The following is a 57,671-nucleotide window of genomic DNA, read 5'->3' on the forward strand; positions in this document are numbered from 1 at the left end:
TAAAAGAGGGGTAAAATGGATAAGATTGAACAATTACAGAAACTGATAGATCAAAGTCAAAGAATTGTCTTTTTCGGTGGTGCAGGGGTTTCAACAGAGTCTAATATTCCTGATTTTCGAAGTTCTGATGGTGTTTATAGTCTTAAGTTGGGGCGCCATTTTACTGCCGAGCAACTGGTTTCACGCACCATGTTTGAACGCTATCCAGAGGATTTTTTTGATTTCTACAAAAAGTATCTGGTCTATCCAGATGCTAAGCCAAATTTAGCACATGATTATCTAGCGTTGTTAGAAAAAACAGGTAAATTAAAGGCGATTGTGACGCAAAATATTGATAGCTTGCATGAAATGGCGGGTTCTGAAAATGTTTTGAAACTGCATGGTAGTGCAGATCGTAATTACTGTTTGGGCTGTCATCGCTTTTATGATTTGAATGCATTTTTGGCACTTGAAGGTCCAGTTCCCCACTGCTTAGATTGTGGCAAGGTAGTCAAACCTGATGTAACCCTTTATGAGGAATCACTAGATATGGACGTATTTAGTCGAGCAGCTCGAGCCATTCAGCAAGCAGATTTATTAATCATTGGTGGAACTTCCTTAGTCGTTTATCCTGCGGCTAGCCTCATCAATTATTTTTCAGGGTCAAATCTTGTCGTTATCAACAAGTCCAGCACCCCTCAAGATAGCCAAGCTGATTTAGTTATTGAAGGTAAGATTGGAGAAGTTTTTTCTAAATTGAGACAATAAAAAACTGAAAGAAGTAGGACTATACTTCCTTCAGTTTTTTGTATCAATTTAGAAACTATGAACACGATTCTCTTCATTTCTAAGGAATCTTATATTTGATTTATAAATTGATTGAGTTCTTTTTGATTGCTGATGATTGTGACTTTATCAGCATAGTCACGACAAAGCTGCTTGTACTGTTTTTTGTGAGAAGACGTTCGTCCATCCCAAAGAATCCAACGGATAAAGTCCCAGTTGAATTGCTCGGGACATCCCGCAGCCATACTTTCTCTGACTTTTCCTCTATATTTTAAATAACGCTTAAAGGCTCTTAGCAAACAAGTCCACGCTGAAAAGTTTAAAAAGATAATCTGGTCAGCTTGCTCCATTCTTTCCTCATAGCAACACCAAGAGTAGTTGCCATCAATGATCCAATCTTTGTGTTTGGTAAGGAAAGTCTCCATTTGCTTAAGCATCCAGTCACGGTCACTGTCTACCCAGCCTGGCTGAAATTGAAGTGTGTCCATATGAAGTTTGGGGATGGAGTAGTGCTTAGATAGTTTTTCAGCAAGAGTAGATTTGCCTGATCCAGAATATCCAATGATAGCTATTTTCATAATAACCTCCAGAAAATGTGCACAAAAAAAGCTCCGAAGAGCTCATTTTGTATGCAGTTAAAGATTAACCAAGTTTAGCTGCAAGACGTGCTTTATCACGGCTAGCTTTGTTTTTGTGGATTAAACCTTTAGTTTCTGCTTTATCGATAGCTGAGCTGGCAGCACGGTAAAGTTCTTCAGATGGGTTTGCTTCAAAAGCTTTGATAGCAGTACGCATAGCTGATTTTTGAGCTGAGTTCTTTTCGTTTTGTTTAACGTTCAATTCAGCGCGTTTGATAGCTGATTTAATGTTTGCCAATGTTCTTACCTCCATTTTTACTAACTATACCATTATATCTGAAAACTTACGTTTTGACAAGGGAAAATTATTTTTTTAAGTAAATTTCATCAATTTCGTGATTTTTAGATTTATGGAGAATGACCTCGGCTCGATTTCGTGTCGGTTCAATGTAATTTTGGAGATTGGTGAGGTTGATACTGGTCCAAACTTGGTGAGCAAAATCCTTCACTTCACTAAGAGGAAGTTGAGTGAAACGGTAGTAATAGTTGCCTGGATCATCTTGAGCAAAGCTAAGGAGTTTTAAGAATCGATCCAAATACCAACTTTCAATGTCTTCGACAGCAGCATCGACATAGATTGAAAAGTCAAAGAAATCAGTAATATAGAGACGGGCATTATGTGGATTTTGGAACACATTGATTCCCTCAACAATGACAAAATCAGCAGCTTGAACTCGTTGTTTTTGACCCGGCACGATATCATAGATTTCATGGGAATAAACAGGTATATCAACATCCTGACCATTTTTGAGTTGGTCTAGAAAATTGAGCAAAGCTTCCATATCGTAGCTCTCAGGAAAACCCTTGCGGTTGAGAATGTCTTGCTCAATTAAGACACTATTTGGGTATAAAAAACCATCTGTAGTCACTAGTTCAACACTTGCTCCAGGAACGATACGAGACAGCAAAATTTGCAAGAGTCGACTAGTGGTTGATTTACCGACAGCAACACTCCCAGAAACTCCGATAATAAAGGGCTGTTTTTTGCTCTCTCTTTGAAGGAAAATACCTTTTGAAAAGGCAAGGTCTTCTTTGGAACGCTTATAAATCTGAATCAAATGTGCCAGTGGCAGATAGATATCTGTAACATCTTGTAGGCTAATCTGATCATTGAAACTCTTAATAGAATCTAACTCTTCCTCGGTCAAGGGAGGAGTTGTTTTGCGATGCAAGGATTGCCAAGTTTCGCGGCTTATCCTTTCAAAATGTAAAAATTCGTTGGTCATACTATATCCTCGTTTGATATCTTAGTATACCATATTTTAGAAAGAATAACCATCTGACCAATTGAGAAAAAGCGCGTTCTTTGTTAAAATATAAGGGGGAAAACCTATAAAGGAGGTGCTAAGATGAAAGCTGGATTAAGAGAAAATACGCTGGGTTTGTTCAGCCTATTTGTTATTTTTTTATGGTTATCACCAAACTGGGTGAATTTCTCCTTTACGATAGGAACTCAGAGCTATAACTGGACCACTTTTGTTTTGTTTATCTTATTACCCCTCATAGGTCTTGGCTACCTTGTGCTAGCTTTCTTTAAACGAAAGTGTTGGCTCTTCTTTTTTGGTCTTGCTTGCATTTTTGCTTTTCCGATTACCATGGCAGTCGGGAGCTTTTTACTAGGTCCCTAATGTTAATCCGATTTATATTATTTTTGAGAAAATACAATGTGATTAAAGGGCTTGATACCTTTGTAAACGATTTACAATTTAAGTCAAATTATGGTAAAATAGTGTCATGAGTAAAATGTATTATGCAGAAAATCCAGATGCAGCCCATGATGTTCATGAGCTTAGAGTTGAGCTACTTGGGCAAAAGATGACCTTTTTGACAGATGCTGGTGTCTTTAGTAAAAAAATGATTGACTTTGGAAGTCAGTTGTTGTTAAGATGTCTAGATATTGAAAAAGGTGAAAAAATTCTTGATGTTGGTTGTGGCTATGGTCCGATAGGTTTGTCTTTGGTTAAGGCTTATGGTGCCCAAGCAACGATGGTGGACATCAATAATCGTGCCTTGGATTTAGCCCAGCAAAATGCAGTAAAAAACAAGGTTCAAGCGACTATCTTCCAGTCTAATATTTATGAGCAGGTAGAAGGACAATTCGACCATGTCATTTCCAACCCTCCTATACGTGCAGGCAAGCAAGTAGTCCACGAAATCATCGAGAAAAGTATAGACTTTTTAGTAGATGGTGGAGATTTGACGATCGTCATCCAGAAAAAACAAGGAGCTCCTAGTGCCAAAAGTAAGATGGAAGAAGTTTTTGGCAATTGTGAGGTTGTAAAGAAAGATAAGGGATATTATATCCTTAGAAGTGTGAAAGAATGAGAGCAGTAGATCTAATCCAGAAAAAAAGAGACGGCCAAGAACTAAGCTCCAGTGAGATTCAATGGTTGATTGAAGGTTATGTATCTGGAATCGTCCCTGATTACCAGATGGCAGCTTTTGCTATGGCAGTATATTTTCAGGGAATGACTATCGATGAGATTTCTGACTTGACTATGAACATGGTTAAGACAGGTCAGGAATTTGATTTATCGCCAATTGAAGGCATTAAGGTAGACAAGCACTCTACTGGTGGAGTTGGTGATAAGGTAACTTTAATCCTAGCACCTTTGGTAGCTAGTTTTGGTGTTCCGGTTGCTAAGATGAGTGGTAGAGGTCTGGGTCATACCGGCGGTACTATCGATAAATTAGAATCCATCAAAGGTTTTCAGATTGAACGAAATCAGGATGAATTTATCAAACAAGTTCAGGATATTGGTGTCTCAGTCATTGGCCAGTCCGATCAATTGGTTAAGGCTGACAAACTTCTATACGCCCTCCGTGATGTGACGGCAACGGTTGATACTATTCCCTTGATTGCTAGTTCGGTCATGAGTAAAAAGATTGCTGCTGGAGCTGATGCTATCTTACTTGATGTAACTGTGGGTGAAGGTGCCTTCATGAAAACAGTGGACGAGGCCCGTGAATTGGCTCAAACCATGGTAAACCTTGGTAAGGCGGTAGGTCGTAAGACAGTAGCAGTCATTACGGACATGAGTCAACCCTTGGGACGTGCTATTGGAAACCGCTTGGAAATCCTAGAAGCACTAGAAATTCTTCAAGGTAAGGGACGTGAAGATATTAGTCATTTTATCTGCGAGTTAGCCCAGATTATGCTATCTTTAGCTAATGTTGAAAAAACTGTTGAGGAAGTAAGGCAACATCTTGAAAATGGTAAGGCGCTCCAGAAATTCGAAGAGATGGTTGTAGCTCAGGGTGGAGATTTAGAAGACCTCTATCGTCCAGTAAAGGTTGAGCATGTAGTTGATATTCCTGCTCAGGAGGATGGTATTATCGCAGAACTTCCAGCCATGGAGTTTGGTCTTTTTGCCATGAGATTGGGTGCTGGTCGTGCAGTGAAAACAGACGCCCTTGACTATGAGACGGGGATTGTTTTTGAGAAGAAAGTTGGAGACTTTGTCAGAAAGGGTGAAATTGTTGCAAAAGTATATACAAATGGCAAAATTTCTCCGGAACTAGTTACAGATTTCCAAAATTATGTTAAAATTAAGATAAGTGATGAAGCGATAAAAACGCGTGAAATCATTGAAATTATCTCCTAATTTAAGGAAAAAACGAAATGAAACTAAATAAATACATTGATCATACGCTTTTAAAGCAAGATGCGACAGAGGAACAAATTGATCGTTTGCTATCTGAAGCCAAAGACTATGATTTTGCCAGTGTTTGTGTCAATCCTTGCTGGGTTTCACATGCCAAAACTGCACTCGTAGATACTGATGTCAAGGTTTGTACAGTAGTAGGCTTCCCTCTTGGAGCTACAACTTCAGCTGTCAAGGCTTATGAAACCAAAGAAGCTATCCAAAATGGTGCTGACGAAATTGATATGGTTATCAATGTTGGCACACTCAAATCAGGAAATACTGCATTAGTTGAGTCAGATATTCGAGCAGTTGTTGAAGCAAGCGGAGACAAACTGGTTAAGGTTATTATCGAGGCTTGTTTGTTAACTGATGAGGAAAAAGTTTTGGCTTGCCAACTAGCCCAGAAAGCAGGAGCAGACTTTGTCAAGACGTCAACAGGCTTCTCAACAGGTGGTGCAACCCTACCGGATGTTAAGTTAATGCGTCAGACTGTTGGTCCAGACATGGGAGTCAAAGCAGCAGGAGGAGCTCGTTCTTATGCAGATGCTGTAGCTTTTGTTGAAGCTGGAGCTACTCGTATCGGAACATCTGCAGGTGTAGCAATCTTAAAAGGAGAGTTAGCAGATGGCGACTACTGAGTTGATTGACTTAGCGATTGAGACTAGTAAAAACGCCTATGTACCCTATTCACACTTTCCAATTGGTGCCGTTCTGGTTGCCAAGGACGGAAGTGTATATACAGGATGCAATATTGAAAATGCTAGCTACCCCTTGACCAACTGTGGTGAGAGAACAGCCATTTTTAAAGCTGTCTCTGAAGGACAACGTGAGTTTTCAGAATTGATTGTCTATGGTCAAACTGAGAAACCTATTTCTCCTTGCGGAGCTTGTCGCCAAGTTATGGTCGAATTTTTTGAACAAGATCTAAAGGTGACTTTAGTTGCCAAAGATAAATCGACGGTCGAGATGACGGTCGGGGAATTACTTCCATACTCATTTACAGACTTGCATTAGTTAGTCTGCGTCACTCCCTGAGTGACAAGGGTCCTTGTGGCCAATCAATCCATACTTGCAACTTCGTTGCGCATCTTATTTAGGAGGTTCAGTAATGAACAAGAAACAATGGCTAGGCCTTGGTCTAGTTGCAGTAGCAGCATTTGGACTTGCTGCATGTGGTAATCGCTCTTCTCGTAACGCAGCATCTTCATCTTCTGATTTGAAGACTAAAGCAGCTATCGTTACAGATACTGGTGGTGTTGATGATAAATCATTCAACCAATCAGCTTGGGAAGGTCTTCAAGCTTGGGGTAAAGAGCACAATCTTGCAAAAGATAAAGGCTACACATACTTCCAATCAACAAGTGAAGCTGACTACGCTAACAACTTGAACCAAGCAGCAGGAAGCTACAACTTGATTTATGGTGTTGGTTTTGCCCTTCACAATGCAGTTGAAGAAGCAGCGAAAGAACATGCAGACTTGAACTATGTTTTGATTGATGATGTGATTAAAGATCAAAAGAACGTAGCAAGTGTAACATTTGCTGATAACGAAGCAGCTTACCTTGCAGGTGTAGCAGCAGCTAAAACTACTAAAACAAAACAAGTTGGTTTTGTAGGTGGTATGGAATCTGAAGTTATTTCTCGTTTCGCAGCTGGTTTCAAAGCTGGTGTTGAGTCAGTTGACCCATCTATCAAAGTACAAGTAGACTACGCTGGTTCATTTGGTGATGCCGCTAAAGGTAAAACAATCGCTGCAGCTCAATACGCTGCAGGTGCAGACGTAATCTACCAAGCAGCTGGTGGTACTGGTGCAGGTGTCTTCTCAGAAGCTAAATCTTTGAATGAAAGCAAAAACGAAGGCGAAAAAGTTTGGGTTATCGGTGTAGACCGTGACCAAGTTGAAGAAGGTAAATACACTTCTAAAGATGGTAAAGAATCAAACTTCGTACTTGCTTCTACTTTGAAACAAGTCGGAACAACAGTTCAAGATATCGCAAACAAAACTGAAAAAGGTGAATTCCCTGGCGGTCAAGTGATCGTTTACTCATTGAAGGATAAAGGGGTTGATCTAGTAACAACTAACCTTTCTGAAGAAGGTAAAAAAGCTGTTGAAGATGCAAAAGCTAAAATCCTTGATGGAAGTGTAAAAGTTCCTGAAAAATAATGGATGAAAGTCATTTCTTAGGGGAGCGGCCTGTGGCCGCTTCTTTAAGAATTGAGACAAATTGTTTTGTCTCAATAGAGCTTGTTAAGATTTTTTAGCAGGTTTTATTGAAACAAAATAAAACTCTGAAAGGAAGAGCACATGGCACACGAAAATGTCATTGAGATGCGTGAAATTACCAAAGTTTTTGGTGAATTTGTCGCTAACGACAAGATTAACCTTGAACTTCGTAAAGGTGAAATTCATGCACTTTTAGGAGAAAATGGAGCTGGTAAGTCCACTCTTATGAACATGCTTGCAGGGCTTCTAGAACCAACTAGTGGTGAAATTGTGGTTAACGGTCAAGTTGTGAAACTAGACTCTCCATCAAAAGCCGCTAGCCTAGGGATTGGGATGGTTCACCAGCACTTTATGTTGGTAGAGGCTTTCACTGTTGCTGAAAATATCATTTTGGGAAGCGAATTAACCAAAAATGGTGTTCTAGATATTGCTCGAGCAACTCGAGAAATTAACGAACTATCAGAGCGTTATGGACTAGCTGTGGATCCTTCTGCCAAAGTAGCAGATATCTCTGTTGGTGCTCAACAACGTGTTGAAATTTTGAAGACACTTTATCGTGGTGCCGATATTCTTATCTTTGACGAACCGACTGCCGTTTTAACACCATCAGAAATCGATGAGTTGATGGCTATCATGAAGAACTTGGTCAAAGAAGGCAAATCAATTATCTTGATTACCCACAAGTTAGATGAAATTCGTGCAGTTTCTGACCGCGTTACAGTTATCCGTCGTGGGAAATCAATCGAAACAGTTGAGATTGCTGGTGCAACTAATGCTGACTTGGCAGAAATGATGGTGGGACGTTCTGTTTCCTTCAAAACTGAGAAGCAAGCACCTCAACCTAAAGAAGTCGTTCTTTCCATCAAAGACTTGCTTGTTAATGAAAACCGTGGCGTTCCTGCTGTTAAAAATCTTTCACTCGATGTTCGAGCTGGTGAGATTGTCGGAATTGCCGGAATTGATGGGAATGGTCAGTCTGAATTGATCCAAGCTATCACAGGACTTCGTAAGATTGAGTCTGGTAGTGTGGAATTGAAAGGTCAGTCCATTGTAGGATTGCATCCACGTCAAATTACTGAACTGAGCGTTGGTCACGTTCCGGAAGACCGTCACCGTGATGGCTTGGTTTTGGAAATGATGATTTCTGAAAATATCGCTCTTCAAACCTACTATAAAGAACCTCTTAGCAAGAAGGGAATTTTAAATTATACGAATATCATTGACTATGCGAAAAAATTAATGCAGGAGTTTGATGTTCGTGCTGCTAGTGAGATTGTTCCAGCTTCTGCCCTTTCTGGAGGAAATCAACAAAAAGCAATCATCGCTCGGGAGATTGATCGAAATCCGGATCTCCTCATCGTCAGCCAACCAACTCGTGGTTTGGACGTCGGTGCTATTGAGTACATTCACAAACGCTTGATTCAAGAACGTGATAATGGGAAAGCTGTCCTTGTAGTCAGCTTTGAACTAGATGAGATTCTAAATGTCTCAGATAGAATCGCTGTTATCCATGATGGTAAGATTCAAGGGATTGTAACGCCAGAAACAACCAACAAGCAAGAACTTGGTGTCTTGATGGCTGGTGGTGAATTGGAAAAAGGAGAAGAGTGATGTCTAAAAAATTACAACAAATTTCGGTTCCCTTGATTTCTGTTATTCTTGGAATCTTGCTTGGGGCCATCGTCATGTGGATTTTTGGCTATGATGCTATTTGGGGTTATGAAGAGTTGTTCTACACAGCCTTTGGTAGTGTTCGTGGTATTGGTGAAATCTTCCGTGCAATGGGGCCATTAGTCTTGATTGCTCTTGGATTTGCAGTTGCGAGTCGTGCTGGCTTCTTTAACGTTGGTCTTCCAGGACAAGCACTCGCTGGTTGGGTTATGAGTGGCTGGTTCGCTCTTTCAAATCCAGATTTGCCACGTCCATTGTTGATTCTTGCGACAGTTGTCATTGCGCTGGTGGCTGGAGGAATCGTTGGTGCCATTCCCGGTATTTTAAGAGCCTATCTTGGAACATCTGAAGTCATCGTAACCATCATGATGAACTATATTGTTCTCTATACAAGTAATGCCTTTATCCACTCTTTCCCTAAAGATATCATGCAAAGTACTGACTCATCAATTAGAGTAAGTGCAAACGCAACTTATCAAACACCTTGGCTTGCTGAGTTAACAGGTAACTCTCGTATGAATATTGGGATTTTCTTTGCCATCATTGCAGTTGCAGTAATCTGGTTCTTGCTTAAGAAGACAACTCTCGGTTTTGAAATCCGTGCAGTTGGTCTCAATCCAAATGCTTCTGAATACGCAGGTATTTCAGCTAAACGCACCATTATTCTATCAATGATTATCTCAGGGGCTCTTGCAGGTCTAGGTGGAGCTGTAGAAGGACTTGGTACCTTCCAAAACGTTTATGTCCAAGGTTCATCATTGGCGATCGGCTTTAACGGAATGGCGGTTAGTCTACTCGCTGCAAACTCACCGATTGGAATTCTATTTGCAGCCTTCTTGTTCGGAGTACTTCAAGTTGGAGCACCTGGTATGAATGCTGCTCAAGTGCCATCTGAGCTTGTAAGTATCGTTACAGCCTCAATTATCTTCTTTGTCAGTGTTCATTACATCATCGAACGCTTTGTCAAACCAAGAAAACAACTTAAAGGAGGTAAATAAGGATGTCGATTACAACAATGTTAACCCTTATGGTTTCTTCAATGTTGATTTACTCAGCACCACTTATTTTCACAAGTATCGGAGGAGTTTTCTCTGAACGTGGTGGAGTTGTTAACGTTGGTCTTGAAGGAATCATGGTCATGGGTGCCTTTTCTGGAGTTGTTTTTAACCTTGAATTTGCTCAAGATTTAGGAGCAGCGACTCCTTGGTTGGCTCTTCTAGTTGGTGGATTAGTCGGAGCTATCTTCTCGCTCATTCACGCAGTTGCTACAGTTCATTTCCGTGCTGACCATGTTGTCAGTGGTACTGTGCTAAACTTGATGGCGCCCGCCTTGGCTGTTTTCTTGGTAAAAGTCCTCTATAACAAGGGGCAAACGGACAACTTGGTTCAAACCTTTGGACGTTTTGATTTCCCAGTCTTAGCCAATATTCCATTTCTAGGAGATATCTTCTTCAAGTCAACCAGTTTACTTGGTTACCTTGCAATTGCTTTCTCATTCTTAGCATGGTTTATCCTTTTCAAAACACGCTTTGGACTTCGCCTTCGTTCAGTTGGTGAACATCCACAAGCAGCTGATACATTGGGAATCAATGTCTACAAGATGAGATATTTGGGTGTTGTGATTTCAGGTTTCCTTGGGGGAATCGGAGGAGCTATCTATGCTCAGTCAATTTCCGTCAACTTTTCAGTTACAACGATTGTAGGACCAGGATTTATCGCTCTTGCAGCTATGATCTTTGGGAAGTGGAATCCTGTAGGAGCTATGCTTTCAAGTCTCTTCTTCGGACTATCACAGAGTTTGGCAGTTATTGGTTCACAACTTCCTTTCTTACAAGGAGTTCCAACTGTTTACTTGCAGATTGCACCATACCTTTTGACCATCGTCGTCCTAGCAGCCTTCTTTGGAAAAGCTGTTGCGCCGAAGGCGGATGGTATCAACTATATCAAATCTAAATAAACACAAACGAGGCTGGGAAAAATCCCGACCTCGTTTTTTAGTGTTTGAAATGAAAATCTGGCGAAAACTTCATTTTTATATCCCATCATCTTCTCTATTTTTTAGGGTTTTGATGGGTGAGATTTAGCCCCCAAGGAACTAGGTTCTCAGTTTTGTTTTGAATACGATTGATATTATCCTTATGACGTATGATTACAATTCCTGCGAGTGCTATGATAATAAGAGTGAAGAGGAGATCGTAATTACTTAAGATAAAGCCGAAGAGTGGAAAAACTAGAGCTCCCAAAACAGCAGCAAAGGCAGCAGTAACACTAGAGAGAGAAATCATGCTTCCTAGATATAGGGTTCCAAAGAAGACTACTGCTAGATAGAGGCAAAATGCAGGAGCAAATCCGAAAATGACTCCAGCACTGGTTGCGACAGCCTTACCTCCCTTAAATCCAGCAAAAATTGGGAAAGTATGCCCAATTACGGCTAAGAGACCAAAAATTAGAGGAGAGATTCCTTGTACATGGAAGATAAGGGGAAGCAGAGTTGCCAAGGTTCCCTTAAAAAAGTCAATTACGAAGGTTGCCATACCCGCTTTTTTACCTAAAATACGGAAGGTATTGGTTGTTCCAGTATTGCCGGAACCATGTTCACGTAAATTTATCTTAAAGAAGGCTAGTCCAATCCAAAGTCCTGAAGGGATGGAACCCAACAGATAGGCAGAAATTAATAATACTATTGTCATCATGCATCTATTATACCATGAAATTGACGAGAAACGGAAGGAATCTTGTCTGGAATTGTGACATCTGAACTATTTATCTAAGAAATAAAATAAGAAGTGAAATTTTCGATAAAAATAGTGATTTTTCTACAGAATCTGACTATGAAAGATTGGAAATTCATGAAAATTTCAGAAATATCTTGTGTTTATGTTTATTTATGCTATAATAGGAACAATTATTTTTAGGAGGTGGATTATGTCTTATTTATTCGAGATATTACCAAGTTTATTGAGCGGTGCGACAATGACTTTACAGGTCTTTGTACTGGTCTTGCTCTTTTCAATCCCTCTAGGTATCATCATTGCCTTTTGTTTACAGGTTCATTGGAAACCCCTCCATTATATAATTGACATTTACATCTGGATAATGCGTGGAACCCCCTTGCTCCTACAGTTGATTTTTATCTACTATGTTCTCCCAAGTATCGGGATTCGACTAGATCGGGTGCCAGCAGCTATTATTGCTTTTACGCTTAATTATGCAGCCTACTTTGCAGAAATATTCCGTGGAGGGATTGCAACCATTCCTCAGGGACAATATGAAGCAGCTAAGGTCTTGAAATTGAAACCTTTTGATACCGTTCGCTATATCATCTTGCCTCAGGTCACTAAGATTGTCTTACCAAGTGTATTTAACGAGGTTATGAGTTTGGTTAAAGATACTTCTCTGGTCTATGCACTCGGTATTTCAGATTTAATCCTAGCCAGTCGTACTGCAGCCAATCGTGATGCGAGCTTGATTCCAATGTTTCTAGCAGGAGCTATCTATCTTCTCATGATTGGTATTGTTACGATTATAGCTAAGAAACTTGAGAAAAAGTTTAGCTACTATAGATAGGAGAATATCCATGTTAGAGTTAAAAAATATCAGCAAAAAATTTGGAAAAAAAGAAATTTTATCCAATTTCAGTTTAACAATTCCTGAAAAGCAAATTTTGGCCATCGTTGGACCTTCTGGTGGTGGGAAGACTACCTTGCTTAGAATGTTAGCTGGACTAGAAACCATTGATTCAGGAGAGATTTTTTATAATGGAGAATCCCTACCTTTGGATGAACTTGAAAAGCGCCACTTATTAGGTTTTGTGTTTCAAGATTTTCAGCTTTTTCCTCACTTATCCGTTATGGAGAACTTGATTTTGTCACCCATCAAAACTATGGGGATGTCTGAAGCAGATGCCAAGAAGAAGGCAGTCGACTTGTTAGCTCGTCTGGGTCTCGAAGCTCATGCAGATGCCTATCCTTATTCCTTATCTGGTGGTCAAAAGCAACGGGTTGCCTTAGCACGCGCTATGATGATAGATCCTGAAGTGATTGGGTATGATGAACCAACTTCAGCCCTTGACCCTGAGTTGCGTCTTGAGGTTGAAAAACTGATTCTACAAAATCGAGAATTAGGCATGACTCAGATTGTTGTGACTCACGATCTCCAGTTTGCAGAGAATATAGCTGACCAGATTCTCAAAGTAGATCCTAAGTAGGAGGTATCTATGAATCGAAAGAAAATCACACTTGTTTTGGTATTCTTACTTGCTTTTTTCCTGGTAGGATGCACACAAAAAGCTAGTGTTCCCAAAGTCGATAATTGGAACAAATACCAAAAACAAGGCACGATAACCATTGGATTTGACAATACCTTTGTTCCCATGGGCTTTGAAGAAAAGAATGGACAATATGCTGGATTTGACATTGATTTAGCCCAGGCTGTTTCTGAGAAACTTGGTTTCAAGGTACAGTTTCAACCCATTGATTGGGACATGAAGGAAACAGAACTTCAAAACGGCACTATTGATGCTATCTGGAATGGATATTCAGCGACTGATGAACGCCGTGAAAAGGTTGCTTTTACCATTCCTTATATGGAGAATCAGCAGGTTCTCGTCTCAAAAAAATCGCAAAATATCCAGTCGGTTTCGGATATGAAAGATAAGATTTTGGGAGCCCAAGCAGGTTCCTCTGGTTATATAGATTTTGAAGCTCAACCGGAACTCTTAAAAAATATTGTAAAAGATAAGAAGGCAAACCAATATCAAAGTTTTACAGAAGCCTTGATTGACCTGCAAAATGATCGGATTGATGCTCTTTTAATTGACCGTGTTTACGCTAATTATTATCTTAAAACGGAAGGGATTTTAGACCTCTATGAGATTTTCCCAGCTGGTTTTGAGAGTGAGTCTTTTGCAGTTGGAGTAAGACCAGCAGATAAGACCTTGTTAGCAAATTTGAATCAAGCTTTTGTGGAATTGTATCAAGATGGAAAATTCCAAGAAATTAGCCAAAAATGGTTTGGTGAAGATATTGCAACAAGTCAAGTTAAAGGAAAAGAAAACTGAGACTCTCGTCTTGGTTTCTTTTTTTGAAGAATAAACAATTGAGTTCAAACCTGCTCAATTAGAAAAATTTTGCAAAATCCCTAGAAAACCTGTAAAATAGTAAAGATGAACGAATAGGAGGTTCCTTGTGTCAAAAAAGGAAATCAATATTAACAATTATAATGATGACGCCATTCAGGTGCTAGAAGGGTTGGATGCGGTCCGAAAACGTCCAGGGATGTATATCGGTTCGACCGATGGTGCTGGTCTCCACCACCTAGTCTGGGAAATCGTCGATAATGCGGTCGATGAAGCCCTGTCTGGTTTTGGTGACCGCATTGATGTGACCATTAATAAAGACGGAAGTTTAACGGTTCAAGACCACGGACGTGGGATGCCGACTGGTATGCATGCTATGGGCATTCCAACAGTTGAGGTTATCTTTACCATCCTTCATGCCGGAGGAAAATTTGGACAGGGTGGTTATAAGACATCAGGAGGTCTCCACGGGGTTGGATCTTCTGTCGTCAATGCCCTCTCTAGTTGGTTAGAGGTAGAAATTACTCGTGATGGGACAGTTTATAAACAGCGTTTTGAAAATGGAGGCAAGCCAGTTACCACTCTAAAAAAGGTTGGGACTGCACCAAAATCTAAGACAGGTACTAAAGTTACCTTCATGCCAGATGCTAGTATCTTTTCCACGACAGACTTTAAGTACCATACCATTTCAGAGCGTCTCAATGAGTCAGCCTTTCTTTTGAAAAATGTAACCTTGTCATTAACGGATAAGCGAACAGACGAAGCAATTGAATTCCATTATGAGAATGGGGTACAAGACTTTGTTTCTTACCTCAATGAAGACAAGGAAACCTTGACGCCTGTCCTATATTTTGAAGGGGAAGATAATGGTTTTCAAGTAGAAGTAGCCCTCCAGTATAATGATGGATTTTCAGATAACATCTTGTCCTTTGTTAATAACGTCCGTACCAAAGACGGTGGAACGCATGAGACAGGACTCAAGTCTGCCATTACCAAAGTCATGAATGACTATGCGCGAAAAACTGGCCTTCTCAAAGAAAAAGATAAAAACCTTGAAGGATCAGATTACCGTGAAGGTTTATCAGCTGTTCTTTCTATCTTGGTTCCTGAAGAACATTTGCAATTTGAAGGACAGACCAAGGACAAACTAGGAAGTCCACTAGCTCGTCCCGTTGTAGATGGGATTGTGGCTGATAAGTTAACCTTCTTCCTCATGGAAAATGGAGAATTAGCTTCAAATCTTATTCGCAAGGCTATCAAGGCTCGCGATGCCCGTGAAGCAGCACGTAAAGCGCGTGACGAGAGCCGAAATGGCAAAAAGAATAAGAAAGACAAGGGATTACTTTCTGGTAAATTAACGCCAGCCCAGTCTAAAAATCCAGCCAAGAACGAACTCTACCTGGTCGAGGGAGATTCTGCCGGTGGTTCTGCCAAACAAGGTCGTGACCGCAAGTTTCAGGCTATTTTGCCTCTTCGTGGTAAGGTCATCAATACAGCCAAGGCCAAGATGGCAGATATCCTCAAAAACGAAGAAATCAACACCATGATTTATACCATCGGTGCTGGTGTTGGGGCAGATTTCTCCCTTGAAGATGCTAACTATGACAAGATCATTATCATGACCGATGCGGACACCGATGGTGCCCACATTCAAACCCTTCTCTTAACCTTCTTTTATCGCTACATGCGTCCACTAGTCGAGGCAGGACATGTCTATATCGCCCTTCCGCCTCTTTATAAGATGTCAAAAGGTAAAGGCAAGAAAGAAGAAGTGGCTTATGCTTGGACAGACGGAGAACTAGAGGAACTCCGTAAGCAGTTCGGTAAAGGAGCTACCCTTCAACGCTACAAGGGGCTTGGTGAAATGAATGCGGACCAGCTCTGGGAAACAACTATGAATCCAGAAACTCGAACTCTCATTCGTGTCACGATTGAAGACTTAGCACGCGCAGAACGTCGCGTCAATGTCTTAATGGGTGATAAGGTCGAACCACGTCGTAAGTGGATTGAAGATAATGTCAAGTTTACATTGGAAGAGAGTACTGTTTTCTGATGGTTAGAAAAAATTATTTTGAAATCTTAGATGGTATGAATTTTAACCCGAGCACGGAATTTGATAATCTCTGTATTTTGTTATCGAATGGATTGTTAGAGGAACTAAATCATAAATTTCTTAATTATCAAAATCGTAGAACTTTTATAGATTTTGATGAGTTCTTAAAGTTTTGCTTATCTCAAGCGGATAATGAATTAGAAAAACTTTTTATTTTTGCTGAGCTTTTAAATGATATGTTGTCGATTATAAACCCGAGTCATCCCTTTTTAAGGAATGATGTGTATGCTGTTAGAGAAAATATCAACAGAGTTCTAGAATTATCGAATCATGAGTTTCTTACTTTAGGAAGTGGTCGTCAAATCATCGTTGAAAAGAATGTTTATGCCTCAGAAGTTTCTCAGATTGTATCTGAAACGAGTATTCAAGATGCGATAAAGGTTTTAGAATATAATCATTTTGCAAATAAAGGAAATGTTCAGCGTAAGAAAGAAATACTTATTTCTTTAGCGAACTACCTTGAGCCATTAAGAAAAGAACTGAATAATTCTGAGGAATTAAAGGAGGTGTTCAAGGTTAATAATCAAAAGATTATTGCGTTTGAAAAGCTTTTTGAAATGTATAATAATTTTGGGCTAAGACATAACAATGCTAAACAATATCATCTTGATATGACTAATGAGAAACTAGAACAATGGTACGATAATATCTACACTTCATCCTTGTTTGTTATTCTGGGCTTGGATGAAGCTAGAATTTTGTCGAAATTAAAAACTTTGAGAGAAGGATAGCTAAATCTTTTATAATTGATTAACTATTTTAACTTGAGAAATAGTATGCTAATATACAGGATTATCAAATGAAAAACAGGTATCCCCATGAGAACTGAACCCCAAATGCTTGATTTAATTTTTCAAACCGCAAAAGTGCTCCAAGTCAACGCTGTCGCCATGTCTGGTTCACGGACTGACACAAAAGCCTCAAAAGATGAATTTCAAGACTATGACGTAGTCTATGTTGTAGAGAATTTGGAAGAGCTGATTACAGATTTATCTTGGCTGGACTCCTTTGGCAAACCTATCATTGAGCAACATAATGTCCTAGGCAACCGTCGACTTTATCTGATGCTTTTTGAAGATGGCAATAGGATTGATCTAACCCTTTGCCCAAAAGACCACATCCAAGAATGGGTAGATAGCGAAGCTGGTTATACAGTTTTAGTAGACGAGAAGGGCTTGTTTGAGTCCTATACTACAAGTCCAGAGCGTTTCTGGATACATCCAGCTAGTGCGATAGAGTTTGAAAAAGTCTGCAATGAATTTTGGTGGGTGTCAGCCTACGTTGTCAAAGGAATTTGTCGTAAGCAAGTCATTTATGCAACGGACCATCTCTACGGTATTTGTCAGCAAGAACTCTTGAAAATCTTAGCTTGGCAGGTAGCAAGTGATGGAGGTGCTGTCGACATTGGTAAAAATTACAAGTATCTCTTCAACTACTTGCCAATTGAGAAGGAGAAGGAATTCTCTGCTCTTCTTGATTTCTCAAGTGTAGAGAAACTTACTCAGTCATTGTTTGCTACGATGCAACTTTTCCATCAAGAAGCTCAATATCTTGCTCAAAAGATGGACTTTGATTATGATAAGGAAGTGGCTGAGAAGATGATGAGATATGCTGAGGAAAACCTTCTAAATCACTAAGAAAATAAAGAACACAATTCAAAACTTTAAACTACAGAAAGGATCGTTTGGTTATTTATAGTGACTGAACAACTTTTCCATAAAAACTACTCTACATTCTTTGAAAGGAGTTGAACACGCCCTAAATGCTGTTTGAAAAAGATAAATTCTCTTGTGAGCATCGCTCGCTGTAAGAATTTCCTATTTTCACTTTGCATTTTACGGGCTTTGTATCCTATATGAGTAATATCCAAAATATGTCCTTAGAGGACATCATGGGAGAGCGCTTTGGTCGCTACTCCAAATACATTATTCAAGATCGTGCTTTGCCAGATATTCGTGATGGCTTGAAGCCGGTTCAACGTCGTATTCTTTATTCGATGAATAAAGATGGCAATACCTTTGACAAGAGCTACCGTAAATCGGCTAAGTCTGTCGGGAACATCATGGGTAATTTCCACCCACACGGGGATTCTTCTATCTATGATGCTATGGTTCGTATGTCTCAGGACTGGAAGAACCGTGAGATTCTAGTTGAAATGCATGGTAACAACGGTTCTATGGACGGAGATCCACCTGCGGCTATGCGTTATACAGAGGCTCGTTTGTCTGAGATTGCAGGCTATCTCCTTCAGGATATCGAGAAAAAGACAGTTCCCTTTGCTTGGAACTTTGACGATACGGAGAAAGAGCCAACTGTCTTGCCAGCAGCTTTTCCGAATCTTTTGGTCAATGGTTCTACAGGTATTTCAGCTGGTTATGCCACAGATATTCCACCACATAATTTGGCTGAAGTTATTGATGCGACAGTCTACATGATTGATCACCCAACTGCCAAGGTTGATAAGTTGATGGAATTCTTGCCTGGACCAGACTTTCCTACAGGAGCGATTATCCAAGGTCGTGACGAGATCAAAAAGGCCTATGAAACTGGTAAAGGGCGCGTGGTTGTTCGTTCTAAGACAGAAATTGAGAAGCTTAAAGGTGGTAAGGAGCAAATCGTTGTCACTGAGATTCCTTATGAAATTAATAAGGCTAACTTGGTCAAGAAAATTGATGAAGTTCGTGTCAATAACAAGGTGGCAGGCATTGCTGAGGTTCGTGACGAGTCTGACCGTGATGGTCTTCGTATCGCTATCGAGCTAAAGAAAGATGCAAACACTGAGCTCGTTCTCAACTACCTTTTCAAGTATACTGACTTGCAAATCAATTACAACTTCAACATGGTGGCGATTGACAATTTCACACCTCGTCAGGTTGGAATTGTGCCAATTTTGTCTAGCTATATTGCCCACCGTCGTGAAGTGATCTTGGCGCGTTCTCGCTTTGATAAGGAAAAGGCTGAAAAACGTCTCCATATTGTGGAAGGTTTGATTCGTGTTATTTCGATTTTGGACGAAGTCATTGCTCTTATCCGTGCTTCTGAGAATAAGGCTGATGCAAAGGAAAACCTTAAGGTCAGCTATGATTTTACAGAAGAGCAGGCTGAGGCTATTGTAACCTTGCAACTTTACCGCTTGACCAATACAGACGTGGTTGTCTTGCAGGAAGAAGAAGCAGAACTTCGTGAAAAGATTGCTATGCTTGCAGCTATCATTGGTGACGAACGAACAATGTACAATCTCATGAAAAAAGAGCTTCGTGAGGTTAAGAAGAAATTTGCGACACCTCGATTGAGTACTTTAGAAAATACAGCAAAAGTCATTGAGATTGATACAGCAAGTCTTATCGCTGAAGAAGATACTTATGTCAGCGTGACTAGGGCAGGTTATATCAAGCGTACTAGCCCTCGTTCCTTTGCAGCTTCAACGCTGGAAGAAATTGGCAAGCGTGATGATGATCGTTTGATCTTTGTTCAATCTGCCAAGACAACCCAGCATCTCTTGATGTTCACGACTCTTGGAAATGTCATCTACCGTCCTATCCATGAATTGGCAGACATTCGTTGGAAGGATATCGGGGAGCATCTGAGCCAGTCTATTACAAACTTTGAAACCACTGAAGAAGTACTTTACGTCGAAGTGGTGGATCAGTTTGACGATGCGACGACCTACTTTGCAGCGACTCGCCTTGGACAAATCAAACGGGTAGAACGCAAAGAATTCTCTCCATGGAGAACCTATCGTTCTAAATCTGTCAAGTACGCTAAGTTGAAAGACGATACTGACCAGATTGTAGCAGTAGCTCCGATTAAATTGGATGATGTTCTGTTGATCAGTCGAAACGGTTATGCCCTCCGCTTTAACATCGAAGAAGTGCCAGTTATCGGTGCCAAAGCTGCAGGGGTCAAAGCCATGAATCTCAAAGCAGATGATGTGATACAAGCAGCCTTTATCTGCAATACATCTTCTTTCTATCTTTTAACGCAACGTGGAAGCTTGAAACGTGTTTCAATAGAGGAAATTCCAGCAACCAGTCGTGCCAATCGTGGTCTTCAAGTCTTGAGAGAATTAAAGAGTAAACCCCATCGCGTATTCTTGGCTGGAGCGGTCTCAGAACAAGGATTTGTTGGAGATCTCTTTAGTACAGAAGTAGAAGATGGAGAACAAACGCTTGTGATTCAATCAAATAATGGAACGATTTACGAATCAATCCTACAAGATTTGAATCTATCAGAACGTACAAGCAATGGAAGCTTTATCTCAGATAGCATTTCTGATGAAGAAGTTTTTGATGCTTATCTCAAAGAAATCTTTAAAGAAATCAAAGAAAATTAAAAATCGGTCCTAGTGACTGATTTTTTATAAGTAAAATTTTCAGAAAATTACAAATAATACTTGAATTTTTAGGAGAATAGTGTAGAATAGAACACAAAGCCTGATTAGAATAAAGGAGATTGTCATGACAGTTACGATTGATTGGGAAAATCTCGGTTTTTCCTATATGAAACTACCTTATCGTTATATCGCTTATTTTAAAGATGGACAATGGACTCAAGGAGAATTAACAGAAGATGCAACCTTGCATATCTCAGAATCATCTCCAAGCCTTCACTATGGACAACAAGCATTTGAAGGATTGAAAGCCTATCGTACAAAGGATGGCAGTATTCAACTCTTCCGTCCAGATGAAAATGCTAAACGTCTGCAACGTACCTGTGATCGTCTCTTGATGCCACAAGTTCCAACAGAAATGTTTGTAGAGGCTTGTAAAGCCGTTGTTCGTGCTAATGAGGAATATGTACCACCTTATGGAACTGGTGGAACCCTTTACCTTCGTCCACTCTTGATTGGTGTTGGAGATATCATTGGGGTAAAACCAGCTGAGGAGTATACTTTTACCATCTTTGCTATGCCAGTTGGAAATTACTTTAAGGGTGGATTGGTTCCAACAAACTTCTTGATTCAAGATGAGTATGACCGTGCTGCACCAAATGGAACAGGGGCTGCCAAGGTCGGTGGTAACTATGCAGCCAGTCTCTTGCCAGGGAAATTGGCTAAATCCCGTCATTTCTCAGATGTTATTTATCTAGACCCTTCAACTCATACAAAGATTGAAGAAGTCGGTTCAGCAAACTTCTTTGGAATTACAGCTGATAATGAGTTTGTAACCCCATTGAGTCCATCAATCTTGCCATCCATTACCAAGTACTCATTGCTTTACTTGGCAGAGCATCGTTTGGGCTTGAAACCTGTTGAGGGGGATGTACCAATTGATAGTCTTGATCGATTTGTAGAAGCAGGTGCCTGCGGTACTGCGGCAGTTATCTCACCTATTGGGGGAATCCAACACGGTGATGACTTCCACGTTTTCTACAGTGAGACAGAGGTTGGTCCAGTGACTCGTAAACTATACGATGAATTGACAGGTATCCAATTTGGTGATATTGAAGCACCAGAAGGTTGGATTGTAAAAGTAGATTAAAAAATATTAAAGGAGTTCTTTATGAAAACGAAAAAGTGGATGTTAACAGCAGGAGTGGTCCTGAGTACAGCAGTTCTTCTTGTAGCTTGTGGGAAAGCTGACAAGGAAGCAGATGCGCCTACAACTTTCTCTTATGTCTATGGAGTAGACCCATCATCTTTGGACTACAGTATCGCAACTCGTACTTCAACAACTGATATCATCGGTAATGTCGTTGACGGTTTGTTGGAAAACGATGAATATGGGAATTTGATTCCTTCCCTCGCTGAGGATTGGAGTGTCTCACAAGACGGTTTGACTTATACTTATAAACTTCGTAAAGGGGTTAAATGGTACACGTCAGAAGGTGAAGAATACGCTGAAGTAACTGCGCATGATTTTGTTACAGGGTTGAAACACGTAGCTGATGGCAAATCAGACGGTGTCACTCTTATTCAAAACTCAATTAAGGGCTTGAATGAATATATGACTGGTGAGACGAACGACTTCTCAACAGTTGGAGTTAAGGCAGTGGATGATTATACTGTTGAGTACACTCTAAACGCACCTGAAACTTTCTGGAATTCAAAAGTAACTTCAGCAACTATGTTGCCAGTAAATGAAGAATTCCTCAAAGCTTCTGGTAAAAATTATGGAACGGTCAGTCCAGCTGGTATTCTTTATAACGGTCCATATATTTTGAAGACATTGACTTCAAAATCTTTAATCGAATATGAAAAGAACCCAAATTATTGGGATAAAGAGAAGGTTAAAATCGAGAAAGTTAAATTAACTTACTATGATGGATCAGACCAAGAATCCTTGATCCGTAGCTTCTCTTCGGGTGTTTACACAACAGCTCGTCTCTTCCCAAGTAGCTCAAACTTTGCTTCTACTTTGGAACAATACGGGGATAAAATTACATATAGTCCACAGGATTCAACTAGTTACTACTTTACCTTTAACGTAAACCGTCAATCTTTCAATAAGACAGCGAAAACAAGTGAAGAACAGAAAACTTCTACAAAAGAAGCAATGTTGAACAAGGACTTCCGTCAAGCCATCAACTTTGCCTTCAACCGTCATTCTTATGCTGCCCAGCTCAATGGTGAAGATGGTGCGGACAAGATTATTCGTAACAGCTTAGTACCAGATAACTTTGTACAATCTGGTGGCAAAAACTTTGGTGATATCGCTCAAAAAGAATTGGTCAACTATGGAGACCAATGGAAAGGTGTTGAGCTCGTTGACGGAAAAGATACCATCTACAATCCTGACAAAGCCAAAGCTTCATTTGAAAAAGCTAAGAAAGAGTTGGAAGCAAAAGGTGTAACCTTCCCAATTCACTTAGATGTCCCAGTTGAACAGACAGATACCATTGCCGTTCAACAAAGCAATTCCTTTAAACAATCAATCGAGTCAACTCTTGGTTCAGAAAATGTCGTGATCGATGTCCTTCAGATGACTGATAACGAGAAAGAAAGCATTACATCTCAAGCGCGTGTTCCTGCTCAAAAAGACTATGACTTGAACAGTACTGGATGGGCTCCAAGCTATCAAGACCCAGCAAGTTATCTCAATATCATGGATCCTAAGACCGGTTCTGCTATGAAACACCTTGGTATTACTAAAGGAAAAGATAAGGAAGTAGTAGCTCAACTAGGTTTGGACGAATATAAGAAACTCTTGGATGATGCAGTTTCTGAGAAAAATGACTTAGATAAGAGATATGAAAAATATGCTAAAGCGCAAGCTTGGCTCACTGATAGTTCTCTCTTGATGCCAACAGCTTCATCAGGTGGTTCACCAGTTGTCAGCAACGTCGTTCCATTCTCTAAACCATACTCACAAGTAGGTATTAAGGGTGATCCATACATCTTCAAGGGAATGAAATTGCAAAAAGAGATTGTATCTGCTAAAGAATATCAAGCAGCTCTTGAAAAATGGCAAAAAGAAAAATTGGAATCAAACAATAAATACCAAAAAGAATTAGAAAGTCATGTCAAATAAAACAGACTAGTATTTTTGGAATAAAGGGGCCTATATGGAATGGATTAAACTAATAGGGATACTTATCATTGTGGTTGGTTTTATCTATAAGTTAGATACAATCGCAACGGTAGTCTTAGCTAGTTTAGTTACAGCTCTAGTTTCTGGAGTTTCTCTTGTTGAATTCTTGGAAATTTTGGGAAAAGAATTTAGTAATCAACGAGTTCTTACGATTTTTATGGTAACCTTGCCACTGGTAGGTTTATCTGAAACTTTTGGCCTCAAGCAACGTTCGATTGACTTGATTCAAAAGATTAAAGGTCTGACCGTAGGAAGTTTTTATACAGTGTATTTCTTTTTTCGGGAACTCGATAGCTTCTTTGCCATTCGTCTTGGAGGACATCCGCAGTTTGTAAGGCCTTTGGTTCAACCCATGGGACAAGCAGCAGCAGAGTTACAATTAGGTAGAAAATTAACGGAGCAGGAGAGCGAAGCGCTAAAAGCGCGTGCAGCAGCAAATGATAATTTTGCAAATTTCTTTGCTCAAAACACTTTCGTTGGTGCAGGCGGTGTCCTCTTGATAGGGGGCACACTGGACCAATTAGGTTACGAAAGTAATTATGCAGGAATTGCTTCAGCTTCGCTTATAGTTGCAGGAATTGCCCTATTTATAGTTGGGATTTACAATTACCTGTTTGATAGAAAACTGCTAGCAAATAAGGTTAGTAAAGGAAAAGATGAATGACCAATCTAGCAAGACAGTTATTAGAGTTGACCTATATTGTGATTGGTTGTCAATTCCTTCATACGGCTTATTGTAGCTATAAAGATAAAACAAACCCAGTTCGCTTTGGAACGGCTGGGTTTTGGGCTTTATTGGGCATCAGTTTTATTGGTGGTTCCTATCTACCTTCTGTCTGTATTGGAGTTATTGTAGTGCTATTGGCCCTGCTAACTCTCTTTAAACAGGTTCGTATCGGAACCTTACCGTCTCTGGATGAAGTCAAGGCAAACATTGAAGCTAAACGACTAAAGAATAAAATTTTTATTCCAGTCATGTTAATGGCTTTGATTGCTTTGGTATTAGCAAAAATGATCCCTGAGTTTAGTAAGATTGCTATCAGTCTTGCTGCATTTTTCGCAACCATCTCTCTTTTATTGATTACCAAGAGTTCTCCTAGAAGTTTGTTAGCAGAAAACAATCGCATGGTGCAACAAGTCTCAACTAGTGGGATTGTGCCTCAACTTTTGGGTGCTTTAGGGGCAATATTTACCGTAGCAGGAGTTGGAGACCTGATTTCTCACTTGATAAGTGGTTTAGTTCCATCGGGCAGTCGTTTTTTGGGTGTAGTGGCTTATGTCCTTGGGATGGTTTTATTCTCCATGATAATGGGTAACGCCTTTGCTGCCTTTACTGTTATTACTGCTGGAATTGGAGTTCCCTTTGTATTTGCCTTAGGAGCTGATCCAATTGTAGCCGCTGCTCTAGCAATGACGGCAGGGTGCTGTGGAACCTTATTGACTCCTATGGCAGCTAACTTCAATGCTTTACCGGCAGCTCTTCTGGATATGAAAGATCCAAATGGGGTCATCAAAGCGCAAGTAGGAGTAGCTATTATCATGATTATCATCCACGTATTTTTGATGTACTTTTTGGCGTTTTAGCAAAGGAAATAAAATGAAAATATTAGTAACAGGTTTTGATCCTTTTGGTGGTGAAAAGCTCAATCCAGCTCTGGAAGCTGTTAAATTATTACCGAAAGAGATTCATGGAGCTGAAATTCATTGGGTAGAAATCCCAACAGTCTTTTATAAAGCAGCAGAGGTATTAGAAACAGCAATCGTCCGCTTTCAGCCAGATGCGGTGCTTTGCATCGGACAAGCAGGAGGAAGAGCTAGTCTAACTCCTGAGCGTGTTGCCATCAACCAAGATGATGCTAGAATTCCTGATAACCAAGGAAATCAGCCGATAGATACACCTATTCGACTAGATGGAGAAGCTGCCTATTTTAGCACACTCCCTATCAAAGCAATGGTACAAGCCATAAAAGAGGAAGGGCTACCAGCTACAGTTTCCAATACAGCGGGAACCTTTGTTTGTAATCATCTGATGTACCAGGCTCTCTATTTAGCGGATAAGAAATTTTCCGATATGAGAGCAGGTTTTATGCATATTCCTTATATGACAGAACAGGTGATCAATAAACCTAATACAGCATCTATGAATTTAACTGATATCGTCAGAGGTATCGAAGCTGCGATTGGTGCTATCGTAGATTATAAAGATAAGGACATAAAATTAGTGGGTGGTACAACCCACTAACGATGAGTCTTCACTAGATTAAAAAATTAGATTTTGTCACAAAAACTCTTTATCAAGGTTGTCTTGATAAAGAGTTTTTTCTTGCCAGTTTTTTAAATTTCTTGTACAATAGGAAGAGTGAAAAGAGGTATCGTATGAGTAAAAAAGATAAAAAAATTGAAATTCAATTAACAGACGCAACTGTTTTAGTTGGTAAAGAAAAGTATGAAGGGTATACTTTAACGATTGGTAAAAAGGTTATTGGTGAAATTGCTGAACTAGATAATCAATTTGCGATCATAAAGAATGGAAATGTCGATAGTTTTTATAAAAAACTTGAAAAAGCTGTGGAAATTTTGATTGAAAACTATAATTTAGCAAAATAAAGCTTGTTTTTTGTAAATTTTCATGATATAATAGTTTTTGTTGAACATTGGAGAGATAGCGAAGAGGCTAAACGCGGCGGACTGTAAATCCGCTCCTTCGGGTTCGGGGGTTCGAATCCCTCTCTCTCCATTTCACTTTTGGGGTATAGCCAAGCGGTAAGGCAAGGGACTTTGACTCCCTCATGCGTTGGTTCGAATCCAGCTACCCCAGTTCTTAGGTAATAAATTCAAGGATAAAAAGAAAAATATCTTAGGGTATTTTATTTTTATAATTGAAGGACGTGAACGATATAACATGTCTTTGCGGGTGCTTAGGAAAAAATTATAAGTATGTCAAGTTTAAGAAAAACTTGATTGTTGGAGGATTTTTTAGATGAACGAATTTGAAGATTTGCTAAATAGCGTTAGCCAAGTTGAGCCAGGTGATGTTGTTAGTGCTGAAGTATTGACAGTTGATGCTACTCAAGCTAACGTTGCAATCTCTGGAACTGGTGTTGAAGGTGTCTTGACTCTTCGCGAATTGACAAACGATCGCGATGCAGATATCAATGACTTTGTAAAAGTAGGTGAAGTATTGGATGTTCTTGTACTTCGTCAAGTAGTTGGTAAAGATACTGATACAGTAACATACCTTGTATCTAAAAAACGCCTTGAAGCTCGCAAAGCATGGGACAAACTTGTAGGACGCGAAGAAGAAGTTGTTACAGTTAAAGGAACTCGCGCTGTTAAGGGTGGACTTTCAGTAGAATTTGAAGGTGTACGTGGATTTATCCCAGCTTCAATGTTGGATACTCGTTTTGTACGTAACACTGAGCGTTTTGTAGGTCAAGAGTTTGATGCTAAAATCAAAGAAGTTGATCCTAAAGAAAACCGCTTCATCCTTTCACGTCGTGAAGTTGTAGAAGCAGCAACTGCAGCAGCTCGTGCTGAAGTATTTGGTAAATTGGCTGTTGGTGATGTTGTAACTGGTAAAGTTGCACGTATCACAAGCTTCGGTGCTTTCATCGACCTTGGTGGTGTTGACGGTTTGGTTCACTTGACTGAATTGTCACACGAACGTAACGTTTCACCAAAATCAGTTGTAACTGTTGGTGAAGAAGTTGAAGTGAAAATCCTTGATCTTAACGAAGAAGAAGGACGTGTATCACTTTCACTTAAAGCTACAACACCTGGACCATGGGATGGCGTTGAGCAAAAATTGGCTAAAGGTGATGTTGTAGAAGGTACAGTTAAACGTTTGACTGACTTCGGTGCATTTGTTGAAGTATTGCCAGGTATTGATGGACTTGTTCACGTATCACAAATTTCACACAAACGTATTGAAAATCCAAAAGAAGCTCTTAAAGTTGGTCAAGAAGTTACTGTTAAAGTTCTTGAAGTTAACGCTGATGCAGAACGTGTATCTCTTTCTATCAAAGCTCTTGAAGAACGTCCAGCTCAAGAAGAAGGACAAAAAGAAGAAAAACGCGCTCCACGTCCACGTCGTCCAAGACGTCAAGAAAAACGTGATTTTGAACTTCCTGAAACTCAAACAGGATTCTCAATGGCTGACTTGTTCGGGGACATCGAACTTTAATCCATTCGAATTTGAATAAAATCCTTTGTTTTTAAAACAAGGGATTTTTCTTTTTTCTACTAGCATTTTTTGATATAATGGTTTTATGTTATATTCAGAAAAAGAATCACTTTATCAAATAATAAATGAACAGCTCTCTTATCTTTTAGAAGGAGAGCCCAATGTGTTGGCTAATCTTTCTAATGCTAGTGCTTTGCTAAAAACAAGCTTTCCCAATACTGTTTTTGCAGGTTTCTATCTATTTGATGGGAATGAACTGATCTTGGGACCCTTTCAAGGTGGAGTTTCATGTGTACGAATCGCTCTTGGAAAAGGTGTTTGTGGCGAATCGGCAGGTAGCCGTCAAACAGTTATTGTTGGTGATGTAAAAACCTATCCAAACTATATTTCTTGCGATAGTAGTGCTCGGAGTGAAATTGTTGTGCCGATGGTTAAAGAGGGACGTCTTTTGGGAGTTCTAGATTTAGATTCATCTCTTGTTGATGATTATGATGAGTTGGATCAGAAATATCTAGAAGAGTTTGTTGCTATTTTGTTAGAGAAAACCGAATGGAATTTTTCAATGTTTGAGGAGAAAGCGTAATGTATCAGGCCCTTTATCGAAAATATAGAAGTCAAACATTTTCACAGTTAGTAGGCCAAGAAATTGTTGCAAAAACTCTGAAACAAGCTGTAGAGCAGGAAAAGATCAGCCATGCTTATCTTTTTTCAGGGCCTCGTGGAACTGGAAAAACTAGCGTAGCCAAAATTTTTGCCAAGGCTATGAACTGCCCTAATCAAGAGGGAGGAGAACCTTGTAATAACTGTTATATCTGTCAGGCGGTGACAGACGGTAGCTTGGAAGACGTTATTGAAATGGACGCGGCCTCTAACAATGGGGTGGATGAAATTCGTGATATCCGTGATAAATCAACCTATGCTCCAAGTATAGCTCAGTATAAGGTCTATATCATTGATGAGGTTCATATGCTTTCAACTGGAGCCTTCAATGCCCTTTTGAAAACTCTTGAAGAACCAACTCCTAATGTTGTTTTTATCTTAGCAACGACAGAGCTACATAAGATTCCTGCAACCATTTTGTCTCGTGTTCAACGCTTCGAGTTCAAATCTATTAGAACTCAGGATATTCGAGATCATATCTTCCATATTTTAGAGAAGGAAGGGATTGCTTATGAAATTGAAGCTGTTGAGATTATCGCTCGTAGGGCCGAAGGTGGTATGCGGGATGCTTTGTCCATTTTAGACCAAGCATTGAGCTTGACTCAAGATGCTAGATTAACAACAGCTGTTTCTGAGGAAATTACGGGGACTATTAGTCTAAGTGCTTTGGATAATTATGTGGCTGCCTTGGCACAAAAAGATGTGATTCGTGCTTTGGAAAATCTTAATTTGATTTTTGATAACGGAAAAAGCATGACACGATTTGTAACGGATTTGTTGCAGTATCTTCGGGATATTTTGATTGTCCAAACTGGTGGGGAGAATACTCACCATAGTGATCTCTTTAAGGATAACCTAGGTCTTTCACAGGCTGTTTTGTTTGAAATGATTGGAATTGCGACAAGTAGTTTAGCTGATATCAAGGCTAGCTTACAGCCTAAGATTTATGCTGAAATGATGACCATTCGTTTGGCAGAGATAGATTCAAAACCAACATTATCAGATGATACAAGTGGAGAATTAGCCTCACTTAGAGAAGAAGTTGCGCGATTGAAACAGGCTCTGGCAAATGTTAATACGAGTCCTAAGCAGACTACACCAACACCGAGTCGTCCAGTTAACAGCAAGTCAATTTATCGTGTAGATCGTAATAAGGTTCAGTCTATTCTTCAAGAAGCTGTTGAAAATCCTGATTTAGCCCGTCACAATCTAATTCGTCTTCAAAATGCTTGGGGTGAAGTTATTGAAAGCTTGTCAGGTCCTGATAAGGCACTTTTAGTTGGTTCTCAACCTGTTGCGGCTAATGAGCACCATGCGATTCTTGCATTTGAGTCTAACTTCAATGCTGGTCAGACCATGAAACGTGATAATCTCAACACCATGTTTGGCAATATACTCAGTCAAGCAGCGGGATTTTCACCAGAGATTCTTGCTATTTCCATGGAAGAGTGGAAAGAAGTCAGAGCTGATTTCTCAGCGAAGGCTAAATCGTCTCAAGGTCAACCGATTAAGGAAGAAGTTGAAGAATCTGTCCTTCCTCAAGGATTTGAATTTCTAGCGGATAAAGTGACCATAGCAGAAGATTAAAAGGATTTTGTAACATAATACGATGAACAGACAACAATTTATAATTATGGGCTTGTTTACTGCTGCCGAGACTTATTTTTTTAATGAATCCATCATGGAGCAACGGTATATCGTGGCCTTGCTTTGGGCTATTTTAATCCTAAGAAATTTTAGAGTCAGCTATATTATAGGTAAAATTGTCAACGCTATAGATGATCATTTTCGTGGAAAGAAGTAACCCTCAGCTTCTAGACAAAATTAAAGCCTTTTAGGCTTTTTTTTGTTATACTATTAAAGTATATTTATTGATATTTTATCGTTTTTTACTAGAAAACTAAGGACAATTTTCTAGCGAAAATGGTAAAACGGATTGAAAAGAAAGGAACTATCATGTCAGTATTAGAGATCAAAGATCTTCACGTTGAGATTGAAGGAAAAGAAATTTTAAAAGGGGTTAATCTGACCCTGAAAACAGGAGAAATTGCCGCTATTATGGGACCGAATGGTACTGGTAAATCAACTCTTTCTGCCGCTATCATGGGAAACCCAAACTATGAAGTAACCAAAGGTGAAGTCTTGTTTGACGGTGTAAATATCCTTGAGTTGGAAGTGGATGAGCGTGCGCGTATGGGACTTTTCCTTGCTATGCAATACCCATCTGAAATTCCTGGGATTACCAATGCTGAGTTTCTTCGTGCAGCCATGAATGCTGGTAAAGAAGATGATGAGAAAATTTCAGTTCGTGAGTTTATCACTAAGCTAGACGAAAAAATGGAATTGCTTAACATGAAAGAAGAAATGGCAGAGCGTTACCTCAACGAAGGTTTCTCTGGTGGTGAGAAAAAACGTAATGAAATTCTTCAGCTTTTGATGTTGGAACCAACTTTTGCCCTTTTGGATGAGATTGACTCTGGTCTTGATATTGACGCTCTTAAAGTTGTTTCTAAAGGTGTTAATGCTATGCGTGGTGAAGGTTTTGGTGCTATGATTATCACTCACTACCAACGTCTTTTGAACTACATCACACCTGATGTGGTACACGTCATGATGGAAGGTCGTGTTGTTCTTTCTGGTGGTCCAGAATTGGCTGCACGCTTGGAACGTGAAGGATACGCGAAACTAGCTGAAGAACTTGGCTATGACTACAAGGAAGAATTGTAATTCCCTCGTATCTTTTAGGAGAAGTAAATGACTAAAGAAACTATTAAACTTTTTTCAGAAATGCACGCTGAACCAAGCTGGTTGGCTGACCTCCGTCAAAAAGCTTTTGACAAGATTGAAAGTTTGGAATTGCCAGTCATTGAGCGTGTCAAATTTCACCGTTGGAATCTGGGTGATGGAACGATTACAGAAAGTGAGCCATCAGCAAATGTTCCTGACTTCACAGCTCTAGATAATCACTTGAAGTTGGTGCAAGTAGGAACCCAAACTGTTTTTGAACAAACACCAGTTGAGTTGGCTGAACAAGGAGTGGTCTTTACAGACTTCCACTCAGCTTTAGAAGAAATTCCAGAGCTTATTGAGGAATTCTTCATGTCATCTGTTAAATACGATGATGATAAATTAGCAGCCTACCATACAGCCTACTTTAACAGTGGTGCGGTTCTCTATATCCCTGATAACGTGGAAATCACAGAACCAATTGAAGGTATTTTCTACCAAGACAGCGACAGTGATGTACCATTTAACAAGCATATTCTAATCATCGCTGGTAAAAACAGTAAGATTAGTTACCTTGAACGTTTAGAGTCACGTGGCCAAGGTAGTGCTAAAGCAACTGCTAACATCACAGTAGAAGTGATTGCTCGTTCAGGCGCGCAAGTGAAGTTTGCAGCGATTGACCGACTAGGTGAGAACGTCACTGCCTACATTAGCCGCCGTGGTAAATTGGGCAACGATGCAAATATTGACTGGGCTATCGGTGTCATGAACGAAGGAAACGTCGTTGCAGACTTTGATAGTGACTTGATTGGTAATGGTAGCCATGCAGATCTTAAGGTCGTTGCCCTATCAAGTGGTCGTCAGGTACAAGGGATTGATACACGAGTGACTAACTATGGTTGCAACTCAATCGGAAATATCCTCCAACATGGGGTTATTCTTGAAAAAGCAACTTTAACTTTCAACGGTATCGGCCACATTATCAAGGGTGCCAAGGGAGCAGATGCGCAACAAGAGAGTCGTGTTCTCATGCTTTCAGACCAAGCGCGTTCAGATGCCAACCCGATTCTTTTGATTGATGAAAATGACGTTACTGCAGGTCACGCGGCTTCTATCGGACAAGTAGATCCAGAAGACATGTACTACCTCATGAGCCGTGGCTTGGACAAGGCAACTGCAGAACGTTTGGTTGTTCGTAGTTTCCTTGGATCTGTTATTGTTGAGATTCCAGTTAAGGAAGTTCGCGATGAAATGATTGCAACCATCGAAGAAAAATTGTCAAAACGCTAAGGGGAAGCCTATGTTAGATGTAGAAGCGATTCGCAAGGATTTTCCGATTTTAGACCAGATTGTCAATGACGAACCTCTGGTTTATTTGGATAATGCTGCGACGACACAAAAACCATTAGCAGTTCTGGAAGCCATTAATCGCTACTATAAGCAGGATAATGCCAATGTTCACCGTGGGGTTCATACTTTAGCTGAACGTGCGACAGCATCCTACGAAGCTGCTCGTGAAACTGTTCGTAAGTTCATCAACGCGGGGTCGACAAAGGAAATTCTCTTTACCAGAGGTACCACAACTAGTCTCAACTGGGTGGCACGCTTCGCTGAGGAAATCTTGACTGAGGGAGACCAGGTCTTGATTTCAGTCATGGAACACCATTCCAACATCATTCCTTGGCAGGAAGCTTGCCGTAAGGCTGGGGCTGAGCTTGTTTATGTTTATCTCAAGGACGGTGCCTTGGATATGGATGACTTGCGAGCTAAATTAACAGATAAAGTTAAGTTTGTCTCGCTAGCTCATGCTTCCAATGTTCTTGGAGTAGTAAATCCTATCAAAGAAATCACGCAAATGGCTCATGAAGTTGGAGCCATCATGGTGGTGGATGGTGCTCAGTCTACACCCCATATGAATATTGATGTCCAGGACTTGGATGTGGACTTCTTTGCCTTTTCAGGTCACAAGATGGCTGGTCCGACTGGTATCGGTGTCCTTTATGGGAAAGAAAAGTATCTGGAACAAATGTCACCAGTAGAATTTGGCGGTGAGATGATTGATTTCGTCTATGAGCAAACTGCTAGTTGGAAGGAATTGCCTTGGAAATTTGAGGCTGGAACTCCTAATATGGCAGGTGCTATCGGACTGGCAGCAGCAGTGGATTATCTAGAAAACATCGGTATGGATGCCATTGAAGCCCATGAACAAGAATTGATCGCATACGTCTATCCAAAATTGCAGGCAATTGAGGAATTGACCATATACGGTTCGCAAGATTTGGCTCAACGTTCAGGTGTTATTGCCTTTAACCTAGGTGATCTTCACCCTCACGATCTCGCTACTGCTCTGGATTATGAAGGAGTAGCAGTTCGGGCCGGACACCATTGCGCTCAACCTTTGCTCCAGTATTTGGAAGTTCCAGCAACAGCTCGTGCAAGTTTTTATATCTACAATACCAAGGCAGATTGCGATAAGCTAGTAGATGCCTTACAAAAGACAAAGGAGTTTTTCAATGGCACTTTCTAAACTAGATAGCCTTTATATGGCAGTGGTAGCGGACCATTCGAAAAATCCACATCACCAAGGGAAGTTAGAAGACGCTGAACAAATCAGTCTCAACAATCCAACCTGTGGGGATGTGATCAATCTCTCCGTCAAGTTTGATGCAGATGACCGCTTGGAGGATATCGCTTTTCTAAACTCAGGTTGTACTATCTCAACTGCCTCTGCTAGCATGATGACAGATGCAGTTTTAGGAAAAACCAAACAAGAAATTTTAGAACTTGCAACTATTTTTTCTGAAATGGTTCAAGGGCAAAAAGATGACAGACAAGATAGTCTTGGTGATGCTGCTTTCTTGTCAGGTGTTGCCAAATTCCCTCAACGAATTAAGTGTGCAACCCTAGCTTGGAACGCCCTAAAGAAAACAATTGAAAATCAAGAAAATTAGTAAGACAAGTTTCTTTTGTCTTATGAATCAGTAGAAATGAAGAATGAAAGAAAGGATATTATGGCTGAAGAAAGAGTAGAACCAAAACCAATTGATCTTGGTGAATATAAATTTGGTTTCCATGATGATGTAGAGCCTGTCCTATCGACAGGAAAAGGATTGAATGAAGATGTCATTCGTGAGCTATCAGCTGCAAAGGGAGAGCCTGAGTGGATGTTAGAGTTCCGTTTGAAGTCTTATGAAACCTTCAAAAAAATGCCCATGCAAACTTGGGGAGCAGACTTGTCAGAGATTGATTTTGATGACTTGATTTACTACCAAAAACCATCTGATAAACCAGCTCGTTCTTGGGATGACGTTCCTGAAAAGATTAAAGAAACCTTTGAACGTATCGGGATTCCAGAAGCTGAGCGTGCTTATCTAGCAGGAGCCTCTGCCCAGTACGAGTCAGAAGTGGTTTACCACAACATGAAGGAAGAGTTCCAGAAATTGGGTATTATCTTTACAGATACGGATTCTGCCCTCAAGGAATACCCAGACTTGTTTAAACAATACTTTGCTAAGTTGGTACCGCCGACAGATAACAAGTTGGCTGCCCTCAACTCAGCGGTATGGTCGGGTGGAACCTTTATCTACGTGCCAAAAGGTGTCAAGGTAGATATTCCACTTCAAACCTACTTCCGTATCAACAACGAAAATACAGGTCAGTTCGAACGTACCTTGATTATCGTTGATGAAGGAGCAAGCGTCCACTACGTAGAAGGATGTACAGCACCAACTTATTCAAGCAATAGCTTGCACGCTGCCATCGTAGAAATCTTTGCCTTGGACGGAGCTTATATGCGTTATACTACTATTCAAAACTGGTCTGACAACGTTTATAACTTGGTAACAAAACGTGCCAAGGCTTTGAAAGATGCGACTGTTGAGTGGATTGATGGTAACTTGGGTGCTAAAACAACCATGAAATACCCATCTGTTTATCTAGATGGAGAAGGAGCGCGTGGTACCATGCTCTCTATCGCCTTTGCTAATGCTGGGCAACACCAAGACACGGGTGCTAAGATGATCCACAACGCTCCACATACAAGCTCGTCTATCGTTTCTAAATCCATCGCTAAAGGTGGAGGAAAGGTTGACTACCGTGGACAAGTAACCTTTAACAAGAACTCTAAGAAATCTGTTTCTCACATCGAGTGTGATACCATTATCATGGATGACTTGTCAGCATCAGATACCATTCCGTTTAATGAAATTCACAACTCGCAAGTTGCTTTGGAGCACGAAGCTAAGGTTTCTAAGATTTCAGAAGAACAACTCTATTACCTCATGAGCCGTGGTTTGTCAGAATCTGAGGCAACTGAGATGATCGTTATGGGATTTGTAGAGCCCTTCACAAAAGAACTTCCAATGGAATACGCAGTTGAGCTCAACCGCTTGATTAGCTACGAGATGGAAGGATCAGTCGGATAAACTTTATGAACAGAAACTGAGGCTGGGACAAAAGTCCTAGCCTCTCAATTGTCTTTGGATTGTCGAGCAAGACGCAGTGGTTGAGTGGGCTCTACTACGCTGATTTCATCAGCTTTTACAGCCCTACTCAACTGTGGGGAGGTGGAACGACGAAATCGTATTCTAACGAATTACCGATTTCTGTCCCACTCTCAGTTTTTTTGATGAAAGATGCTAATAAATATTCACAAAAAGTCTTTTGTATGGTAAAATAATACAATCACATAAAGTGGGAGATGAATGATGAATATTTTTAGAACCAAAGACGTTAGTCTAGGTAAGACAGAAATGCATCGCCATTTAAAATTATGGGACTTAATTCTCTTGGGGATTGGTGCCATGGTAGGAACAGGTATCTTTACCATTACAGGAACAGCTGCAGCAACACTAGCAGGACCTGCCCTTGTGGTATCGATTGTAATTTCTGCTATCTGTGTATCCTTATCTGCTCTCTTTTTTGCAGAATTTGCTTCTCGTGTTCCTGCAACGGGTGGAGCATATAGTTATTTATATGCAATTTTGGGAGAATTTCCAGCCTGGATAGCTGGTTGGTTAACCATTATGGAATTTATGACAGCAGTTTCAGGTGTTGCTTCTGGTTGGGCGGCCTATTTTAAAGGTTTGCTTAGTAACTATGGAATCTCAATGCCGCAAGCATTAAATGGGACCTTTAATCCAGAGCAAGGGACCTATCTTGACCTCCTGCCAATTCTAGTTCTCGTCCTCGTTACGGGACTGGTCTTATTGAATTCGAAGGCTGCGCTTCGATTTAATTCCATTTTAGTAGTTTTAAAATTCTCTGCTCTTGCACTATTCATCTTAGTTGGAATCTGGTACATTAAACCTGAAAATTGGGCAGACTTTGCACCATTTGGCTTTGGTCAGATTTATGGTGGAAGCACTGGGATTATGGCAGGAGCTTCACTCATGTTCTTTGGGTTTTTAGGGTTTGAATCCATTTCAATGGCAGTTGATGAAATTCAAAGCCCCCAGAAGAATGTACCGCGTGGAATTGTTTTATCCTTAACTATTGTAACTATACTTTATGCACTAGTCACTCTAGTATTGACAGGGATTGTTCATTATAGCAACCTCAATGTAGATGATGCAGTAGCCTTCGCTTTGAGAAATATCGGTATTGGTTGGGCAGCTAACTATGTTTCACTTGTTGCGATTTTTACCTTGATTACGGTATGTATTTCAATGACCTACGCCTTGTCACGAATGATCTATAGTTTAGCCCGTGATGGACTCTTGCCTCAAAGTTTTAAAGAAGTGACCAAGACTAGTCGCGTTCCAAAGAATGCAACTATCTTAACTGGTGTTGTTTCAGCAATTGCAGCTGGGATCTTCCCACTTGCAAGTATTGCAGCCTTTCTCAATATCTGCACCTTAGCCTATCTTATTCTCCTAGCCTATGGGATCATCAAATTGAGAAAAGATAAGGGTATGCCAAAAGAGGGCGAGTTCAAAACTCCCCTGGTTCCTTTTTTACCAATCTTGTCTATTCTAATCTGCCTTTCATTTATGCTTCAGTATACCCTTGAAACATGGATGGCATTTGGAATTGCCTTGTTAATTGGAATTCTTATCTACTTTACTTATGGCTATAAACATTCAACTCTAGCTGAAAATGAATAAAGAAAAAATCGCGAATTTCGCGATTTTTTTATAACTTTTCGTTTACAAATCGAACAAATCGATTCCACCAAACTTTTAAGAAAAAGGCTTTGTCAACATTTTTTTCTGCAACCATTTCAAAGTTAGGTTTGTCAGTAGTGATGTAACCTTGCCCGACTAGATCTTTATCTTCATAAGTGAGATGGCCAACAACTGTTCCTGCTTCAAGTGGTGCAGTATGTTCAGTAGTATCAGCAGTATAGGTAATAGTTGATTGAGCTCGACTGCCCAAACGTTGAACAATTTTGATATCTTCTTTTGCGACCGCTGTGACTGTGTCATCTTTTCCATCTAAAACAGGACTTTTACTATCCTCATAACTTTCACCCTGCTTGACGATGGTCTGGAGAGCAAAGGTAGAGGAAATATAATCTAAGAGAGAAGAAGTAGCTGTAAAGCGTGCATATGGATTGGTATCTTGGTTGTCAGCATTTAAAACAACAGTAATGATACGCATTCCTTTTTCGACTGTAGTACCTACAAAGGATGCTCCAGCCTTATCAGTCGTACCAGTTTTAAGTCCATCAACACCCCCACGATAGGCAGGCATTCCCTCCAACATATAGTTAGTAGAATTAATGGTCATACCAGCGAAAGTCGAAGAAGGTTTCTTGGTGATTTCTAAGACCTGAGGATACTTGAGGATGAGGTTGCGAGCAACGACAGCAACATCATAAGCGCTCAATTTATTTTCATCATCTTTCTTAGAACCAGGATAGATATTATTCCCAAGAGTTTCATTGTTAAGACCAGTTGTATTGACGAGGGTAGCATCTTGAATCCCCCATTCCAGTAGTTTGGCCTTCATCATATCAACGAAGTCTTTTTCAGAGCCAGCAATTTTTTCAGCTAGGGCAATGGCTGCACTGTTAGCACTGGATACCAGAGTAGCTTCTAGCAATTCCTCAACTGTGTAGTTACGAGCTTCCATAGGAACGTTACTCGCTTCAGAATTAGTAGTGAGCTGGTAAGGATAATCTGAGATTTCTACAGGAGTAGAAAGAGTGATTTTGCCTTGCTCTAGAGCTTCATATACTAGGTAAACGGTAAGTAGTTTACTGATAGAGGCAATTTCAACCGGTTGGGTCGCATCTTTTTCATACAAAATCTTACCACTGTTAGCCTCAACAGCGATGGCATGTTTTGCTGCGACATCAAAATCCTGAGCAAAAACAGTAGTAGCAGAACCAAATGAAATAAGCGTGATTAATGTTAAAAATAATTTCTTCATAGTAACTTTATTCTATCATAAAGACAAAAAATATTCTTGTTTTTATGATGAAGGCTATCAATCTTTTTTGAAATATGGTAAAATAGGGAAAAGAGGAGGTGGCCTATGTTTCGGAGAAACAAACTATTCTTCTGGACAACTGAAATTCTACTAATAACCTTAATTTTCTATCTATGGAAAGAAATGGGTGCTATTATTACACCCTTTGTCAGTGTTGCAAATACAATCATGATTCCTTTTTTACTGGGAGGATTTTTGTATTATCTAACCAACCCAATTGTTATCTTTTTAGAGAAGGAATGTAAAATCAATCGAATCATTGGGATTTTGTTAACCCTTTGTGCCTTAGTTTGTGCACTCGTACTTAGTTTTGTTTATCTGCTGCCGATTTTGATTAATCAGTTAAGTAGCTTAATTTACTCGAGTCAAAACATTTACGGTCGTCTTCAAGATTTAGTCATTGAGTTATCAAAACATCCAGCCCAGCAAAATCTAGATATCCAACAAACTATTCAGCAACTGAACCTCTCTTATGTTGATATTTTGCAAAATATCTTGAACAGTGTGACAAATAGTGTTGGAAGTGTTCTATCTGCACTCGTAAGCACTGTATTGATTATCATCATGACACCAGTTTTCTTGATTTACTTATTACTTGATGGGCATAAATTTTTACCCATGCTAGAAAGAACTATATTAAAACGAGATAAATTGAACATATCTGGTTTATTGACAAACCTAAATACAACTATTTCTCGTTACATTAGTGGAGTGTCTATAGATGCAGTTATTATTGGATGTTTAGCTTTTATCGGTTATAGTGTGATTGGTCTAAGATATGCCTTGGTCTTCGCCATTTTTTCTGGATTGGCTAATTTGATTCCGTATGTAGGACCAAGCATTGGCTTGATTCCAATGATCATCTCAAATCTCTTCACCGATCCTCATAAAATGATTATTGCTGTCATTTATATGTTGATTATTCAGCAAGTTGATGGAAATATTTTATATCCACGTATTGTGGGTGGGGTTATGAAGGTTCACCCGATTACTATTTTAGTCTTGCTTTTATTATCAAGTAATATTTATGGTGTGATTGGGATGATTGTTGCTGTTCCAACCTATTCCATTTTAAAAGAGATTGCTAAATTCTTAGCGCGACTGTATGAAAATCATAAGGAAGCACAAGAAGTTAAGAAACATCTATCAGAATAAAGATGTCGGGATAAAAAATCCCGACCTTTTTTTGATCATTGTATCTTTGGCGCTGTAGTTGATCAAACTTTTTATTGGTTTTAAACTCTCAAATCTCTTATGATGAAACTTTAATTTTTCAATACATATTTTTTTACAAACAACTGAATGATTGAAGTCTTTCGGGGCTGAATATAGGAAATTCAGACTTGGGTTATTGATTTATGGTCTATCGCTTTTTGTGAAAATAAGCCTATTTATAGATATTTTAAATCAATTGGTAGAGGAAGTAGAGCAAGAATAAGAATAATTCACAAAAACTTTGTAAAACACTTGCAATTTAGCTGAAATTTGATAAAATAGTAAGGAAAGTTAGACTGTATTGCCTACTGTCTATCTATAAAATATATTTTATTGGAGGCTTTTACTCAAATGGCAAAAGAAAAATACGATCGTAGTAAACCACACGTTAACATTGGTACTATCGGACACGTTGACCACGGTAAAACTACCCTAACTGCAGCTATCACAACTGTTTTGGCACGTCGCTTGCCTTCAGCAGTTAACCAACCTAAAGACTATGCGTCTATCGATGCTGCTCCAGAAGAACGCGAACGCGGTATCACAATCAACACTGCGCACGTTGAGTACGAAACTGAAAAACGTCACTACGCTCACATCGACGCTCCAGGACACGCGGACTACGTTAAAAACATGATCACTGGTGCCGCTCAAATGGACGGAGCTATCCTTGTAGTAGCTTCAACTGACGGACCAATGCCACAAACTCGTGAGCACATCCTTCTTTCACGTCAGGTTGGTGTTAAACACCTTATCGTCTTCATGAACAAGATCGACTTGGTTGACGACGAAGAATTGCTTGAATTGGTTGAAATGGAAATCCGTGACCTTCTTTCAGAATACGACTTCCCAGGTGACGATCTTCCAGTTATCCAAGGTTCAGCTCTTAAAGCTCTTGAAGGTGACTCTAAATACGAAGACATCATCATGGAATTGATGAACACTGTTGATGAGTACATTCCAGAACCAGAACGTGACACTGACAAACCATTGCTTCTTCCAGTCGAAGACGTATTCTCAATCACTGGACGTGGTACAGTTGCTTCAGGACGTATCGACCGTGGTACTGTTCGTGTCAACGACGAAATCGAAATCGTTGGTATCAAAGAAGAAACTAAAAAAGCAGTTGTTACTGGTGTTGAAATGTTCCGTAAACAACTTGACGAAGGTCTTGCAGGAGACAACGTAGGTGTCCTTCTTCGTGGTGTTCAACGTGACGAAATCGAACGTGGACAAGTTATCGCTAAACCAGGTTCAATCAACCCACACACTAAATTCAAAGGTGAAGTTTACATCCTTACTAAAGAAGAAGGTGGACGTCACACTCCATTCTTCAACAACTACCGTCCACAATTCTACTTCCGTACTACTGACGTTACAGGTTCAATCGAACTTCCAGCAGGTACTGAAATGGTAATGCCAGGTGATAACGTGACAATCGACGTTGAGTTGATCCACCCAATCGCCGTAGAACAAGGTACTACATTCTCTATCCGTGAGGGTGGACGTACTGTTGGTTCAGGTATGGTTACAGAAATCGAAGCTTAATTCGATTTAGTTCCCAGAAGAACAATTATTTAAGTCAGACACTAAAAGAATCTTGCTATGCAAGGTTCTTTTTTTGCGATCAAAAGTGAGAGAGTTACTTTTTTACAATTTCATAAAATCATGGTAAAATGGTTAAATATTAAATTTGGAGAAAAATATGAAGTATAAGCGTATCGTATTTAAAGTGGGAACTTCATCCCTGACACATAAAGATGGAAGTTTATCTCGCAGTAAAGTAAAAGCTATCACACAACAGCTTGCAATGCTGCATGAAGCAGGTCATGAGCTTATTTTGGTGTCTTCTGGGGCTGTTGCAGCAGGTTTCGGAGCCTTAGGATTTAAAAAACGACCAACAAAGATTGCGGATAAGCAAGCTTCAGCGGCGGTTGGTCAAGGATTGCTTCTGGAAGAATATACAACCAATTTGCTCTTAAGACAGATTGTTTCAGCGCAAATCTTGCTAACTCAGGATGATTTTGTCGATAAGCGACGTTATAAAAATGCCCATCAAGCTTTATCTGTTCTTCTCAATCGTGGCGCGATTCCGATTATCAATGAAAATGACAGTGTCGTTATTGATGAGCTCAAGGTCGGGGATAATGATACGCTCAGTGCTCAGGTAGCTGCAATGGTGCAGGCAGATCTTTTGGTCCTCTTAACAGATGTAGACGGTCTTTATACTGGTAATCCTAACTCGGATCCAAGAGCTAAACGTCTGGAGAGAATTGAGACCATCAATCGTGAAATTATTGATATGGCTGGTGGATCAGGATCATCTAATGGAACTGGTGGAATGCTGACTAAGATAAAGGCAGCGACCATTGCGACAGAGTCAGGAGTACCGGTTTATATTTGTTCATCCTTGAAAGCTGATGCTATGATAGAGGCGGCAGAGAAGACTTTGGATGGTTCTTACTTTGTTGCACAGGAAAAGGGACTTCGTACCCAGAAGCAGTGGCTGGCCTTTTATGCCAAAAGTCAGGGAGCAATTTGGGTTGATAAAGGGGCGGCAGAAGCCCTCTCTCAACATGGAAAGAGTCTCCTTTTATCAGGGGTTGTAGATGTTGAGAGCAACTTTTCTTATGGCGATATTGTTACTGTTTTTGATAAGGAAACTGGAAAATCACTTGGAAAAGGTAGAGTACAACTAGGTGCATCGGGGCTGAAAGATGTCCTTCGATCTCAAAAAGCCAAGGGTGTCTTGATTCACCGTGATGACTGGATTTCCATTACTCCCGAAATCCAACTACTCTTTACAGAATTTTAGAGGTAAACTATGATAAGTACACAAGAACAATTTGAACAGGTACAGGCTGTTAAAAAGTCGATTAACACAGCTAGTGAAGAGGTGAAAAACCAAGCCTTGCTAGCTATGGCCGATCACTTATTGGCAGCTACTGAGGAGATTTTATCAGCTAATGCTCGCGATATGGAAGCGGCTAAGGGGAAAATCTCAGATGTTATGCTGGATCGTCTTTATTTGGATGCAAGTCGTATCCAAGCAATGGCAACTGGCATTCGTGATGTGGTTGCTTTACCAGATCCAATTGGTGAAGTCCTAGAGACAAGTCAGCTTGAAAATGGCTTGGTTATCACCAAGAAACGTGTGGCTATGGGGGTCATCGGTATTATCTATGAAAGCCGTCCAAATGTGACGTCTGACGCAGCTGCTTTAGCTCTTAAGAGTGGAAATGCGGTTGTTCTTCGTAGTGGTAAGGATGCCTATCAAACAGCCCATGCCATTGTCACAGCCATGAAGAAGGGCTTAGAGACAACTACTATTCACCCAGATGTGATTCAACTGGTGGAAGATACTAGCCGTGAAAGTAGCTATGCTATGATGAAGGCCAAGGGATATCTAGACCTCCTTATTCCTCGTGGAGGGGCTGGCTTGATCAATGCTGTGGTTGAAAATGCTATTGTACCTGTTATCGAGACAGGGACTGGGATTGTCCATGTCTATGTGGATAAGGATGCAGACGAAGACAAGGCTCTGTCTATCATCAACAATGCTAAAACTAGTCGTCCCTCTGTTTGCAATGCCATGGAAGTGCTGCTTGTTCATCAAGACAAGGCAGCAAACTTCCTTCCTCGCTTGGAGCAAGTTCTGGTTGCCGATCGAAAAGCAGCTGGGTTGGAACCAATTCAATTCCGCTTGGATAGCAAAGCAAGCCAGTTTGTTTCAGGTCAAGCAGCTGAGGCCCAAGACTTTGACACTGAGTTTTTAGACTATGTCCTTGCTGTTAAGGTTGTGAGCAGTTTAGAAGAAGCGGTTGCCCATATTGAAGCCCACAGTACCCATCATTCGGATGCCGTTGTGACTGAAAATGCTGAGGCGGCAACTTACTTTACAGATCAAGTAGACTCTGCAGCGGTTTATGTCAATGCCTCAACTCGTTTCACAGATGGAGGCCAATTTGGTCTTGGCTGTGAAATGGGGATTTCTACTCAGAAGTTGCATGCGCGTGGTCCAATGGGCTTGAAGGAATTGACCAGCTACAAATATGTAGTTACTGGTGATGGACAGATAAGGGAGTAAGAGATGAAGATTGGATTTATCGGCTTGGGGAATATGGGTTCCAGCTTGGCTAAAGCTGTCTTGCAAGCAAAAACTGGTCATCAGATTCTCCTTGCTAATCGTAGTCAAGCCAAGGTGGAGGCTTTTATTGCTAATTATGGTGGTCTGACTTCTAGCAATGACGAAATCTTTGCAGAAGCAGATGTGATTTTTCTAGGAGTAAAGCCAGCTCAATTCTCTGAACTGCTTACTCAATATCAGACCATCCTCGAAAAACGAGAAAGTCTTCTTTTGATTTCTATGGCAGCTGGTTTGACCTTGGAAAAACTCGCTAGTCTTCTTCCAAGTCAGCACCGAATTATTCGCATCATGCCTAATACACCTGTTGCTATTGGTCAAGGAGTGATTAGCTATGCCTTGTCTGCAAATTGTCATCCAGAAGACAATGAACTTTTTTGTCAACTTTTAGCCAAGGCTGGCCAGTTAGTTGAAATAAGTGATGGTTTAATAGATGCTGCGACAGGGCTTGCAGGTTGTGGGCCTGCCTTTGTCTATCTTTTTATCGAAGCATTGGCAGATGCAGGAGTTCAGACAGGATTGCCAAGAGAAATGGCTCTGAAAATGGCGGCTCAAACAGTAGTTGGTGCAGGTCAAATGGTACTAGAAAGTCAGCAACATCCTGGAGTCTTGAAAGATCAAGTTTGTAGCCCAGGTGGTTCGACCATTGCTGGCGTAGCAAGCCTAGAAGAACATGCTTTTAGAGGAACCGTTATGGACGCTGTCAACCAAGCCTACAAAAGAACTCAAGAATTAGGCAAATAAGAGGTGAGAGTTAAAACTCAACCTCTTTTTTATTACAAAGAGCGAAATGAAAAAAGCTTTTCACAAATCCCCATTTTTTTGATAGAATAGAAGAGAGAAAAATAGAAATGAGTCAGACATGTCAAAAGGATTTTTAGTCTCTCTTGAGGGACCAGAGGGAGCGGGAAAGACAAGCGTTCTTGAAGCCCTAATCCCTATATTAGAGGATAGGGGAATAGAAGTTTTAAGCACTCGTGAACCAGGCGGGGTTTTGATTGGAGAGAAGATTCGTGAAGTGATTCTAGATCCTAGTCATACTGAAATGGATCCTAAGACGGAGCTTCTCCTCTATATTGCCAGTCGTCGACAACACTTGGTGGAAAAGGTCTTACCAGCACTTGCAGCTGGAAAACTGGTTATTATGGACCGCTTTATTGACAGTTCGGTTGCCTATCAGGGATTTGGGCGTGGTTTAGATAAAGAAGCGATTGATTGGCTTAATGAGTTTGCGACTGATGGACTGAAACCTGATTTGACTCTTTATTTTGATATTGAGGTCGAAGAGGGACTGGCACGTATTGCTGCTAACAGTGATCGGGAGATCAATCGTTTGGACATGGAAGGTCTGGATCTACATCGAAAAGTCCGTCAGGGTTATCTATCTCTTTTGGAAAAGGAAGCAGACCGCATTGTAAAAATCGATGCTAGCCTACCACTTGATCAAGTGATTGCGAACACGCAGCAGCTACTTTTGGATAGGATGGGATTAAAGAGATGAAACAAGATCAATTAAGAGCTTGTCAGCCTCTACAATTTGAACGGTTTGTTCATATCTTGGAGCAAGGGCAGCTCAATCACGCCTATCTCTTTTCAGGTAATTTTGGAAGTTTAGAGATGGCCCTTTTCTTGTCTAAATGTCTCTTTTGTAGTGAGAAAACTGGTATTTTTCCTTGTGAAAAATGTCGGAATTGTAAATTGATCGAGCAGGAAGAGCTTCCTGATGTGACTATAATTAAACCTTTGAATCAAGTCATTAAGACGGAGCGTATTCGAGAATTAGTTGGACAATTTGCCCAGTCTGGTATTGAAAATCAACGGCAGGTCTTTATTATCGAACAAGCGGAAAAAATGCATGTGAATGCTGCAAATTCACTCTTGAAGGTTATTGAAGAACCACAGAGCGAAATCTACATATTCTTTTTGACTGATGATGAGGAACAGATGTTACCAACGATTCGAAGTCGGACACAGATTTTCCAATTTAAGAAGCATGTCTCTACTTTAATGTCACAGCTTGAAGAGGCTGGTTTAGTAAAAAATAAAGCCAAGCTATTAGCTCAGTTTAGTCAATCTCAGGTAGAGGCTGATAAGCTTGTCCATCAAGCAGGATTTTGGGCACTGGTAGATGAAAGTGAACGCCTCTTTTCTTGGCTTTTAGCCCATAAAAAAGAATCCTATTTGCAGGTTGCAAAATTAACGAGTTTGGCTGATGATAAAGAAAAGCAAGATCAAGTGCTCAGGGTTTTAGAGGTATTAGCTGGCCAGGAGGTTCTCAATGTTTCTGCGCGGAATGTTTTGAAAAATCTCGTCCAAACTCGGAAAATGTGGCGGGCCAATGTTAGCTTTCAAAACGCTTTGGAATACCTGGTTTTACAAAAAAATTAAAGTGAAGATAGATTATAGAAAGGGCTGTAATGAATAAAAAAGAATTATTTGATGCTTTAGATGACTTTTCACAGCAATTGTTGGTAACCTTGGCAGACGTCGAAGCTATCAAGAAAAATCTCAAGAGTTTGGTAGAGGAAAATACAGCACTTCGATTAGAAAATGATAAACTGAGAGAACGTTTGGGAGAGGTTGAGGAGACTGCTCCAGCCAAAACGAAACATGTAAGGGAAAATGTCCGTCGCATTTATGAGGACGGTTTTCATGTTTGCCGTGACTTTTATGGTCAACGTCGAGAGCAGGACGCAGAATGTATGTTTTGTGATGAGTTGTTATTTAGGGAGTAAGTATGCAGATTCAAAAGAGTTTTAAGGGACAATCTTCCTATGGCAAGCTTTATCTAGTAGCAACACCAATCGGTAATCTAGATGATATGACTTTTCGCGCTATTCAGACCTTGAACGAGGTCGACTGGATCGCGGCAGAAGATACTCGTAACACTGGACTTTTGCTCAAGCATTTTGAAATTTCAACCAAACAAATCAGTTTTCACGAGCATAATGCTAAGGATAAAATTCCTGATTTGATTGAGTTGTTGAAGCAAGGTCAAAATCTTGCCCAAGTATCTGATGCAGGGATGCCTAGTATTTCTGACCCAGGTCATGATTTGGTTAAGGCTGCCATTGAAGAAGATATCGCAGTTGTCACAGTTCCAGGAGCTAGTGCAGGGATTTCTGCCTTGATTGCCAGTGGCTTAGCACCTCAACCTCACATTTTTTATGGTTTCTTACCACGAAAATCAGGTCAGCAAAAGCAATTTTTTGAAGCGAAAAAAGCTTATCCGGAAACTCAGATTTTCTATGAATCTCCTCACCGTGTAGCAGATACACTGGAGAATATGCTAGAAGTCTATGGTGATCGCTCGGTGGTCTTGGTTCGTGAATTGACCAAAATCTTTGAAGAATACCAACGAGGAACTATTAATGAGTTATTAGAAAGTATTTCTGAAACACCTCTTAAAGGCGAATGCCTTCTCATTGTAGAAGGTGCTAGTCAGGATGTAGAGGATAAGGATGAAGAGGATTTATTTTCTGAAATTCAAGAGCGTATCCAGCAAGGCATGAAGAAAAATCAAGCCATTAAGGAAGTTGCAAAGATTTACCAATGGAACAAAAGCCAGCTATACGCAGCTTATCACGAATGGGAAGACAATCAATCCAATGACTAAACAGGGAAGTTTGCCTTCTTCCCTTTTTTTGTTATACTAGAAGAAGAAAAAATAGAAAGATTTGTGGGTGTCAAACAGTCTAGTGACTTGTTCTGTAATGAACTTAAGTTTCACCCAAAGAGGTATTAGTGTCGTGTCTCAATCTTATATCAATGTTATCGGTGCGGGATTGGCAGGTTCTGAAGCAGCCTACCAAATCGCGGAGCGTGGTATTCCAGTTAAACTTTATGAAATGCGTGGTGTCAAGTCAACACCTCAGCATAAAACTGACAATTTTGCCGAGTTAGTTTGTTCGAACTCACTGCGTGGGGATGCTCTTACAAATGCCGTAGGTCTCCTCAAGGAGGAAATGCGTCGCCTAGGTTCTCTTATCTTAGAATCAGCAGAAGCAACCCGTGTTCCTGCTGGAGGTGCACTTGCGGTTGACCGTGATGGTTTTTCTCAAATGGTCACTGAAAAAATTGCCAATCATCCCTTGATTAAAGTGGTACGTGACGAAATCACAGAATTGCCAACGGATGCTATTACAGTTGTAGCGACTGGTCCTTTGACTAGTGATGCCCTTGCTGAGAAAATTCACGCACTTAATGGCGGTGACGGTTTTTATTTCTACGATGCTGCAGCGCCTATTGTGGATGTTAATACGATTGATATGAACAAGGTTTATCTCAAATCTCGTTATGATAAGGGAGAAGCAGCCTATCTCAACGCTCCTATGACCAAACAAGAGTTTATGGATTTTCATGAAGCCTTGGTCAATGCGGAAGAAGCTCCGTTAAATTCTTTTGAAAAAGAAAAGTACTTTGAAGGCTGTATGCCGATTGAAGTCATGGCTAAACGGGGTATCAAAACCATGCTCTATGGTCCTATGAAACCAGTTGGTTTGGAGTATCCAGACGATTACACAGGTCCTCGTGATGGAGACTTTAAAACTCCTTATGCGGTCGTTCAGCTTCGTCAGGACAATGCTGCAGGTAGTCTTTATAACATCGTTGGTTTCCAAACTCACCTTAAATGGGGAGAGCAGAAGCGTGTGTTCCAAATGATTCCAGGTCTCGAAAACGCAGAGTTTGTTCGCTATGGAGTTATGCACCGTAATTCTTACATGGATTCACCAAATCTTCTTGAGCAAACTTATCGTTCTAAGAAACAGCCAAATCTATTTTTTGCTGGTCAGATGACGGGTGTGGAAGGCTATGTTGAGTCAGCGGCATCAGGTCTAGTAGCTGGTATTAACGCAGCTCGTCTTTTCAAGGGAGAAAGTCCTGCTATTTTCCCAGAAACGACTGCAATTGGCAGTCTAGCCCATTATATCACCCATGCTGACAGTAAACACTTCCAACCAATGAACGTCAATTTCGGAATTATCAAGGAATTGGCAGGCGACCGCATTCGTGATAAGAAGGCTCGTTATGAAAAAATTGCAGAGCGTGCTCTGGCTGATTTGGAAAACTTTTTATCCGTTTAAAATTTTCCAAAGAATAACTCATGAGACTATAAAATTCTCAAAAAATGTGATAAAATAGTTTGAATAAAATAAAGGAGCGAAGTCAGGTGGAACCCAAATATAAACGTATTTTGATTAAGTTATCAGGTGAGGCCCTTGCTGGCGAACGTGGTGTCGGAATTGATATCAAAACAGTTCAAGCAATGGCTCAAGAAATTCAAGAAGTACATAACTTAGGTATTGAGATTGCCCTCGTTATTGGTGGAGGAAATCTCTGGCGTGGAGAACCTGCTGCAGAAGCTGGAATGGATCGTGTACAAGCAGACTATACAGGAATGCTTGGAACCGTTATGAATGCTCTTGTAATGGCAGATTCATTGCAACAAGTTGGTGTGGATACACGTGTTCAAACAGCCATTGCCATGCAACAAGTAGCAGAACCTTACGTTCGTGGTCGTGCCCTTCGTCATCTTGAAAAAGGACGCATTGTTATCTTTGGTGCGGGAATTGGTTCACCATACTTCTCAACAGATACAACAGCGGCTCTTCGTGCAGCTGAGATTGAAGCGGACGCTATCTTGATGGCTAAAAATGGGGTTGATGGTGTCTACAATGCTGATCCTAAAAAGGATAAGACTGCTGTTAAATTTGAAGAGTTGACTCACCGTGACGTGATCAATAAAGGTCTCCGTATCATGGACTCAACAGCTTCAACACTTTCAATGGACAATGATATTGACTTGGTAGTTTTCAACATGAACCAACCAGGAAATATTAAACGTGTTGTATTTGGTGAAAATATCGGAACTACAGTTTCAAATAATATCGAAGAAAAGGAATAAGAAATCATTATGGCAAACGCAATCGTAGAAAAAGCAAAAGAGAGAATGACCCAATCTCACCACTCACTTGCTCGTGAGTTTGGAAGTATTCGTGCTGGCCGCGCTAATGCTAGCTTGCTTGACCGTATCCACGTTGAGTACTATGGTGTTGAAACACCACTTAACCAAATTGCTTCTATCACAATCCCAGAAGCGCGTGTTTTGTTGGTAACACCATTTGACAAATCATCTTTGAAAGATATCGAACGTGCTTTGAATGCTTCAGACCTAGGTATCACACCAGCTAACGATGGTTCTGTTATTCGTTTGGTAATCCCAGCTCTCACAGAAGAAACTCGTCGTGATCTTGCTAAAGAAGTGAAAAAAGTTGGTGAGAATGCTAAAGTTGCTATCCGTAATATCCGTCGTGATGCTATGGACGAGGCTAAGAAACAAGAAAAAGCAAAAGAAATCACTGAAGACGAATTGAAGACTCTTGAAAAAGATATTCAAAAAGCAACAGACGATGCTGTTAAACACATCGACGAAATGACTGCCAACAAAGAAAAAGAAATCTTGGAAGTCTAAGAAATAAACAGAAAAACTCAGTTGGCATTGCTGGCTGAGTTTTATTCGAAAGAAGGAAATATGAATACAAATCTTGCAAGTTTTATCGTTGGACTCATCATCGATGAAAATGACCGTTTTTACTTTGTTCAAAAGGATGGTCAAACATATGCCCTAGCTAAAGAAGAAGGTCAGCATACAGTTGGTGATACGGTCAAAGGTTTTGCTTACACAGATATGAAGCAAAAATTGCGCCTCACTACTACAGAAGTGACTGCAACTCAGGAACAATTTGGTTGGGGAACCGTAACAGAGGTTCGTAAGGACCTTGGGGTTTTTGTTGATACAGGATTACCAGACAAGGAAATCGTTGTGTCACTAGATATTCTTCCTGAACTTAAAGAGCTCTGGCCTAAGAAGGGTGATCGTCTATACATCCGTCTAGAAGTGGATAAGAAGGACCGTATCTGGGGAATCTTAGCTTATCAGGAAGATTTCCAACGATTGGCACGTCCTGCCTACAATAACATGCAGAATCAAAATTGGCCTGCCATTGTTTACCGTCTCAAATTATCAGGAACTTTTGTCTATCTACCAGAGAACAACATGCTTGGATTTATCCATCCAAGTGAGCGCTATGCAGAACCACGTTTGGGGCAAGTGCTAGATGCGCGTGTCATTGGTTTCCGTGAGGTTGACCGTACTCTTAACCTTTCTCTAAAACCACGTTCTTTTGAGATGTTGGAAAATGATGCGCAGATGATCTTGACTTATTTGGAAAGCAATGGTGGCTTCATGACCTTGAATGATAAGTCATCACCAGATGATATCAAGGCCACTTTCGGTATTTCAAAAGGTCAATTTAAAAAAGCACTCGGTGGTTTGATGAAGGCTGGCAAAATCAAGCAAGATCAGTTCGGCACAGAGTTGATTTAGGAGGCTTATGAGAAAATCATTTTATACTTGGCTGATGACCGAGCGCAACCCTAAAAGCAATAGTCCCAAAGCAATTTTAGCGGATCTGGCTTTTGAGGAGTCCGCCTTTCCGAAACATACAGATGATTTCGATCAAGTGAGTCGTTTTTTAGAGGAACATGCTAGCTTTTCCTTTAATATGGGAGACTTCGATCGTATCTGGCAGGAATATTTAGAACATTAAGGCTACTAGATGGGGTTGGGGATAGTAATTTCTCAGCCTCTTTGCTATAATATAGTCATTCAGTTATCTTTTATGAGGATTTTACTTATTTTGGCAAGTATCGTTTACCATTACGAATTGTCAGAGTGATAGGATTTTTGAAAGTTATTTCATACTTAAAAGAAAACAAAATGATAAAACGAAATAAGAGATTAGAGAGGTTCTTTGTTTGAAGGAACATTCAATAGATATTCAACTGAGTCATCCAGATGACCTATTTCATCTTTTTGGGTCCAATGAGCGCCACCTTCGATTGATGGAGGATGAATTAGATGTCATCATCCATGCCCGTACAGAGATTGTACAAGTCTTGGGAGCAGAGAATGCTTGTGAGGAAGCCCGCCAAGTTATCCAAGCCTTAATGGTCTTGGTTAATCGTGGAATGACTGTTGGAACTCCGGATGTGGTGACAGCCATTACCATGGTTAAGAATAATGAAATCGATAAGTTTGTTGCCCTCTATGAAGAAGAAATTATCAAGGATAATACAGGTAAGCCTATTCGTGTTAAAACCTTGGGTCAAAAGCTTTATGTGGATAGTGTCAAGCAACACGATGTGACCTTTGGTATTGGGCCTGCAGGAACAGGTAAGACCTTCCTAGCAGTGACCTTAGCCGTGACAGCCCTCAAGCGTGGGCAAGTCAAGCGTATTATTCTGACACGTCCAGCAGTAGAAGCAGGGGAGAGCTTAGGATTTCTTCCAGGAGATCTCAAGGAAAAGGTTGATCCTTATCTTCGTCCAGTTTATGATGCTTTATATCAGATCTTAGGGAAAGACCAAACAACTCGTCTCATGGAGCGAGAAATTATTGAGATTGCACCTTTGGCCTATATGCGTGGACGTACCTTGGATGATGCCTTTGTCATTTTGGATGAAGCGCAAAATACAACCATCATGCAGATGAAGATGTTCTTGACACGTCTTGGATTCAATTCAAAAATGATTGTCAATGGGGATATTAGCCAGATTGACCTGCCGCGTAATGTTAAATCAGGTCTGATTGATGCCCAAGAAAAACTTAAGAACATTCACCAAATTGACTTTGTTCATTTCTCAGCCAAGGATGTGGTTCGCCATCCAGTTGTCGCTCAAATTATCAGAGCCTATGAACCTCGACCTGTCAAAGCTGAAGAAAACCAAGAAGAAACAGAATAAAGAAAAAGGTTGGCAAAAACTCGCTTCCAAATAAAACCACACAGTGATTCCAGTCTTGAATATAATCAAGCTGAAAGAAACACTGTGTGGTTTTTGAATAGTGGATGTTTTAGAGGCTAGATTCTTGGACAACTTGGTGAGATTCATGCTTATAAAGATGAATCCTATCTCTGTTGCGACAGCTTGTTTACCTCTGACATGCACTCTGCGCACGCCAAAAACACTCTTCAATCTACCAAAAACGGGTTCAACATCGATTTTCTGTTTTGCATAGATTCGAGAGCCTTCTTCACTATGTAATGTTTGCTTAAGGAGTTCCTTAAAGTAATTCCAAGTTGGATTATAATGGATTTGTTTCTGATTTCCACTATCTGTTTTAGCTAACTGTTCTAACTCAGGAGTATCTTGAATTATATCCGCCTCATAAATCTTGAAATCACGTTGAAAGCCATACTTATCAGGTAGTTCTTAAAGGAATAAACTAGGCCATCGTGCTTTATAAACTGGTCCGTGTCCTCAAGATATTCCCAGTTCATTGGGTTATCTGTGCTCGTTTAGTACTTTTTAGTCAATTCTGATTAGGTTGTTGGCATGTTTACTGGAGCGGAAGTTATTAATCGTTTTATAGCTAACATAGGTATCTTGGCTCAACCATTTCATGGGAATGACTTCTTCGTTCATTTGAACGATTTTACGTCCAGAGAACACTTGACGAGCATAAGTGAACACTATCATCTTCATGAGTATAGCTGGATGAAAGGCAGGGCGACTAATGTGAGAAGTTTCTTCCAGTAACACTTGACTAGGAATACTGTCCACAAAGAGGCTAATCATTCTAGCTTCGTGACTTAGTGGAATATCGTAGGTAAGATTCACCTCCAAACTTAACTGAGTTTTTGGTGGTTTTAGTAGTGGTTCAACTTCATTCCTACTATTCTTGATGGTGTGAATGTGCTTATAATGTATTCCAGTTAACCACGAAAGCTTTGGACTCTACAAAATTAACACACATTAATAAAAAAATTAACCTGTATTAATTTTTTCTTGACTTAAATTTTTTTAATTGATATACTATTTTTCAGAGAGCTAACAATTATATATAAATGTACTACTCTATTTCCTAGATAATACTTCATAAAACTTTTTATAACAAAGGCTAGCAAAGTTAAAGTTTACTATCTATTGGAAGTTAAATAAATATGTAAGGAATTAAAATGAAAAAAAGTACAGTATTGTCATTAACCACAGCTGCAGTTATTTTAGCAGCATATGTCCCTAATGAGGTAATTCTAGCAGATACACCTAGTTCTGAAGATTCTTTAAAAATATCTGATAAAGAAACAGTAGTAGTAGGTAAACAAAACGAAAACAAAGAAAAATATGAAGATATTCATAATGCTATAGAAATTTCAAAGGATACTGAAGAAAAGAAAACAACAGTTATTGAGGAAAAAGAAGTTGTTAGTAAAGAATCTGTGATAGACAATAAAACTAACAACGAAAAATCAACAATCAAAAAAGAAGATTCTAATCAATACAAAGGAGATAATGCAGACTCGTCTGCAAGTAAAAACACAGAAACTCCCCAAAAAGAAGATAAGCTTGTCTATATTGCTGAATTTAAAGATAAAGAATCTGGAGAAAAAGCAATCAAGCAACTATCAAATCTCAAGGATACAAAAGTTTTATATACTTATGATAGAATTTTTAACGGTAGTGCTATTGAAACAACTCCAGATAACTTGGACAAAATTAAACAAATAGAAGGTATTTCATCGGTTGAACGGTCACAAAAAGTCCAGCCCATGATGAACCATGCTAGAAAGGAAATTGGAGTTGAGGAAGCTATTGATTACCTAAAGTCTATCAATGCACCATTTGGGAAAAACTTTGATGGTAGAGGTATGGTCATTTCAAACATCGATACTGGGACTGATTATAGACATAAGGCTATGAGAATCGATGATGATGCCAAAAGCTCAATGAAATTTAAAAAAGAAGACTTAAAAGGTACTGATAAAAATTTCTGGTTGAGTGATAAAATCCCTCATGCTTTCAATTATTATAATGGTGGTAAAATTACTGTAGAAAAAACTGATGATGGAAGCGATTATTTTGATCCACATGGAATGCATATTGCAGGGATTCTTGCAGGAAATGATACTGAAAAAGATATTAAAAATTTTAACGGAATAGATGGAATTGCTCCTAATGCACAAATTTTCTCTTATAAAATGTACTCTGATGCAGGATCTGGGTTCGCAGGTGATGAAACAATGTTTCATGCTATTGAAGATTCGATCAAACACAATGTCGATGTTGTTTCGGTATCATCTGGCTTTACAGGAACAGGTCTTGTAGGTGAGAAATATTGGGAAGCTATTAGAGCGTTAAGAAAAGCAGGCATTCCAATGGTCGTAGCTACAGGTAACTATGCGACTTCTGCTTCAAGTTCTTCATGGGATTTAGTGGCAAATAATAATCTGAAAATGACCGACACTGGAAATGTAACACGAACTGCAGCACATGAAGATGCGATAGCAGTTGCTTCTGCTAAAAATCAAACAGTTGAGTTTGATAAAGTTAACATAGGTGGAGAAAGTTTTAAATACAGAAATATAGGGGCCTTTTTCGATAAGAATAAAATCATAACAAATGAAGATGGTTCAAAAGCTCCTAGTAGATTGAAATTTGTATATATAGGCAAAGGTCAAGACCAAGATTTGATAGGTTTGAATCTTAAGGGCAAAATTGCAGTAATGGATAGAATTTATACAAAGGATTTAAAAAATGCTTTTAAACGAGCAACGGATAAGGGCGCACGCGCCATTATGGTTGTAAATACTGTCAATTACTACAATAGAGATAATTGGACAGAGCTTCCAGCCATGGGATATGAAGCGGATGAAGGGACTAAAAGTCAAGTATTTTCAATTTCAGGAGATGATGGTGTAAAGCTATGGAACATGATTAATCCTGATAAAAAAACTGAGGTTAAAAGAAATAGTAAGGAAGATTTCAAAGATAAATTGGAGCAATACTATCCAATTGATATGGCAAGCTATAATTCTAATAAACCGAATGTAGGTGATGAAAAAGAAATTGACTTTAAGTTTGCACCTGACACAGACAAAGAATTGTATAAAGAAGATATTATAGTCCCAGCAGGATCTACATCTTGGGGGCCAAGAACAGATTTGCTTTTAAAGCCTGATGTCTCAGCACCAGGTAAAAATATTAAATCCACTCTCAATGTCATTAATGGGAAATCAACTTATGGTTATATGTCAGGGACTAGTATGGCAACTCCAATCGTGGCAGCTTCTACTGTTTTGATTAGACCAAAGTTAAAGGAAATGCTTGAAAGACCTGTGTTGAAAAATCTTGAGGGAGATGACAAAATAGATCTTACAAGTCTTACAAAAATAGCCCTACAAAATACTGCACGGCCTATGATGGATGCGACTTCTTGGAAAGAAAAAAGTCAATACTTTGCATCACCTAGACAACAGGGGGCAGGGCTAATTAATGTTGCCAATGCATTGAGAAATGAAGTCGTAGCTACTTTTAAAAACACGGATTCTAAAGGTTTGGTAAACTCTTATGGTTCTATTTCTCTTAAAGAAATAAAAGGAGATAAAAAATATTTTACAATTAAGCTTCACAATACATCAAACAGACCTTTGACCTTTAAAGTTTCAGCATCAGCGGTAACTACAGATGCTCTAACTGACAGACTCAAACTGGATGAAACATACAAAGATGAAAAATCTCCAGATGGGAAGCAAATTGTTCCAGAAATTCACCCAGAGAAAGTAAAAGATGCAAATATCACATTTGAGCATGACACTTTCACTATAGCCCCAAATTCTAGCTTTGATTTAAATGCGGTTATAAATGTTGGGGAGGCTAAAAATAAAAATAAATTTGTAGAATCATTTATTCATTTTGAGTCTGTGGAAGAAATGGAAGCTTTAAACTCCAATGGGAAGAAAACAAATTTCCAACCTTCTTTATCGATGCCTCTAATGGGATTTGCTGGGAATTGGAACCACGAACCAATCCTTGATAAATGGGCCTGGGAAGAAGGATCAAAATCAAAAACAATGGAAGGTTATGATGATGATGGTAAACCAAAAATTCCAGGAACCTTAAATAAGGGAATTGGCGGAGAACATGGTATAGATAAATTTAATCCAGCAGGAGTTATACAAAATAGAAAAGATAAAAATACAACATCCTTAGATCAAAATCCAGAATTATTTGCTTTCAATAACGAAGGGATCAACGCACTATCATCAAGTGGTTCTAATATTGCTAAAATTTATCCTTTAGATTCAAATGGAAATCCTCAAGATGCTCAACTTGAGAGAGGATTAACACCTTCTCCACTTGTATTAAGAAGTGCAGAAGAAGGATTGATTTCAATAGTAAATACAAATAAAGAGGGAGAAAATCAAATTGACTTAAAAGTCATTTCGAGAGAACACTTTATTAAAGGAATTTTAAACTCTAAAAGAAATGATGCAAAGGGAATCAAATCTTCTAAGCTAAAAGTTTGGGGTGACTTGAAGTGGGATGGACTCATCTATAACCCTAGAGGTAGAGAAGAAAATGCACCAGAAAGCAAGGATAGCAAAGATCCTGCTACTAAGATAAGAGGTCAATTTGAACCGATTGCGGAAGGTCAATATTTCTATAAATTTAAATATAGATTAACTAAAGATTATCCATGGCAAGTTTCCTATATTCCTGTAAAAATTGATAACACAGCACCTAAGATTGTTTCTGTTGATTTTTCAAATCCTGAAAAAATTAAGCTGATCACAAAGGATACTT

The 57,671-nt window shown here is 39.8% G+C and carries 54 protein-coding genes, 2 tRNA genes and 1 pseudogene (1 of these 57 cut by a window edge); 51 read left to right on the forward strand and 6 right to left on the reverse strand.

Annotated elements, in window-relative coordinates; all coding sequences use genetic code 11:
* Positions 1-15: 15 nt before the first annotated feature.
* The gene (locus QM406_RS02750) at positions 16-747 is read left to right on the forward strand and encodes an NAD-dependent protein deacylase (RefSeq protein ID WP_414273347.1); all 732 of its coding nucleotides are present in this window, start codon (positions 16-18) and stop codon (positions 745-747) included.
* 89 nt (positions 748-836) lie between these two features.
* Here QM406_RS02750 and QM406_RS02755 read toward each other — a convergent pair whose 3' ends face one another.
* The 3 genes from QM406_RS02755 to coaA all read right to left on the reverse strand — a co-directional run bounded on the left by QM406_RS02755 (position 837) and on the right by coaA (position 2,629).
* Positions 837-1,343, reverse strand: coding sequence for a DNA topology modulation protein (locus QM406_RS02755; RefSeq protein ID WP_414273348.1), 507 nt, complete (start codon positions 1,341-1,343; stop codon positions 837-839).
* A 64-nt stretch (positions 1,344-1,407) separates the two neighbouring features.
* Positions 1,408-1,656 carry a 30S ribosomal protein S20 gene (gene rpsT, locus QM406_RS02760; protein WP_029689628.1) on the reverse strand — a complete coding sequence of 83 codons (249 nt, stop codon included), beginning with the start codon at positions 1,654-1,656 and terminating at the stop codon, positions 1,408-1,410.
* Positions 1,657-1,708: 52 nt separating this feature from the next.
* Positions 1,709-2,629 (reverse strand): type I pantothenate kinase, encoded by a 921-nt coding sequence (gene coaA / locus QM406_RS02765; protein ID WP_414273349.1) that lies wholly within the window; start codon positions 2,627-2,629, stop codon positions 1,709-1,711.
* Positions 2,630-2,752: 123 nt separating this feature from the next.
* On the opposite strand from coaA, the gene QM406_RS02770 reads away from it, so the two are divergent.
* From QM406_RS02770 to QM406_RS02810, 9 genes are all read left to right on the forward strand, one after another.
* A complete protein-coding gene (locus QM406_RS02770; RefSeq protein ID WP_414273350.1) occupies positions 2,753-3,031 on the forward strand; it encodes a 1,4-dihydroxy-2-naphthoate prenyltransferase in 279 nt (92 codons plus the stop codon).
* Between the two features lie 106 nt (positions 3,032-3,137).
* Positions 3,138-3,728 carry a class I SAM-dependent methyltransferase gene (locus QM406_RS02775; protein ID WP_371608003.1) on the forward strand — a complete coding sequence of 197 codons (591 nt, stop codon included), beginning with the start codon at positions 3,138-3,140 and terminating at the stop codon, positions 3,726-3,728.
* Complete coding sequence (locus QM406_RS02780) at positions 3,725-5,008, forward strand: pyrimidine-nucleoside phosphorylase (RefSeq protein WP_414273351.1); 1,284 nt, start codon at positions 3,725-3,727, stop codon at positions 5,006-5,008. Before QM406_RS02775 ends, QM406_RS02780 begins: the two co-directional genes overlap by 4 nt.
* A 17-nt stretch (positions 5,009-5,025) precedes the next feature.
* Positions 5,026-5,688 carry a deoxyribose-phosphate aldolase gene (gene deoC, locus QM406_RS02785; RefSeq protein ID WP_414273352.1) on the forward strand — a complete coding sequence of 221 codons (663 nt, stop codon included), beginning with the start codon at positions 5,026-5,028 and terminating at the stop codon, positions 5,686-5,688.
* The gene (locus QM406_RS02790) at positions 5,675-6,064 is read left to right on the forward strand and encodes a cytidine deaminase (RefSeq protein WP_060955898.1); all 390 of its coding nucleotides are present in this window, start codon (positions 5,675-5,677) and stop codon (positions 6,062-6,064) included. Before deoC ends, QM406_RS02790 begins: the two co-directional genes overlap by 14 nt.
* Positions 6,065-6,158: 94 nt before the next feature.
* Entirely contained in the window at positions 6,159-7,214 is a 1,056-nt protein-coding gene (locus QM406_RS02795) for a BMP family lipoprotein (RefSeq protein WP_045763743.1), read from the forward strand.
* Between the two features lie 141 nt (positions 7,215-7,355).
* Positions 7,356-8,885: an ABC transporter ATP-binding protein gene (locus QM406_RS02800; RefSeq protein WP_414273353.1), complete on the forward strand. Its 1,530-nt coding sequence runs from the start codon at positions 7,356-7,358 to the stop codon at positions 8,883-8,885.
* Positions 8,885-9,943, forward strand: a complete 1,059-nt coding sequence (locus QM406_RS02805) for an ABC transporter permease (protein ID WP_000038693.1) — start codon at positions 8,885-8,887, stop codon at positions 9,941-9,943. The genes QM406_RS02800 and QM406_RS02805 overlap by 1 nt, the downstream gene beginning before the upstream one ends.
* Positions 9,944-9,945: 2 nt before the next feature.
* On the forward strand, positions 9,946-10,902 hold the full coding sequence (locus QM406_RS02810) for an ABC transporter permease (RefSeq protein ID WP_061862953.1): 957 nt from the start codon (positions 9,946-9,948) through the stop codon (positions 10,900-10,902).
* Between the two features lie 94 nt (positions 10,903-10,996).
* On the opposite strand, the gene plsY is transcribed toward QM406_RS02810, so the two are convergent.
* Positions 10,997-11,638: a glycerol-3-phosphate 1-O-acyltransferase PlsY gene (plsY, locus tag QM406_RS02815; protein ID WP_414273354.1), complete on the reverse strand. Its 642-nt coding sequence runs from the start codon at positions 11,636-11,638 to the stop codon at positions 10,997-10,999.
* A gap of 232 nt (positions 11,639-11,870) precedes the next feature.
* Here plsY and QM406_RS02820 point away from each other — a divergent pair, with 232 nt between their 5' ends.
* From QM406_RS02820 to QM406_RS02940, 25 genes are all read left to right on the forward strand, one after another.
* Complete coding sequence (locus QM406_RS02820; RefSeq protein WP_414273355.1) at positions 11,871-12,512, forward strand: amino acid ABC transporter permease; 642 nt, start codon at positions 11,871-11,873, stop codon at positions 12,510-12,512.
* 10 nt (positions 12,513-12,522) lie between these two features.
* A complete protein-coding gene (locus QM406_RS02825) occupies positions 12,523-13,152 on the forward strand; it encodes an amino acid ABC transporter ATP-binding protein (RefSeq protein WP_414273356.1) in 630 nt (209 codons plus the stop codon).
* Between the two features lie 9 nt (positions 13,153-13,161).
* Complete coding sequence (locus tag QM406_RS02830; protein ID WP_414273357.1) at positions 13,162-14,004, forward strand: amino acid ABC transporter substrate-binding protein; 843 nt, start codon at positions 13,162-13,164, stop codon at positions 14,002-14,004.
* 127 nt (positions 14,005-14,131) lie between these two features.
* Positions 14,132-16,075, forward strand: coding sequence for a DNA topoisomerase IV subunit B (gene parE, locus QM406_RS02835; protein WP_414273358.1), 1,944 nt, complete (start codon positions 14,132-14,134; stop codon positions 16,073-16,075).
* Positions 16,075-16,866, forward strand: a complete 792-nt coding sequence (locus QM406_RS02840; RefSeq protein WP_045763736.1) for a hypothetical protein — start codon at positions 16,075-16,077, stop codon at positions 16,864-16,866. The genes parE and QM406_RS02840 overlap by 1 nt, the downstream gene beginning before the upstream one ends.
* An 87-nt stretch (positions 16,867-16,953) precedes the next feature.
* Positions 16,954-17,772 (forward strand): aminoglycoside 6-adenylyltransferase, encoded by an 819-nt coding sequence (locus tag QM406_RS02845; protein WP_045763735.1) that lies wholly within the window; start codon positions 16,954-16,956, stop codon positions 17,770-17,772.
* Positions 17,773-17,990: 218 nt separating this feature from the next.
* Complete coding sequence (parC, locus tag QM406_RS02850) at positions 17,991-20,468, forward strand: DNA topoisomerase IV subunit A (RefSeq protein WP_414273359.1); 2,478 nt, start codon at positions 17,991-17,993, stop codon at positions 20,466-20,468.
* 124 nt (positions 20,469-20,592) lie between these two features.
* Entirely contained in the window at positions 20,593-21,615 is a 1,023-nt protein-coding gene (locus tag QM406_RS02855) for a branched-chain amino acid aminotransferase (RefSeq protein WP_414273360.1), read from the forward strand.
* 21 nt (positions 21,616-21,636) lie between these two features.
* On the forward strand, positions 21,637-23,604 hold the full coding sequence (locus QM406_RS02860) for a peptide ABC transporter substrate-binding protein (protein ID WP_414273361.1): 1,968 nt from the start codon (positions 21,637-21,639) through the stop codon (positions 23,602-23,604).
* Between the two features lie 34 nt (positions 23,605-23,638).
* Positions 23,639-24,328 carry a DUF969 domain-containing protein gene (locus QM406_RS02865; protein WP_414273362.1) on the forward strand — a complete coding sequence of 230 codons (690 nt, stop codon included), beginning with the start codon at positions 23,639-23,641 and terminating at the stop codon, positions 24,326-24,328.
* A complete protein-coding gene (locus QM406_RS02870; protein ID WP_414273363.1) occupies positions 24,325-25,248 on the forward strand; it encodes a DUF979 domain-containing protein in 924 nt (307 codons plus the stop codon). The genes QM406_RS02865 and QM406_RS02870 overlap by 4 nt, the downstream gene beginning before the upstream one ends.
* A 13-nt stretch (positions 25,249-25,261) precedes the next feature.
* Positions 25,262-25,906 (forward strand): pyroglutamyl-peptidase I, encoded by a 645-nt coding sequence (gene pcp, locus QM406_RS02875; RefSeq protein WP_414273364.1) that lies wholly within the window; start codon positions 25,262-25,264, stop codon positions 25,904-25,906.
* Between the two features lie 134 nt (positions 25,907-26,040).
* On the forward strand, positions 26,041-26,271 hold the full coding sequence (locus tag QM406_RS02880; RefSeq protein ID WP_000037108.1) for a DUF2969 domain-containing protein: 231 nt from the start codon (positions 26,041-26,043) through the stop codon (positions 26,269-26,271).
* A 49-nt stretch (positions 26,272-26,320) separates the two neighbouring features.
* A tRNA-Tyr gene (locus tag QM406_RS02885) sits at positions 26,321-26,401 on the forward strand.
* A gap of 9 nt (positions 26,402-26,410) precedes the next feature.
* Positions 26,411-26,482 (forward strand) — tRNA-Gln (locus tag QM406_RS02890).
* Between the two features lie 162 nt (positions 26,483-26,644).
* Positions 26,645-27,847 (forward strand): 30S ribosomal protein S1, encoded by a 1,203-nt coding sequence (rpsA, locus tag QM406_RS02895; protein ID WP_414273365.1) that lies wholly within the window; start codon positions 26,645-26,647, stop codon positions 27,845-27,847.
* Between the two features lie 85 nt (positions 27,848-27,932).
* Positions 27,933-28,430: a GAF domain-containing protein gene (locus QM406_RS02900; RefSeq protein ID WP_414273366.1), complete on the forward strand. Its 498-nt coding sequence runs from the start codon at positions 27,933-27,935 to the stop codon at positions 28,428-28,430.
* A complete protein-coding gene (dnaX, locus tag QM406_RS02905; RefSeq protein ID WP_414273367.1) occupies positions 28,430-30,094 on the forward strand; it encodes a DNA polymerase III subunit gamma/tau in 1,665 nt (554 codons plus the stop codon). Before QM406_RS02900 ends, dnaX begins: the two co-directional genes overlap by 1 nt.
* Before the next feature lie 22 nt (positions 30,095-30,116).
* On the forward strand, positions 30,117-30,311 hold the full coding sequence (locus QM406_RS02910; protein WP_414273368.1) for a DUF3272 family protein: 195 nt from the start codon (positions 30,117-30,119) through the stop codon (positions 30,309-30,311).
* A gap of 152 nt (positions 30,312-30,463) precedes the next feature.
* Positions 30,464-31,234: a Fe-S cluster assembly ATPase SufC gene (sufC, locus tag QM406_RS02915; RefSeq protein ID WP_000114489.1), complete on the forward strand. Its 771-nt coding sequence runs from the start codon at positions 30,464-30,466 to the stop codon at positions 31,232-31,234.
* Positions 31,235-31,261: 27 nt separating this feature from the next.
* Positions 31,262-32,524: a Fe-S cluster assembly protein SufD gene (sufD, locus tag QM406_RS02920; protein ID WP_414273369.1), complete on the forward strand. Its 1,263-nt coding sequence runs from the start codon at positions 31,262-31,264 to the stop codon at positions 32,522-32,524.
* A gap of 10 nt (positions 32,525-32,534) precedes the next feature.
* On the forward strand, positions 32,535-33,761 hold the full coding sequence (locus tag QM406_RS02925) for a cysteine desulfurase (protein WP_414273370.1): 1,227 nt from the start codon (positions 32,535-32,537) through the stop codon (positions 33,759-33,761).
* Positions 33,748-34,185: a Fe-S cluster assembly sulfur transfer protein SufU gene (gene sufU, locus QM406_RS02930; protein ID WP_033683473.1), complete on the forward strand. Its 438-nt coding sequence runs from the start codon at positions 33,748-33,750 to the stop codon at positions 34,183-34,185. The genes QM406_RS02925 and sufU overlap by 14 nt, the downstream gene beginning before the upstream one ends.
* 60 nt (positions 34,186-34,245) lie before the next feature.
* A complete protein-coding gene (gene sufB, locus QM406_RS02935; RefSeq protein WP_000797048.1) occupies positions 34,246-35,658 on the forward strand; it encodes a Fe-S cluster assembly protein SufB in 1,413 nt (470 codons plus the stop codon).
* Between the two features lie 282 nt (positions 35,659-35,940).
* Entirely contained in the window at positions 35,941-37,338 is a 1,398-nt protein-coding gene (locus QM406_RS02940) for an APC family permease (protein ID WP_075231257.1), read from the forward strand.
* 28 nt (positions 37,339-37,366) lie between these two features.
* On the opposite strand, the gene pbp3 is transcribed toward QM406_RS02940, so the two are convergent.
* Positions 37,367-38,608 carry a D-alanyl-D-alanine carboxypeptidase PBP3 gene (gene pbp3, locus QM406_RS02945; RefSeq protein ID WP_075231256.1) on the reverse strand — a complete coding sequence of 414 codons (1,242 nt, stop codon included), beginning with the start codon at positions 38,606-38,608 and terminating at the stop codon, positions 37,367-37,369.
* Positions 38,609-38,713: 105 nt separating this feature from the next.
* Here pbp3 and QM406_RS02950 point away from each other — a divergent pair, with 105 nt between their 5' ends.
* From QM406_RS02950 to QM406_RS03020, 15 genes are all read left to right on the forward strand, one after another.
* Positions 38,714-39,823, forward strand: a complete 1,110-nt coding sequence (locus QM406_RS02950) for an AI-2E family transporter (RefSeq protein ID WP_075231255.1) — start codon at positions 38,714-38,716, stop codon at positions 39,821-39,823.
* Between the two features lie 411 nt (positions 39,824-40,234).
* A complete protein-coding gene (tuf, locus tag QM406_RS02955; RefSeq protein ID WP_001040718.1) occupies positions 40,235-41,431 on the forward strand; it encodes an elongation factor Tu in 1,197 nt (398 codons plus the stop codon).
* 157 nt (positions 41,432-41,588) lie between these two features.
* Entirely contained in the window at positions 41,589-42,698 is a 1,110-nt protein-coding gene (gene proB / locus QM406_RS02960; RefSeq protein ID WP_075231254.1) for a glutamate 5-kinase, read from the forward strand.
* 9 nt (positions 42,699-42,707) lie between these two features.
* A complete protein-coding gene (locus QM406_RS02965) occupies positions 42,708-43,970 on the forward strand; it encodes a glutamate-5-semialdehyde dehydrogenase (protein ID WP_414273371.1) in 1,263 nt (420 codons plus the stop codon).
* 3 nt (positions 43,971-43,973) lie between these two features.
* Complete coding sequence (gene proC / locus QM406_RS02970; protein ID WP_049525610.1) at positions 43,974-44,771, forward strand: pyrroline-5-carboxylate reductase; 798 nt, start codon at positions 43,974-43,976, stop codon at positions 44,769-44,771.
* Between the two features lie 118 nt (positions 44,772-44,889).
* Positions 44,890-45,528: a dTMP kinase gene (tmk, locus tag QM406_RS02975; RefSeq protein WP_049525611.1), complete on the forward strand. Its 639-nt coding sequence runs from the start codon at positions 44,890-44,892 to the stop codon at positions 45,526-45,528.
* Entirely contained in the window at positions 45,525-46,415 is an 891-nt protein-coding gene (locus QM406_RS02980; RefSeq protein WP_049525613.1) for a DNA polymerase III subunit delta', read from the forward strand. The genes tmk and QM406_RS02980 overlap by 4 nt, the downstream gene beginning before the upstream one ends.
* Before the next feature lie 29 nt (positions 46,416-46,444).
* The gene (gene yabA / locus QM406_RS02985; protein ID WP_001034369.1) at positions 46,445-46,762 is read left to right on the forward strand and encodes a DNA replication initiation control protein YabA; all 318 of its coding nucleotides are present in this window, start codon (positions 46,445-46,447) and stop codon (positions 46,760-46,762) included.
* 2 nt (positions 46,763-46,764) lie between these two features.
* Entirely contained in the window at positions 46,765-47,643 is an 879-nt protein-coding gene (gene rsmI / locus QM406_RS02990; protein ID WP_414273372.1) for a 16S rRNA (cytidine(1402)-2'-O)-methyltransferase, read from the forward strand.
* A 133-nt stretch (positions 47,644-47,776) separates the two neighbouring features.
* Positions 47,777-49,111, forward strand: a complete 1,335-nt coding sequence (gene trmFO, locus QM406_RS02995) for a methylenetetrahydrofolate--tRNA-(uracil(54)-C(5))-methyltransferase (FADH(2)-oxidizing) TrmFO (RefSeq protein ID WP_414273373.1) — start codon at positions 47,777-47,779, stop codon at positions 49,109-49,111.
* An 86-nt stretch (positions 49,112-49,197) separates the two neighbouring features.
* Positions 49,198-49,932 carry a UMP kinase gene (gene pyrH / locus QM406_RS03000; protein WP_000433488.1) on the forward strand — a complete coding sequence of 245 codons (735 nt, stop codon included), beginning with the start codon at positions 49,198-49,200 and terminating at the stop codon, positions 49,930-49,932.
* 9 nt (positions 49,933-49,941) lie between these two features.
* Positions 49,942-50,499: a ribosome recycling factor gene (gene frr, locus QM406_RS03005; RefSeq protein WP_001262232.1), complete on the forward strand. Its 558-nt coding sequence runs from the start codon at positions 49,942-49,944 to the stop codon at positions 50,497-50,499.
* 60 nt (positions 50,500-50,559) lie between these two features.
* Complete coding sequence (gene cvfB, locus QM406_RS03010; RefSeq protein WP_153224996.1) at positions 50,560-51,414, forward strand: RNA-binding virulence regulatory protein CvfB; 855 nt, start codon at positions 50,560-50,562, stop codon at positions 51,412-51,414.
* 7 nt (positions 51,415-51,421) lie between these two features.
* A complete protein-coding gene (locus QM406_RS03015; RefSeq protein WP_001232087.1) occupies positions 51,422-51,637 on the forward strand; it encodes a YozE family protein in 216 nt (71 codons plus the stop codon).
* Between the two features lie 208 nt (positions 51,638-51,845).
* The gene (locus QM406_RS03020) at positions 51,846-52,832 is read left to right on the forward strand and encodes a PhoH family protein (RefSeq protein WP_414273374.1); all 987 of its coding nucleotides are present in this window, start codon (positions 51,846-51,848) and stop codon (positions 52,830-52,832) included.
* Here QM406_RS03020 and QM406_RS03025 read toward each other — a convergent pair.
* A pseudogene (locus QM406_RS03025) lies at positions 52,731-53,774 on the reverse strand (transposase). The gene QM406_RS03020 and the pseudogene QM406_RS03025 sit on opposite strands and share 102 nt — an antisense overlap.
* A 272-nt stretch (positions 53,775-54,046) precedes the next feature.
* Between QM406_RS03025 and QM406_RS03030 the strand changes: the two are divergent.
* Positions 54,047-57,671 carry the 5' portion of a S8 family peptidase gene (locus tag QM406_RS03030; protein WP_414273375.1) on the forward strand. Its footprint extends 2,810 nt past the window's final position, so only the first 3,625 of its 6,435 coding nucleotides appear in the window; its start codon is at positions 54,047-54,049; the stop codon falls past the right edge of the window.

Origin of the sequence: Streptococcus infantis (assembly GCF_047465035.1) — a bacterium.
In the GTDB taxonomy this organism is placed as follows: Bacteria; Bacillota; Bacilli; order Lactobacillales; family Streptococcaceae; genus Streptococcus; species Streptococcus infantis_T.

Bases quoted from the DNA above. Each gene is read 5' to 3' on its own strand.
- QM406_RS02795 (WP_045763743.1), top strand. From the start codon at position 6,159: ATGAACAAGAAACAATGGCTAGGCCTTGGTCTAGTTGCAGTAGCAGCA.
- QM406_RS02940 (WP_075231257.1), top strand. From the start codon at position 35,941: ATGAATATTTTTAGAACCAAAGACGTTAGTCTAGGTAAGACAGAAATG.
- QM406_RS02925 (WP_414273370.1), top strand. From the start codon at position 32,535: ATGTTAGATGTAGAAGCGATTCGCAAGGATTTTCCGATTTTAGACCAG.
- QM406_RS02840 (WP_045763736.1), top strand. From the start codon at position 16,075: ATGGTTAGAAAAAATTATTTTGAAATCTTAGATGGTATGAATTTTAAC.
- rsmI (WP_414273372.1), top strand. From the start codon at position 46,765: ATGCAGATTCAAAAGAGTTTTAAGGGACAATCTTCCTATGGCAAGCTT.
- QM406_RS02800 (WP_414273353.1), top strand. From the start codon at position 7,356: ATGGCACACGAAAATGTCATTGAGATGCGTGAAATTACCAAAGTTTTT.
- QM406_RS02980 (WP_049525613.1), top strand. From the start codon at position 45,525: ATGAAACAAGATCAATTAAGAGCTTGTCAGCCTCTACAATTTGAACGG.
- coaA (WP_414273349.1), bottom strand. From the start codon at position 2,629: ATGACCAACGAATTTTTACATTTTGAAAGGATAAGCCGCGAAACTTGG.
- proC (WP_049525610.1), top strand. From the start codon at position 43,974: ATGAAGATTGGATTTATCGGCTTGGGGAATATGGGTTCCAGCTTGGCT.
- QM406_RS02880 (WP_000037108.1), top strand. From the start codon at position 26,041: ATGAGTAAAAAAGATAAAAAAATTGAAATTCAATTAACAGACGCAACT.
- pcp (WP_414273364.1), top strand. From the start codon at position 25,262: ATGAAAATATTAGTAACAGGTTTTGATCCTTTTGGTGGTGAAAAGCTC.
- QM406_RS02870 (WP_414273363.1), top strand. From the start codon at position 24,325: ATGACCAATCTAGCAAGACAGTTATTAGAGTTGACCTATATTGTGATT.
- QM406_RS02810 (WP_061862953.1), top strand. From the start codon at position 9,946: ATGTCGATTACAACAATGTTAACCCTTATGGTTTCTTCAATGTTGATT.
- frr (WP_001262232.1), top strand. From the start codon at position 49,942: ATGGCAAACGCAATCGTAGAAAAAGCAAAAGAGAGAATGACCCAATCT.
- dnaX (WP_414273367.1), top strand. From the start codon at position 28,430: ATGTATCAGGCCCTTTATCGAAAATATAGAAGTCAAACATTTTCACAG.
- sufD (WP_414273369.1), top strand. From the start codon at position 31,262: ATGACTAAAGAAACTATTAAACTTTTTTCAGAAATGCACGCTGAACCA.
- QM406_RS02770 (WP_414273350.1), top strand. From the start codon at position 2,753: ATGAAAGCTGGATTAAGAGAAAATACGCTGGGTTTGTTCAGCCTATTT.
- QM406_RS02790 (WP_060955898.1), top strand. From the start codon at position 5,675: ATGGCGACTACTGAGTTGATTGACTTAGCGATTGAGACTAGTAAAAAC.
- tmk (WP_049525611.1), top strand. From the start codon at position 44,890: ATGTCAAAAGGATTTTTAGTCTCTCTTGAGGGACCAGAGGGAGCGGGA.
- QM406_RS02845 (WP_045763735.1), top strand. From the start codon at position 16,954: ATGAGAACTGAACCCCAAATGCTTGATTTAATTTTTCAAACCGCAAAA.
- QM406_RS02825 (WP_414273356.1), top strand. From the start codon at position 12,523: ATGTTAGAGTTAAAAAATATCAGCAAAAAATTTGGAAAAAAAGAAATT.
- yabA (WP_001034369.1), top strand. From the start codon at position 46,445: ATGAATAAAAAAGAATTATTTGATGCTTTAGATGACTTTTCACAGCAA.
- QM406_RS02900 (WP_414273366.1), top strand. From the start codon at position 27,933: ATGTTATATTCAGAAAAAGAATCACTTTATCAAATAATAAATGAACAG.
- QM406_RS02865 (WP_414273362.1), top strand. From the start codon at position 23,639: ATGGAATGGATTAAACTAATAGGGATACTTATCATTGTGGTTGGTTTT.
- QM406_RS02965 (WP_414273371.1), top strand. From the start codon at position 42,708: ATGATAAGTACACAAGAACAATTTGAACAGGTACAGGCTGTTAAAAAG.
- QM406_RS02820 (WP_414273355.1), top strand. From the start codon at position 11,871: ATGTCTTATTTATTCGAGATATTACCAAGTTTATTGAGCGGTGCGACA.
- deoC (WP_414273352.1), top strand. From the start codon at position 5,026: ATGAAACTAAATAAATACATTGATCATACGCTTTTAAAGCAAGATGCG.
- cvfB (WP_153224996.1), top strand. From the start codon at position 50,560: ATGAATACAAATCTTGCAAGTTTTATCGTTGGACTCATCATCGATGAA.
- tuf (WP_001040718.1), top strand. From the start codon at position 40,235: ATGGCAAAAGAAAAATACGATCGTAGTAAACCACACGTTAACATTGGT.
- QM406_RS02910 (WP_414273368.1), top strand. From the start codon at position 30,117: ATGAACAGACAACAATTTATAATTATGGGCTTGTTTACTGCTGCCGAG.
- QM406_RS02855 (WP_414273360.1), top strand. From the start codon at position 20,593: ATGACAGTTACGATTGATTGGGAAAATCTCGGTTTTTCCTATATGAAA.
- QM406_RS02775 (WP_371608003.1), top strand. From the start codon at position 3,138: ATGAGTAAAATGTATTATGCAGAAAATCCAGATGCAGCCCATGATGTT.
- parC (WP_414273359.1), top strand. From the start codon at position 17,991: ATGAGTAATATCCAAAATATGTCCTTAGAGGACATCATGGGAGAGCGC.
- QM406_RS02830 (WP_414273357.1), top strand. From the start codon at position 13,162: ATGAATCGAAAGAAAATCACACTTGTTTTGGTATTCTTACTTGCTTTT.
- QM406_RS02950 (WP_075231255.1), top strand. From the start codon at position 38,714: ATGTTTCGGAGAAACAAACTATTCTTCTGGACAACTGAAATTCTACTA.
- QM406_RS02805 (WP_000038693.1), top strand. From the start codon at position 8,885: ATGTCTAAAAAATTACAACAAATTTCGGTTCCCTTGATTTCTGTTATT.
- QM406_RS03015 (WP_001232087.1), top strand. From the start codon at position 51,422: ATGAGAAAATCATTTTATACTTGGCTGATGACCGAGCGCAACCCTAAA.
- QM406_RS02750 (WP_414273347.1), top strand. From the start codon at position 16: ATGGATAAGATTGAACAATTACAGAAACTGATAGATCAAAGTCAAAGA.
- QM406_RS02860 (WP_414273361.1), top strand. From the start codon at position 21,637: ATGAAAACGAAAAAGTGGATGTTAACAGCAGGAGTGGTCCTGAGTACA.
- rpsT (WP_029689628.1), bottom strand. From the start codon at position 1,656: ATGGAGGTAAGAACATTGGCAAACATTAAATCAGCTATCAAACGCGCT.
- sufU (WP_033683473.1), top strand. From the start codon at position 33,748: ATGGCACTTTCTAAACTAGATAGCCTTTATATGGCAGTGGTAGCGGAC.
- plsY (WP_414273354.1), bottom strand. From the start codon at position 11,638: ATGATGACAATAGTATTATTAATTTCTGCCTATCTGTTGGGTTCCATC.
- QM406_RS02755 (WP_414273348.1), bottom strand. From the start codon at position 1,343: ATGAAAATAGCTATCATTGGATATTCTGGATCAGGCAAATCTACTCTT.
- sufC (WP_000114489.1), top strand. From the start codon at position 30,464: ATGTCAGTATTAGAGATCAAAGATCTTCACGTTGAGATTGAAGGAAAA.
- QM406_RS02780 (WP_414273351.1), top strand. From the start codon at position 3,725: ATGAGAGCAGTAGATCTAATCCAGAAAAAAAGAGACGGCCAAGAACTA.
- sufB (WP_000797048.1), top strand. From the start codon at position 34,246: ATGGCTGAAGAAAGAGTAGAACCAAAACCAATTGATCTTGGTGAATAT.
- pbp3 (WP_075231256.1), bottom strand. From the start codon at position 38,608: ATGAAGAAATTATTTTTAACATTAATCACGCTTATTTCATTTGGTTCT.
- proB (WP_075231254.1), top strand. From the start codon at position 41,589: ATGAAGTATAAGCGTATCGTATTTAAAGTGGGAACTTCATCCCTGACA.
- rpsA (WP_414273365.1), top strand. From the start codon at position 26,645: ATGAACGAATTTGAAGATTTGCTAAATAGCGTTAGCCAAGTTGAGCCA.